A 57,671-nucleotide genomic window follows, 5' to 3' on the forward strand; every position below is an offset into this window, starting at 1 on the left:
AGTAACTTGGACCAGTGTTGATCATTTAGCATTGTTCGAGGCATAGCGAGTGTAAAATTGGGTTTGGCGATTTAATTTTACTATCTCGCTATTTTTTTAATCAACAAATGTCAACAGACCCTAATAAATATAAAATTAAAAATCAGAAACTGAGTATTAGCAAAGTTTGATAAAGATTATAAAAATTATAAGAAGCGCTACTGATACACAGACCATCATACAGTTAGCGACGAGTACTATGGGTTGTCTGATTTGGACGCCGTATTTGTTGATGTCAGTTCGAGTGAAAAATACCTTTACTCAACATTCCAAGCACTTGGCTTAAGCGCAAAAAATGCAATCGAGCAATCGCACCTATCCGTCCTAAAAGAGCACATCATTATGCGTTTAAGTCATCCAAGAGACGCCTAAAAAAATCTTTAAAATTCGATTGATTTTTGAACAATAAAGGCATAATTTTATTATGTGATTATAAATCACATAATTTTTATATGGATTTATTAATCTTTTGAATTTTATAAAAAATAATGAGGGGAATGGTAGATGATTAAATTTATAGTCGATGAAAATGCCTTAACGAATGGCTCGCATTTAATTCACAATGGCACGCAAGGATGCGTAGACATGCCGCAGTTTGAGCAGCAAATATTGATTGGTTATTTTGCCAATTTTGAACTCGCTTATAAGCGTGCACGTATGAGCTGGCCAACAGAAAAAGTTGTCGGTTGTGATAAGTGTTGTAGTCAAAGCTAGAAATGCAACATGTATGTACCTTGAAATAACGCTGTATATCCAGGAAAAATGGCGCAGAAATTGCTAACTAAAACAGGTAATCGCGTTATTAACAGGATATACAGCATGACCACAGAAACCATCCGTTCTACAAAATATCCAGCAGAGGCGCATGCCTATGCAGCATGGCCTTTGATCTTGATCATCATTGGTGGTGCGATTGGACTGGTTTATGCCGTGATTGCTTATCTGATCAATCTCAAAATATATACATCAGACCTCAGTCGAATGAATAAAATTTTGGCCAATTTACTCTGTGGCATGGCGGCATGTAGTGGTTGGTGGTTTAGCGCACACTGGGTACAAAGCTATTTAGCTCATTGACCAATACCTCGTTGAATAGATCAACCCTAATATCGGCAGAACATGGATAGGCTTAGATCTCTACTCAGAGGACGATACTTTGTGAGTCGTGTTCAACCTAGATGTATGAAGTTAAGGGGGATGAATGCTCAGTGGCTATACATTTTAAGTTTGACGCTGTATTTGCACGTTTGAGCTGTTGTAAAAGAAAATTTTCTTATAATTGGACAAATCTGCAGATAAAAAACGCTGAAATGAGCTGAAAAGATAAAATATCCTGCTAAATCTAAAATGGCTGAAAAAATTTGCTGAATTTGTGGAAAATTAGAAAAACTTAGGAAATTAATCCCGATGCCCTTTGGTTAAAGTATATCTCAAGGGTGTGATAGAGATTGAAAAGAGTAGCATGCTGTCAGTGGTGCAAAACACGCGTACAGTACTCACCCAAAAGGTCTCGATTCAGCTTAGGACGCTATAAACCAGAAGTTTATAGGCTATAAGATCATGACTTATAAAGTGATGATAGTTGAAGTAAACAACATTGTTTTCTCTTATACCACCCCAAAAATTTAAGCCAAAATAAAAAAGAATAATAAATCATTACTCCTTTAATCCGCACAAAACAAACCACACCAGTTAAATCAGCACAAGCTCAAAGATCGTCAGGCATCTCTCTTAAAAATAGTCCAAATCTAAGCGGAAATTTAAAAGCAATATTCAATTGCTCGAAAGGGGCATAAACTAAGGATAAAAATACGCTTAGGAGATTTGCCATGAACTTGAGTCATTTAAGCGATTTCTTGCTGTATAGCTTAGTGATTAACTATCTGATTTTAATCATTTGGTTTGTGGTATTTGTCTTTGCTAAAGATTGGATGAAACGCCTGCATGGGCAGTGGTTTAAGCTGAGCGATCAGCAGTTTGACGCTATTCATTATGGTGGAATGGCTGTCTATAAAATTGGTATTTTACTTTTGAATTTAACCCCCTATATTGCATTGCACTATCTAAAATAGGCTTAACCATAAAAAATACTGAGTGTAAAAGCACAAGCTGCTTGCATTAAATTTAGGCAAAACAGTATGCTCAAAAGAACATAAAATTCAATTGGGCAAGACAAGAATGAACGGGAAAGTAGAATGCCGTACTTGTTTGGTGTGCAAAAAAAGTTTCCCACTGAAAAATATGATTCCAATGGGAACCGTGCGTAAAGTCATTACAGAAGAAATTGCACAGGATTTTCCTGAATCTGGTGCTCAGGACTATATATGCCAAACTGATTTGACCAAATACCGTATGCAATATGTACAGTCAATTCTGAACTCCGAACAAGGCGAAGTCTCCAATTTAGAATATGAAGTGCTGAACAGCATGCAGCAGCATGATCTGATTAGCAAAAATGTTGAAGAAAAGCTGGATCAGCAGTGGAGTTTTGGCGAAAGGCTAGCGGATAAAATTGCAACATTCGGCGGTAGCTGGGCATTTCTTATTTGTTTTACATTGTTTTTAGCGGTGTGGATTTTAGTCAATACGGTGGTGATGGTGAAGCACCCTGCTGATCCTTATCCTTTTATTTTGCTGAATTTGATGTTGTCTTGCCTCGCTGCCATACAAGCGCCCATTATTATGATGAGCCAGAACCGTCAAGAAGCCAAAGACCGCATGCGTTCGGAGAATGATTATCAGGTGAATTTAAAAGCTGAATTAGAAATTCGCCATTTACATGAAAAGATAGATCATTTGTTGATGCATCAATGGGATCGTCTTGCCAAGATTCAGGAAATTCAGCTGGATTTGCTGTCTGAAATGAGTAAAAAGAAGTAATAGTTTGCTTTGAACAGCATAAATAATTGTTGTTTGAGTACTAAGTTGTGGCGGAAATTCTCGGAAAAAGTCATTTATAAGATGGAAAAAATGCTAAAAAATGATACAAGGAGAAAATATTTTCAATATATCTTTAAATGTGAAAAATATTTTTAAAATAAGCCAAAAACAGTAATTTTCAGGGAAACAATCCCTCTTCGATATCACTACTATATATCCCAAGGGTGTTACAGAGATTGAAAAGAGTAGCATGCTGTCAGTGGTGCAAAACACGTGTACAGTACTCACCCAAAAGGTCTCGATTCAGCTTAGGACGCTATAAACCAGAAGTTTATAGGCTATAAGATCATGACTTACAAAGTGATGATAGTTGAAGTAAACAACACTGTTTTCTCTTACACCCTAAAAAATTTTAAAGAATTCAAACGAATAATAAATCCTTCCATCTTTTTCAAAATTCCAAACTTCGCATGTATTCCCAACACACTTTGATCATTGCTGATGTAATAAATATCACGCAGAAGATCTTAAACTTAATCTAAGCTTCAGATTGTCCTTTTCAACAAAGTTGTTATGCTTAACTGTCTAAATTTTAAATAATTTTGTTATGGGTTATCTTGATCAATTGATACAGGATTGTCTGCAGGCACAGCAGACTAAAGCGGAATGTATATTTGAGTTTTCAAGTTTTGATGATCTTGCTCAACATGCACTTTATATTTACGTGATAGAGCTAGTCGGTGGCGATATACAGCAGACATATCAGGACTATGCCGCATTTAAGGCATTGAAAACCCATGCCTGTGCCAAGTTAAATCAACCCAATCACATTTTGTATGTCGGATCATCACGAACAGGTATAAAGAGCCGTTTAAAACAACATTTAGGTCTTGGGCCTAAACAAACCTATGCCTTGCATTTGTCGCAGTGGTTTCAGGGCGAATATCGCATCACACTACATCAGTATCCATCAACCACGAGTTCAAGCATCTTACAATTACTGGAGGATGATTTATCTCATTCATTAGCACCTGCCTTTGGTAAATTGGGGACCAATAATCGTTAGGGTAGAACCTGATCGGTCAAAGTCGATTGACAGCGAATTAGTCAGTTGTTATTTTGCCGACATTCTCCCAGTACACAGTCTGTCCATGCCTTTAGATCCCAGCTTTGTCTATGCGCCGCCTCAAGGTCCTCTACGTATTTTGTATGAAGATGCAGACTTGGTTGTCATCGAAAAACCAGCGGAATTGTTGTCGGTTCCGGGACGTTTGCCTGAGCATCATGACAGTGCCTACCTTCGTGTTTTGGAGCAGTATCCTGCTGCAAAAATTACCCATCGTTTAGACATGGCAACATCAGGCATTTTGATGTTTGCGAAACACCGCGATGCAGAAGTGGCAGTGAGTAAAATGTTCCAAGCGCGGACGGTTCAAAAGCAATATGTGGCTTTAGTTCAGGGCAAACTTGAAGGTGAGGGCAGTGTTGAAGTGCCCCTCATTACGGACTGGGAAAATCGCCCACGTCAGATGGTGCATTTTGAATTGGGCAAACCCTCAAAAACCTTGTATCAAGCCATTAGCTATGACGCAAGCAAGGACATTAGCCGAGTATTATTAACACCAGTGACAGGGCGTTCTCATCAGCTACGTGTACACATGATGCATATTGGGCACCCAATTACAGGGGATCAACTGTATCACCCGAATGCAAAACAGAGCTCACTCGGACGGATGGCGTTACATGCTTGCGATCTGGCATTTACCCAGCCTTTAACTCAACAAGCTGTTCATATTCATTGTGCGGCAGAATTTTAAAGCATATTCATGTGAATGCTCATTGTTCATAAAAACTGCTGCATTGAATTAAAACCTTTGGGACTCGTAAAAAGCGCAGAATATCTACAGCTTTAAATAGGTTTTTCTGCTTAAAAATGATTCATGATATACACTATATCCCCAATTTTGGGGATATATAAATAATTTAAATATCTCTATAAAGTATGTGAAAAATTTAGAAAGATTGATATTAAATTTCTTTGTAGCTTTTAGTAAATAAACGCCATTTTTAAGGTTTTATTATATTTTCTAATGAATATTGAATGATTACTTTTTTAATATAAAAATATTTTATTAAAATGATTTAAAACAGCATTTTAGTTAAATTGTGTGCAAGTGTGTATTTGGTCAGATAAATACAGTTTTTTGCATTTATTCTGCTAATATGAAATAAATTATTGATTTTAATTTTTATAAATTAGGTTTGTTTTGGGGAATAAACTTAAATTATTGAAGCTTATTTTGAGGATTGGCAAATGATCAATATTGCTTTAATCGTCCTTATCATCCTATTAATTGTGGCTCTCCTTTTTGTTTATAACCGCAAATTGAAAAATGATAAAACCCTACGTTCACTGCAGGAAAACTTCGATCGTGCGCGGTTAAAACTGGCTGAAACAGAGTCGCAACAAGATGAACTGAATTATGAAATCAGTCAATTACGCATTCAAAACAGTGGCTTAAAAATCCAAGTCGATAAAGTAGCGAAATATCAACATATTGTGGATATTGAACAATATGTTGAGTATCGAACTTTACAGGCAGATGGCTTGTTAGAAGTCACCAAAGCCAATGCAGATATCATGTTGAATGATATTCGCGCCAAGATCGAACAAGTGCGTCAGTATTTGAGCAAATATCAAGAAAAAGCCAAATTACAAACGCAGGAACAAGCCCGTGCCGAGTTAAAAGGTTTATATAGCCAAGCGCTGGATCAGCAGCATTTGGAAAACATCAACCGTGCTTTGGACAACAAAATACGGGGCTATCAGTCAGCGTTCTTTTTGCCTTTACAGAGTATTTTAGATCAGCTGATGGATGGTATGAATGAATCTGCGGCAAAGCAAAATTTGACTGCGGTACGTTGCAAAATGATTGATGCAATGGAGCAGCAATCGACTGCAAACTGTAATTATGTTGATGAAGAACGTCGTTTGGCTGCGATGCAATTATTTACATTGGTGTTTAATAGTCGTGCTGATTTGTATTTAGCCCAATTAAATACCAAAAACTTAGGTGAGCTATTGCAGGCTTTGGCGGATGATTTCACCTTGCTCAATGCGCATGGTGTACATTTTAGTCAGGCACGGGTACTCGACAGTTATCTACAATTACGCTTAGAAGAATTGAAAATGGCAGCTTTGGTTTTACATCTCAAAGAAACTCAGGCCCACATGGATGTTGTGGTTTAATTTGAATTGTTATCAGAAAGATCACTTCGGCGGTCTATTTCTGATTAAAGAGATTTCGCTAATGCAAATTGCAACAATTATCCGTTAATCTAAGTCAACAGAATAAAATTCATAAACGATAAGGAAAAGTACAATGACTCGTGATTTTAAACAATTTCCAGATGATGATAATGGCAATGTGCTGTGGCAGATGCAGCAAGATGGTGATGATTTATCTGTGCCGCACGAAATCGAATATTCAATTGCCTTTTCGAACGAAGCGCAGGCTGAACAGTGTGCATTGTATTTATTGAAAGAAGAGCAAAAAATTTCGTTGTTCCAAGATGAAGAATCAGATCGCGAGGAATGGATTATCACGGTCTATGTCTATATGGAACCTGATTATGAAGATATCGTTGATTTAGAGCAGTGGTTTATTAAAATTGCGGAACAACATTCGGGCGAATATGATGGCTGGGGTTGTATGGCTTATATCTATGAAGATGATGATCTGGAAGAAGATGAAGCACAATTGAGCTAAGTCTCACTATTGCATCTTTAGCAACAAGAACCCAGTCTTTCAACTGGGTTTTTTATTATTTAAATTTTAGAGAAATTGTGTAAAATTTTGATTTTTCAATATTTTTATAAAAAAATCAATATGAATGCAGCTCACAAAACATAACACGGCATTGCGTTAAAGTGATGGGATCAATCTGTAGGATTCGCTATAGTATTGAACAGTAATACACCTTTCTCATACGTCGTAACACTGTTTCGCTTAGATCGTTTCAGTGTGATAAAAATGGACGATAAAGCGAGGGTGAATGCATGTGGATGATTCAGTGAAAACAATGACAAAAGGACATCATCATGAGTAATACTGTTCGATTACATCGTGTTTTTAGTGCACCTGTAGAGCGAGTTTATCGTGCCTTTGTGGAGCCAGATGCTTTGGTGAAATGGATGGCACCGCATGGATTTACCGCCCATGTGGAACATTCGGATGTGCGTGTAGGTGGCTCGTACCGCATGTCGTTTCAAAATTTTTCAACCGGAACCACACACGCTTTTCATGGTGATTATCATGAAGTCGTGCCGAATCATTTACTGCGCTATACAGACCAATTTGATATGCCAGAGTTGGCCGGTCAAATCGAGGTCACTGTTGAGTTTAAAGCGGTATCAGTAGGAACCGAAGTGACGATTGTACAGGCAGGGTTGCCGAGCGTTATTCCACCTGATGCTTGTTATTTGGGTTGGCAGGAGTCTTTACAGTTACTGGCTTTTTTAGTAAATCCAGCGATCCCCGATGAATAATCTGAAGAATGATCGAAAAACTGCAAATAGATGAGGGAGGGCTTAATGACCGTACACATTAAACGTATTTATGATGAGATCAGCCCAGATGACGGTAAACGCATTTTGGTCGATCGCTTGTGGCCGCGTGGTATCAGTAAAGTGAGCGCAGCGCTAGATTTGTGGCCGAAGGCATTGACTCCATCGACAGATTTACGTCGTTGGTACCATCAAGACGAAGAAATGGTTTCTCGATGGGACGAGTTTAAGCAGCGCTATTTGCAAGAAATACAGACCCATCAAGCTGAGTTAGAACAACTGCGCACATGGGGAAAAGAGGAGCCCCTGACCTTACTTACAGCGGCCAAACATATGGATAAAAATCATGCGCATATCTTAAAAGCGTTGATATTAAACACCTCATTAGAGATCTAAAATTTAAACCGATTAGTGCTGTGGCGTTGTGTTATTTACATCGTCATAACTTCACTAAACCATACGATATTTATGGTTTTTAAGTTTATGAAATACATAAAAATGTTATATTAAGTTTTTATGGATTTTTGCGTCCATCTTTTTTTGAGGTCTTTTATGTCTTTACCCAATTGTCCCCAATGTAATTCTGAATATACCTATAATGATGGCGATTTATTGATTTGTCCTGAATGCTCACATGAGTGGCGTGAGGGCGAAAGCGCTGCAGATGAACAGGTGCTGATTAAAGATGCCAATGGCAATGTATTGACCGATGGTGACACGGTTACTGTGGTGAAAGATCTTAAAATTAAAGGTTCATCTTCAGTGGTGAAAGTTGGCACCAAAGTTAAAAATATCCGTCTTTTAGTCGATGCAACAGATGGTCATGACATTGATTGTAAAATTGATGGTATCGGGGCAATGAAGCTCAAATCTGAATACGTGAAAAAAGTTTAAGTTTCGTTTTTGTTCGCTCCAAAGCAACTTTCAATCATCCTAAGCGAAGTCAACACTTGGCTTAGGATGTCTACTTAAAGATGAAATAGATAACTAATCCGCTATAGATTTTATTTTTCAGCCTGCATAATAGACGCATTACAGGTTTGAAATGTCTTTACTATGCCGCATATTCATTTGGAATATTCCAATAACCTTGAGCTTGAGCCTCGTCCTTTACTTAAAGCGCTAAACGCTGCCTTATTTGAATCGGGTCATGTGAGTGCCATCAATGATATTAAGAGCCGTGCTGTCGCTCAACAAGATTTTGTTGTGGGCTTGGATGAACACGCTCAACATGCGTATATGCATGCCAAAGTTTCATTATTGACGGGTCGAACGGTCGAAGTGCAAAAGCAAATTTCATTGTTGTTATTGGACGTGCTGAAACAACATGTCACAGCTTCAGTAGTAGAAGTGCAACTTTGTGTGGAAATTTTAGAAATGAATAAAGCGACGTATTCAAAGCAGATCGTGAGTTCTTAAGACATTCATTACATGCAGAAACGCGCATATATTTTGAAATACATCATGCTGTAAAAATGATGAAATCTGACTTCGGTCGGATTATTTTTTATTGGAATTATTTATTAAAAAATCCCTTTTTGATTAAATTTTGAGCTTTATACTGATCAAAAAAGACATTGAAAAATGTGACCGAGTTCATTTATATTCTGTAGATCAGGTTGAATTTCCAACAACAAATCCTGATCGAATAATAGATAAAACAATGAAAATGAAGGGGTAACCTATGTCGGGATGGTACGAGATCAGTCACTCTAATGATCAGCAGTTCCGTTTTGTTTTAAAAGCGGGTAACGGTGAAATCATTTTAACGAGTGAATTATACAAAGCGAAAGCATCAGCACAAAACGGGATTGAGTCTGTACAAAAGAACAGTGCAGATGACAGCCGTTTTGAACGACTGACAGCCAAAAATGGCAAACCTTATTTCAATTTGAAAGCGGCAAACCATCAAATTATTGGAACTAGCCAATTTTATGCCAGTGAGCAATCGCGAGATAAAGGCATTGAATCAGTTAAAACCAATGGTGCAAGTACCCAAATTAAAGACCTAACGGCTTAAATTTGAAACAACCTGATCGAGACAGTCTTAGCAGGATGAACAAAACCTGAAGGCTCGTCAAAATCACAAGATCAAAAGCAATATGGTTCTCAGATAAGCGCTGTTAGGTAGGATGCTATTCAATCTAGATCAGGCTTATTTGACGGTACATGGAAGTACCACAACTTCACTGGCTAGAGTGGTGAAAGATGAATAAGCAGAATCATATTTTGTATTATGGGCTCATTGCGATCTTGATCATCGTCGTGGGTTGGATGATTGCGTCTCCGTATTGGGTGTTGTATCAAATACGTCAAGCCTATGAGCACAATCAACCTGAAAAAATTGCTCAATATATCGATTTTGCGGCAGTCAAATCGAGTCTAAAACCACAAGTTGAAGACCTCATTCAACAGAAAACTGGGCTACAGCATTTACCTGAATTCGCCCAGTCTTGGGGTGGGCAGCTCAGCACAGTCCTGAGTGCAACGCTAGTCGACAGTCTGGTCAATCCAACCAGTATCATGCTGCTTTTACAAGGCAAAGCATTAAAAGAGTCGATCCAACTACCAGAAATAACCAGACTGACCAATCCGAGCATGATTAGCCCAGGGATTGAACTATTCACGCATGCTGAAAATAAGGTCGCAGCACCACCTCATGCGTCAACATTATCCAAAAATGATGCAACTACAACCGCTGTTGCTTTAAAGCAAAGCCAGCCACTTGAACCCAAAGCAAGCTATAGCGCTTGGAATCGATTTGATCTGTATGTGCCGCTCCAAGGCCTAAGCGAAGTAAAATATACCGTATTTAGTATGCAACGCCGTGGTTGGAGCTGGAAGATCGTTGCAATTCAACTTCCAAACGCCGCCCAGAACAATGCTTGATAAAAAATAAAAGAAATAGGTGCCAGAGATGCAAGATAAAATCAAAATAGTTGGTGACCAACAGGCCGCTGACGAAATTCTGCAATTTTTAGCCAATTGGGATGAGGTCATCTGCCAATTGAAAATTGAAAATATTGCTGAATCCTGCGCAGCAGATGTGTACTTTTTTGATGCCAGTTGTGAAATGCGTGGCTTAATGGCATATCAAAAAATGTGGGAATTTTATCGGGAGTATTTTCGTGAAGGCTTAAAGGTATTTAGGCGGGAATTGGTCATCCATGCAGATCCTGATATTGCCTTTCTGCACTGTTATTCCAAAATTGATGATCAGAGCGGGATACCGACGCCGGGGATCTCGTGGTGTCGTAATACCATTGGGATGAAAAAAACGCAGTCTCAATGGAAGATCGTTCATCAACATATTTCTGTTCCCGTGGATATTGTGACTCATCAAAGTAAAGTGATTACCTTTTAATTCCTCTCGAAACGCAGTATGAAAACAGAGCTATAAAGCTCTGTTTTTTTCTTTGCAAATCATTACATGAAATGCGTATGCAGCCCTAAAACTTCAGCCTAAATTAAAAAATAATGACCATCGTTCAGAAGGGCTTTGTTGCACAAATATTTAAAATGAATACTTCCTCAATTTACTAAAATTTAAGTCACAACTCGGGTAACCGCATTCGCTTTTTATACAGGCGTTGCGCTTAGAGGTCGTAATAGTGTTGCGTTGTGAAGTTTCTATATTTTAAATCGGCAGCCGAATCAAATGGCTGCAAATGACCGATGATGATATGAGTCTGTTAAAAGGACTGGCGGCAGATTTGATGAATACGCTCAGTGATGAAAATGTGAAGCGAAAAAAATGTGAGGAGATACAGCAACTGAATGATTCATCTTCATAATTTCAAATGATGCAGCAGATCTTTTTAGGCTGGAGTTTCGGTGAAAAGCATTTTAAGATGGTTCTAATATAATTATTTTGAGCCAAAGACATGAACAAAAATAATGTCATCTGGCAACTTCTATTGGGCTACGTTGCTGCATTGGGTTGTAGTATGAGCTTTGCTCAAATTCAAGGAAACTATTTTTCACATAAGGATTGGGAAATCGCTTGTGATAATACGGGGACTTGTCGCGTTGCAGGTTATCAAGCGGAGGGCAATCAGCCCGCTATTTCTGTGTTATTACAACGTGCCGCGGGCGCTCAAGCGCAAGTCAGCGCACGAGTAAAACTCGATCCTGAAACCTTCAATGCGGCAAATCAACCACTTCAACTTTATATTTTAGGTAAAAATCAGGGAACTGTGCAGCTTGATGCCAAGACTGCGGAAGGTCAGTTAAGTGCAGCTCAAACTCAAAAACTGATTCAAGCCTTACAAGCCAATCAACCGATTGTGTGGAAAGGCAACAACAAAACATGGTTATTGTCCGTACAAGGTGCTAGTGCGGTTTTGCTCCGTATGGATGATTTTCAAAAGCGAATAGGGACAAATTCAGCATTATTACGTAAAGCCAATAGCAGTTCGGTTAATGTACTCAAACCGAAAAGTATTCCGAAAGTGAATATTCAAAATTACAGTAAAGGCTTACAAACACGGTATGCCGTCAATGCGCCCACCGCCAAACAATTATTTGGATTGATAAAGAAGAAAACGACAGTGGAAGATTGTCCTCAACTCTTTGATGCAAATTTTTTAGAGGATGATCGGGTCGTGGTGTTTCCAATCAATGGGAAAAATGCCTTGGTCGAAGTGCCATGTTGGCGTGGGGCATATAATAGTGGTAATGGTTATTGGTTGATGGATCGCAACTTAAAGCAAATCAAACAATCCGTGACCTTTTCTGGAAGTGGTTTTAGCGAAGGGCAAATTTTTTCCAATCAACGTGGGCGAGGCATTGGTGACTGTCATAGTACGGGGGAGTGGTCTTGGAATGGTCAGCGTTTTATCCAAACCTATATGGCAAAAACCACACAGTGCAAAGGATTTGCTGGTGGTGCATGGGAAATTCCAACCTTAGTATATCGCGTTCAACTCGACTCTTAATTTGAAAAAGCCCTAATATTCAGGGCTTTAAATGATGCAGCGTTTTATTCTATCGGGTTTAAATAAATAACCGAGTACTTTAAAAACGTTTTGGAATTTTCTGTCCTCCGACAACTGGTGATTCAGCGATTTTCAACACACCAAATAGCCATGTTTCGGCATGATGAACAGCCGTTTTGAGCTCATCACCTAAGGCTAAACGCCCTGCAATAAAACTCGCCAATGAACAGCCCGAACCATGATATTCCCCATCCAGTCGTGGACAACGGGTTTCAGAGACTAATTCACCCTGAACATATAACGAGTTTTGGATATAGTCAGGCGTATTTTCATGCCCACCTTTTACTAATACCGCTTGAGCACCCATCGCAAAAAGTTGCGCAGTTGCTTTAGAAATATCCTCTTCACCTGTGAGCGCACGTAATTCTACGGTATTGGGTGTAAGCACAGTGGCAAGTGGAATCAGTTCTGCAAAGGCTTTGACCAAAGTTGCTTGATCGCCCAAAGAACCACCACTATTGGCAACTAAAACGGGGTCGAGAACATAATGATATTCGGGATGTTCACGTAAAAACTCAGCGAGAGCCGCGATATTTTCAGTCGTTCCTAACATTCCTGATTTTACACAGCGAATAGGGAGGTCACCGACGACGGCATGTGCTTGAGCCAGCAATAACTCACGAGAGGTCGCTTCAAACGAATACACTTGTTGTGAGTTTTGAACGGTTAATGCTGTACACGCAATGGCAGCATGTGCGCCACTTTGACCAATGGCTTCAATGTCCGCTTGCAGTCCTGCACCACCTGAAGGGTCAAGACCTGAAAAGCACAGTACAGTAGGGCGCACAATGATGTCCTTATTACACAAAATTTGCGATAGTATAGGCAACTTTGAGCGAACACTCGATAGTATTTTTGCAGAAGTGAATGGATAAGGTACAAGCTGTGATTAAGAATATATTGATCGATCTCGATGGAACATTAACAGATCCAAAAGTTGGCATTACTACTTCAGCACGCTATGGACTGGCGAAAATTGGACATCCCATTTCGGATGAGACCAATATCGATTGGATCATTGGGCCACCTTTGAAAGCCTCTTTGGCCAAAATCCTCAATGTCGATGTGCATAATGTACTTGCAGATCAGGCTTTACTAGGTTATCGCGAGCGCTTTGCAGTGACCGGCTTATTTGAAAATAAAGTTTATCCTGCGGTTGCCGACACTCTAGCAACTTTACAACAGCAAGGCTTTCACTTGTACGTCGCTACAGCAAAGCCGACGGTCTATGCCCGCCAAATTTTAGAACATTTTGATTTGGCACAATATTTTACTGTGATCTATGGCAGTGAACTGAACGGTGAGCGCACCAACAAAGGCGATTTAATTGAATACATTTTGCAGCAAGAACAGTTGGATGCGAAGGAATGTGTGATGGTGGGAGACCGTGAGTACGATATTTTAGGCGCACGCCGTAATGCAGTGCAGAGTATTGCTGTGAGCTATGGTTATGGTAGTGCAGAAGAAATTCAAACGGCTGCACCGGCACTGGTGATTGATCGTTTTAACGATTTGATTTCGAGTATTGAGCAATTGCAGCAGCAGAAAGTGTCGTAGTTGCACCTAATCAAGAGAATGATGCTGATTATTTAAAGATAATCAGCAAAATCAGAAAAATCAGCCCACAGAAAAACCATTTGAGCAAAGGTGACTCATCATTTTTGATGGTTTCTGCTTCGAGTGCGATGCCATGTTTATCGTAGACAAATACAAAATGTGCATTTGCGCTTAGAGCCATTTCTTGAATGGCTTGTAGCTCGAGTGCGCTGACTTCTTCACTTAAGCGTTCTTTTAACTGAATAAAAATAACCGGCTGTCCAAACTCATACCACTTGAAGTGGATCTGTTGTATGAGTTGGTTGAAGCACTGTTCTGCAACATGATAGTTTCGGACAAAACTTCCGCGTTCTATAAACGCCAGAGGGCAGTTTTGTTCAGCTACAATTTGATGATCACGCGTTAAAACTTGCATTTGATCATAATGAATCTGTACCCAAACTGCGTCAGGAAAAGACGCTAATTTTTCTTCTAACATTACTTTTAGGTTTCATTATTATTTTAGTGGATAGCAGTATGTCATTAAAATTTAGAGAAAAATATAGCTGAGATAAAAAAACATCGATCTATCGAGTTTTTGTCTTAAAACGTCTTTCGCAGTTTTGTCACTTTGAATTTTTAACTTCTACAATTGAAATATCTAAATCTTAAGTGTGTTTTTAAAGCCATTATCCCTTTTCTAGAAAACTGTTTCTCATCTGATTTATGTAATCGACCTTGTAACTGTTTCAGGGTTTTGAAAAAATTCAGACAGAAAATAATAAAGCTGAATGCTATGTCCAAATCATTTTTATTCCCTAGTCAGTGGCTCAAACCATTGCACCCACGTGATCCATATGAGCATCATCGTGTCGCGACCTCTTTAGAATTGCTTTTTGACTTGATCTTTGTCGTTGCGATCGCAACAGCAGGGCAGCAACTGCATCATGCCATTGTTGAAAATCATTTGGCTCAGGGTTTAACGCTGTATGGCATGGTGTTTTTTGCTTTGTGGTGGGCGTGGATGAACTTTAGTTGGTTTGCCTCGGCATATGATAATGATGATGCGCTCTATCGAATCTTAACTTTTGTTCAGATTATTGGCTCTTTGGTCATTGCTGCTGGTATTCCAAGCGCTTTTCAAAAGCAGGATTTTGACGTAATTGTGATTGGTTATGCCATTATGCGTCTGGGCTTAGTTACGCAGTGGTTACGTGTTGCTAAGCACGATCTGTCCCGTCGGAAAACTGCATTACGCTATGCGTTTGGCATCATACTGGTACAAGTGGGGTGGCTGTTCTTTCATTTTTCACCGCTGCATTTCACAGTTTATCTTTTCATTTTGCTCGCAATTGCTGAACTGTCTGTTCCCATTTTTGCTGAGGCTGCAAGCCGTACACCGTGGCATGCGCATCATATAGCAGAGCGATATTCACTGCTCACCATTATCGTTTTAGGCGAATCTATTGTCGGATGCTCAATTGCCATAACCGATGCATTAACAAATCAGCGTTTTAGTACTGAACTGATTTTTCTGATGGTGGGCGGTCTGATGATGATGTTCACCATGTGATGGTCTTATTTTGATACCAGTATTGCAGAGCGTTTAAATAGCCGAAAAATGGCATTTACTTGGGGTTATGGACATTTCTTTGTCTTTATTAGTATCGCGGCGATTGGTGCAGGTTTAGCTGCCGCAGTCGATGTAGTTTCGCATGAGGCACTGATTAGTTCTGAAAAAGAAAGCTACTTTGTGGCGATCAGCCTCGTGATTTATACGACAAGTTTATATTTACTCCATGAATTGCATCATCAAAGTGGCTTTAGAAAACTTTTATATCCTTTAACCGTGGTGATTGTTTTATGTATTCCGTTGTTTATTACTCCTGCGGGTTATGCAATATTTGCGATGGCAGTGGTATATGCATTGAGATTGATGTTTACAAAATGCTATTTGGCAAGATAAGTTAATGATATGATATTCATCAATAATTCGTTATATTGCTGATGAAAATAACGTCCATGAATCATCAAATAAAGATAAAACATAGAGGATTATATGAAAGGGCAAATACTCGATTTTTCTGTTCAAAATAATACAGGCATCATCAGTGGAGATGATCAGAATCGTTATCAATTTTCTGGAAGCGATTGGAAAGGACAAACTGTTCCTGCTCGTGGACAATTTGTTGATTTTGAGACAAGTGGATTGGGTTACGCAACCGATATTTACTTAGTCGCTGTGCCGAATGCTTTAGGCACGCAATACGGTCAAAAGAGTCGTATTGTTGCTGCACTCTTAGCATTCTTCCTTGGTGGATTTGGTATACATAAATTCTATTTGGGTCGTATTGGATGGGGGATTGTGTATCTGCTATTCTGTTGGACCTTTATTCCATCCATTGTTGCTTTTATTGAATTTATTATTTATCTATGCACTTCAGATGAAGATTTTGCGCGTAAATATGGCTAAAGTTTTTTGTTAAAAGATAAGGCGCATTGTGCGCCTTATTTTATTGTTGCAGATCTCTAGCGGGTTGACCCCATTGGTTGTTCTCGGCTTTGGTGTCTGTAGCCCACCATATAATCAGTGGAATGATTCCGATGATTGTGAGCATTAAAAGTTGCCACCAACCTGAACGTCCTGTGTCATGTAGTCGACGTGCGCCAACAGCTAAGCTAGGAATGAGTAAAACGATATTGGTAATATTTTCTAGCCAAGGTTCACTACCAATAACGAAATCGCAAACAGAGGCAAGTATAATGACCAATATACAAAATAGCCAAAAGAACCAGAACTCTTTACGTCGAGCACGTCCTTCAAATTCAGCAAAATTTTTCAGTGGTTTGAATGACCACGCGAAAAAGTCATAGTTTTCCTCTTCTTCACTGTAGTTTGTTCGCGTATTCGTGGAAAAACTTTGTTGGTGTAATGCAATATAGACTTGAATCGCTTGCCCACTTTCATCCAAAGCAAAATCAACCTGTTCTCCACGTGTAGGTGGTCTTTGACCGCGCCATTCATGACCAGCAAATTGATAGTGTTTTCCATCTTCAGCACTAATCACCCCAGTATTAGTTTGAATCGAAAAATCTAGTATTTGTCCTTTCATATTTTTCCTGAGTTAATGTGCTGTAGATAGGGTGGCTACATAAATAGTAGCCACGATTTTTTATTTATTTGGCAGGTTGTCCCCATTGGTTTACTTCAGGTTTGGTTTCTGTTGCAAGCCAAATTAGAACCAGAATTGGTCCAACGAGCGGAATCATTTGTATTAACCAATACCAACCAGATTTATTAATATCATGTAAACGACGTACTGCAACAGAAAGGGACGGAATAACCATTGCTAAGATGAAAATACCTGTGAATATTCCTCTGGTTCTAAGCACTGAATCGACAATCAGAGTAATAATCATTGCGATAAGATAGACCAAAACAAAAAACCAATATTCTTTACGGCGTGCACGTCCAGTAAAGTTGGCATAATTTTTTAGACATTTGACAAACCAATCAATCATGTTGAATTTTGATTCAGCTTGGTCTTGGTTTGAAATTTTATCGAGCTGCTGTGAAATTTGTTGAATAGGATTACTGCTGCCAAGTGCATTGAATACTTGAACAGCTTGACCTTCTGGACTGATATCGAAATCTACATGATCGCCACGTTTAGGTGAGTTCTGGCCACGCCATTCTGCACCTGTAAACTCATAACGGTTTTGATCATCTCCACTGATGATGCCTGAATTGGTTTGTACTGAATAATCTAATATCTGACCTTTCATTCTGTCCTCTTTTTTTATGTGATTTTTATTAATTGATGTATTTTTATACCGTTTTATATTAGCAGAATATGAATTAAATTAAATGCATAGATTTGCTTGGGTGAATGAAATTCTTCATAAAAAAAGCGGAACACTTTGTTCCGCTTTTGATATTTCGCTGAAAAATTTATTACCAGCTTAACGCTCCACCAGTTTGGTAGTCAGTTACGCGAGTTTCAAAGAAGTTCTTCTCTTTACGTAAGTCCATCATTTCTGACATCCACTGGAATGGGTTATTCACGCCAGCAAATTGTTCAGGTAAACCTAATTGGCTCAAACGACGGTTACAGATGAATTTCAAGTATTCTTCCATCATGCCTGCATTCATACCCAATACACCGCGTGGCATAGTGTCACGAGCATATTCGATTTCAAGCATTGTACCTTCAAGAATCATTTGAATGATTTCTTCTTGGAACTCAGCAGTCCATAGGTGAGGGTTCTCGATCTTGATTTGGTTGATCATGTCGATACCAAAGTTCAAGTGCATAGATTCATCACGTAAGATGTATTGGAATTGCTCAGCAACACCATTCATCTTGTTACGACGACCCATAGACAAGATTTGGCTGAAACCACAGTAGAAGAAGATACCTTCAAGGACGCAGTAGAACGCGATCAAGTTGCGAAGCAAGATTTGGTCGTTTTCAGGTGTACCTGTTTTGAACGTAGGATCACTTAAAGATTGTGTATATTTCAGACCCCAAGCTGCTTTACGAGCCACTGAAGGAATTTCACGGTACATGTTGAAGACTTCGCCTTCGTCCATGCCTAAAGATTCGATACAGTATTGGTAAGCGTGCGTGTGAATCGCTTCTTCAAATGATTGACGTAAGATGTACTGACGGCATTCAGGGTTGGTGATGTGACGGTAGATTGCAAGAACCAAGTTATTTGCAACCAATGAATCCGCAGTCGAGAAGAAACCTAAAGAACGCATAACAATGGTACGCTCATCTTCGGTCAAGCCATTTTCAGACTTCCAAAGTGCGATGTCATGGTTCATGTTCACTTCTTGCGGCATCCAGTGGTTTGCACAACCGTCTAGATATTTTTGCCAAGCCCATTCGTATTTGAACGGTACAAGTTGGTTTAAGTCAGCGCGGCAGTTGATCATCGCTTTATCGTCAACTTGAACACGCTGAGCACCCATTTCTAGCTCTTCTAAGCCAGGTGCAACGTCTAGATTTTCTAGAGCGTTAGATGCTCTTGCCAACGGATCGGTTGGATCTGTTGGTCGATTTGTACTGGTTCGAGCGGGTTGTGCAGCTGCCAAATTCGGCGATGAGTGCTGTGCATTAGATACCACTTGCGAATCAGTCGTTTTTTGCGGTTCGACGGGCGCAGGCTGGTGAGCTTGTGCAGCTTGTTTCGGTTCATCATCTTCGAAATCGTCCCAACTTAGGATAGACATGGGATTCTCCTCACTTTATTTAAAAAGCAATGAACCCCATTTTGAAATAGAGAAGAGATTATAAACCTCTCCCTATTTCAAAACCATTTATTATGATTAATAAATGGGCGGGGTATTTACTCCTTTAATATGTTTAATAAATTTTGGTCAATTGGGAAAACCGCAAAACGGTCATCATGATCAACGCAATGCCTAAAATCATTCATGATTTCATCAGAAGATTTAGTGGTATTTAATAACCAAATCGACTTTTGTAATCTTTGGTGTTCATATAGTCCAAGAGTTTGATAAATCTTAGAATAATTTGAACGTGGTTTATTTTTTAAATCGTAACTTAAGCACCATTGGCTCATATAAAGCTCCTTTCACAATGATTGAGTTGGACTGTTTGTTTGCTTTCATTTTTAAAACTCCTAAAAACAAAGCTTTAGTTTTAAGGTGAAAATTAACAGTTGACTCAAAACTCAAAGTGAACGAAGATTTCGTTACTTTCTACTAAGAAAGTTTTCAGCCAACCGAGTTCTCGGTTATCTGAGATTGATGGAGGGGATATTGCAGTATCCCCAACATTTTTCCCAAATCCTTTCTAAATCTCCAATTACTTTCTATCTTTCATAATCTTTGATCTAGGTTTGATTGTGTATTTCTACATTATCAAAAGAAGTAATTCTGTCTATAAAACTACTTATTTTGATTACGCGATTTATATGCCTTGAACCAGAAATAGGCGATCGGGACATAAAAAGTCAAAATAAAGGAAACCACCAAGGCGATAAGCCCTAACTGATAGTTATGCGTCATATGTGGCATGGTGGTGTCCTTTATTTATTTTTAATTTTTTAAATCTCCCCAAACCCCTCTTTAAAAAAAGAGGGGCTTCCTTGAATCCAAAAGGGTTTTAGGAAGTCCCCCTTTACAAAGGGGGATTTAGGGGGATTAAAACCTGTCAGATTATTGACAAGCTTCACAATCAGGGTTGTCAATTGAACATGCCATTGGGACTGGAGCTGCTTGACCAAAACCTTCTTCTTCAGCAGCAACTTCAGCTTTAGGTTCTTCTTTCGCAACAGCAGTTACAGGTGCAGCAACAGTAGCAGGCTTAACCGCGTTCAATGCACCAGTGTTAATGGTTGATTTCTCAGCAGAAGTCGCACCCAATGCACGTAGGTAGTAAGTCGTTTTTAGACCACGTAACCATGCCATTTTGTACGTCATATCAAGTTTCTTACCGTTTGCACCAGAGATGTAAAGGTTAAGAGACTGAGCTTGGTCGATCCATTTTTGACGACGTGATGCAGCATCAACAATCCAACGTGGCTCAACTTCGAACGCAGTCGCGAAGATTGCTTTAAGCTCTTCAGGAATACGTGCAATTTTTTGAACCGAACCTTCGAAGTGTTTCAGGTCGTTCACCATTACAGAATCCCAAAGACCGCGATCTTTTAACGCACGTACTAGGTACGGGTTGATCACTGTGAATTCACCAGAAAGGTTAGATTTCACATACAAGTTTTGGAAAGTTGGTTCGATTGATTGAGACACGCCACAAATGTTCGAAATGGTTGCAGTCGGTGCAATCGCCATCACGTTTGAGTTACGCATACCGTCTTTTTGAACTTTAGTACGTAAAGTATCCCAGTCCAAACGTGTTGTACGGTCAACTTCGAACATACGGTCAGGACGTGCTTTTTGTACGATATCTAAAGAGTCAATTGGCAAGATACCTTGATCCCAAAGTGAACCTTTAAATGTCTCGTAAGTACCACGTTCAAGTGCCAAGTCGCTAGACGTTTGGATTGCGTAGTAAGAAATCACTTCCATAGATTCGTCAGCGAACTCAACCGCAGCATCAGAACCATAAGCCAATTTCATTTCGTATAAAGCATCTTGGAAGCCCATGATACCCATACCCACTGGACGGTGTTTCAAGTTCGAGTTACGCGCTTGAGGAACAGCGTAGTAGTTGATGTCAATTACGTTATCGAGCATACGAACAGCAGTTTTTACTGTACGAGCAAGTTTTTCACGATCTAACACACCGCCTTGAACGTGTTGTACAAGGTTGATTGAACCTAAGTTACATACTGCGATTTCATCTTCGTTCGTGTTCAGCGTAATTTCTGTACACAAGTTAGAAGAGTGAACTACACCAACGTGTTGTTGTGGTGAACGTAAGTTACATACGTCTTTGAATGTGATCCAAGGGTGACCAGTTTCAAACAACATAGACAACATTTTGCGCCATAAGTCTTTCGCACGGACTTTCTTATGTAGCATGTTGGTTTCTTTCGCAATGCCTTCGTAGTAAGCATAGCGTTCAGCAAATTCTGCACCTGTTAGGTCATGCAAATCAGGTGTTTCAGATGGTGTGAACAGAGTCCATTCAGCATCTTCGAATACACGTTGCATAAACAAGTCAGGAACCCAGTTCGCTGTGTTCATGTCATGGGTACGACGACGGTCATCACCTGTGTTCTTACGAAGTTCTAGGAATTCTTCGATGTCCAGGTGCCAAGTTTCAAGGTATGCACATACTGCACCTTTACGTTTACCACCTTGGTTAACTGCAACAGCAGTATCGTTGGCAACTTTAAGGAACGGTACAACACCTTGTGACTTACCATTCGTACCTTTGATGTACGAGTTAAGCGCACGAACTGGTGTCCAGTCATTACCTAAACCACCCGCCCATTTAGACAACATTGCGTTATCACGCATTGCGCCATAAATGTTGTAAAGGTCATCTGAAATCGTTGTTAAGTAACAGCTAGATAACTGTGGACGTAAAGTACCAGAGTTAAATAGAGTAGGCGTAGATGCCATGTAATCGAAGCTAGACAATAAATTATAGAATTCGATTGCACGTTCTTCACGGTTTTCTTCGTTCAATGAAAGACCCATTGAAACACGCATGAAGAATAATTGTGGTAATTCGAAACGTACGCCATCTGAGTGGATGAAGTAACGGTCAAATAAAGTTTGTAGACCTAAATAAGTAAATTGGTTTGAGCGTTCTGGTTGAATCGCAGCAGCCAATTTTGCAAGGTCAAAGTTAAGTAGTTCTGGAGAAAGAAGATCAAGCTCGATACCTTTCTTCAAGAAAGTTTCTAAAGCGTCGCCTTCATTCGTGTCACTATCTAAACCTAAGAACTCTAACCCTGTAGCAACAAGGTCGTTACGCAATAAACGCGCAGTCACATATGTATAGTTTGGTTCTTGTTCGATACGTGTACGAGTAGCCATCATCATGGTCGTTGAGATGTCTGACTCTTTTACGCCGTTATAAAGGTTTTTTACAGTCTCATCGATAATCGCTCGAACATCGATGCCTTCTAAACCTTCAGCTGCTTTGACAATATTTGCCTCAAGTGCGCCAAGATCAAGCGGTTTAAGCTGACCGTTTGAACCTGTCACTTGTAAAGTAGGGTGGTGGTGAGCACCAGTTTGTTTACGAGCTTCGGCACGTTGTTCGCGGTAAATCACGTAAGAGCGAGCAACTTTTTGCTCACCTGTACGCATAAGCGCAAGTTCAACCTGATCCTGAATTTCTTCAATATGAATGGTACCGCCAGAAGGTAAACGACGGTTAAAGGTATTCAATACCATCTCAGTTAATTGAGAGATACGGTCATGAATACGGCTGGAGTCAGCGCTTTGCTGGCCTTCAACGGCCAAGAACGCTTTACCAATCGCCACAGAGATTTTTTCTGCATCAAAAGGTGCAACGTCACCGGTGCGTTTAATCACCTGAATTTGACCAGGGGTTGAATTCGTTACGCTCATGCTAGCATAGCTCCATTTGTCATCTATTTTTATGTTAGGACCGTTTGAACTGGGCAATTTTTATGCCACAGTGTTTGAGGTTTAAACACAAGACCTAGTGGTTTAAAAATTTATTGAACACAAGATACGGGAAAATTCAGGGTATATCAATATTGACATTTTACTAAATGCTTTGAACTTTTCTGGCAGAAATCCATCTCAAAAAATCCCTATTTTTTATCTTTGTTATATATGCCTTATCCGACAAGGGCATAGCATAGCAAAGTCGAAAAAGAGTGCTTATAGATAACATTGTGGATAACTTCAGAAAGCCTAAAAAGTTGTGAATTAATCAGTCAGTTTTTATTCGATGAAAATGTATCCAAATTTATAATTGTTGGTATTGTGAGCAATAGGTCATGGAAATGATTGGTAAATACGGCTGCAAAAATGTAGCAGGTTAAAATTTATTACAAAATACGATATTGATGTATCAGTTTGGTGAATGCCGTCTTGTTTACAATGTAAACGTGTGTATATTGCAAACTATGTTTAAGCGTATCTATCGGATTTCAAATAGGATACGCCCAATCAAATAAGGGGCAATCAATGAGCCAAGAAGAAAAGTTACCTAAAATTTTAATTGTTGAAGACGATGAGCGTCTTGCTCGTTTAACTCAAGAATACTTAATCCGTAACGGACTTGAAGTTGGGGTAGAACCAGACGGTAATCGTGCGATTCGCCGTATTATCGCTGAACAACCAGATATGGTATTACTCGACGTGATGCTTCCGGGTGCCGATGGTTTAACCATTTGTCGTGAAGTTCGTCCACACTACCATCAACCAATTTTAATGTTGACTGCACGTACCGAAGACATGGACCAAGTGTTGGGTCTAGAAATGGGTGCAGATGATTATGTTGCAAAACCTGTTCAACCTCGCGTTTTACTTGCGCGTATTCGTGCATTATTACGTCGTACAGACAAAGCACCAGAAGATGAGGTTGCACAGCGCATCGAATTTGATGATCTTGTAATTGATAATGGTGGTCGTTCTGTCACACTCAATAATGAGTTGGTTGACTTTACCAGTGCAGAATATGACCTTTTATGGTTGTTGGCATCTAATGCGGGTCGCATTCTTTCTCGTGAAGATATTTTTGAGCGTCTGCGTGGTATTGAATACGATGGTCAAGACCGTTCAATTGACGTGCGTATCTCGCGTATTCGTCCAAAAATTGGTGATGATCCAGAAAACCCGAAACGCATTAAGACCGTACGTAGTAAAGGTTATTTATTCGTAAAAGAAACCAACGGCATTTAATGTAAAATACCGTCCCTTAGTTTGGCAAAGTAGGACACTTTTACGTGTTTAAACACAGTATATTTTTGCGCGTTTATGCGGGGCTACTGATTTTAGTCTTTTTAGTCGCTACATTTGGCTATTTGCTGGTGCAAATCATTAACTACCAGCGCGCGCAAGAATATCGTGAATCGCTTACTGACGGTTTGGCTTTCATTATAAGTGAAGGTATTGCACGTCAGCCAAATGAACAACAAAAGTCAGATTGGGTGTCAGATGCATCCGATCTACTTGAGTTGCCTATTTATTATGTAAAAGCTAATCAGGTTGATTTAACCCGAGCGGAAACAAAACGTATAGAAGAGCGTAAAGCTGTAGTGCGTTGGGACGCACAAACCACAGCAGCTTATATTATTATTGGCTTAAAAGATGACCCTTCACATCTACTGTATATAAAAGCTGATAATATTTCAGAACGCCAAATGAAAGCATTGCCTGTATTTATACTGGATTATTTGGTGTATTACCCTGGTCAAGAAAAACAATATCTTGAAAAAATCCAACATCATTTTTCTTACCCAATTTCAATTCAAAATGTTCAAAGTTTGCCTTTAGATTCTGAGCAAATCGGCCGACTACGTTTAGATCACAGCATTATTTTGTATCGTGATAGTGCGACTGAGCGCGGTACAACTATTTCGATCGTATCACCAATTCCAAGCTCAACTTCAGAAGTCTTGGTCATGGGGCCGGTACCATTATTTAATTGGATGCCATTCCAGTTGGCAGCGGGTATTACATTACTAAGTTTGTTTGTCTTGAGCTTGGGTGTTTATGGTCTATTGGTGCCGATGCAACGTAAGCTGCGTGCTGTAAATTATGCGTTAAATAAAATGAAGGGCGGGGACTTATCTGTACGTCTGCCTGTCGAAAGTACCGATGAATTTGGTACTTTAGCATCGAGCTATAACTCCATGTCAGATCATATTGAGCGTTTAATTGAAGCACAGCGTGAGTTAATGCGCGCGGTATCGCATGAGTTGCGAACACCTGTGGCGCGAATTCGCTTTGGTGTAGAAATGATGGCGGATGAAGACGACTACGATTACCGGCAGCAACAAGTCGAACAGATTGATAAAGATATTGAGGCTCTAAATACTTTAATTGATGAAATCATGACTTATGCCAAACTCGAACAGGGTATGCCATCTTTGGAGTTTGAAGATGTTAGCTTGTTTGAAGTTTTAGATCAGGTCCTGATTGAAACCGAAGCCTTAAAGACGGGGAAAACCTTGGAGTTACAAGCACCACCAATTGGAGTGGTTGTGGAAACCGAGCGTCGCTATCTACACCGTGTTGTGCAAAACTTGGTGGGGAATGCCGTGCGATATTGTGATGATAAAGTGCTGATTAGTGGTGGTGTGAATGATGAAGGTATGGCTTATATCTGTGTTGAAGATGATGGCCCCGGCATTCCAGAAGAAGATCGTAAGCGTATTTTTGATGCCTTTGCGCGTTTAGATGATAGTCGTACCCGTGCTTCAGGGGGCTATGGTTTAGGCTTATCGATTGTTAGCCGTATTGCTTACTGGTTTGGCGGGACTATTGATATTGATGAAAGTCCAATATTAGGCGGGGCGCGTTTCACCATGACATGGCCTGCAACTCGTTTTAAGAAAAATAAACCGAAGTTAGATGTTAAAGAACCGAGTACCAATGAAAATTAAGTAAGCTTAGATATGTAGCTAAGCTGATTTTAGTGAATGATAAGTATAAAAAGCCATTCAATTTGAATGGCTTTTTGATATCAGTTTTCTACTTATTCCGTAATTGTTGCATCGGGTTCAATAATAGGTTTGCCATTTTTTAATGCGGCAAGAGCATCTGCATTGAAATCGATGAGTAGGGAGTTGTTTTTGGCATCGATTGAATACTGGCTAATGAGTTTTTGGTCGCCGTTTAGGGTTTCAAGTTTATATTCGTCTGCAATATTCATAATCCCGTTGAGATTGGTGGTTGCAGAAGCTAAATCTTGACGTAACAACTCATAGATATCGCGTAAATCAAAAATGGCATTTTGAGCATCAGGATGCTTATCTAAGTAGTTTTTAATATGGTGAATCACCAATTGCGCAGATAGAAAATAATCAGGTTTATGCGTAAATTCTAAAGTCATTATTGTCTCTCCGTTGTGATTGCTTTTTGTGTTTTAACTACAAATATCACACTCTTTATAGGTCGTGTCAAAGAATTGCAAAAAAGCCACAAGAAGCTAAAAAAATGCCTTTTTTACATAGAATCAATACAGCTCGGTTTTTATTTTAAGAACAGATCAAAATCAGAGGAGGTGAATAAAGAAGTAACAAAGTTGAGGTGGGGGAGTATTTATTTAATAAATGACACAGTTGATAAAAATGCGGCAAATTTGCTGTGTATGTTGAGAAATGAGGGGTTTGTTGATGAAACTGAACAGTCATAATTTTCTGATAAAATCACATAAATGTAATAATTAATAAAAAAATACGATCTAATCTAATTAAGCGATTAATCCTAATTTTAAGGGAGTAAACCCAATTTAAATGCTGAAATGATTAAAAAATCATCCTAAAGACGAATACCGATAAGCTAGCAAGAAGCCTCCTCAATCAGGTACAATTGGCGGGATTAATTTTGTGTTTGGTGTATTTGAAGGCCAATACATACATTCTTTGTTAATAAATAGGCCTGCCAGGAGTTATCCCCGCATGAGTGCCATTACTCCATACGATTGGGCAATTATTGCCTTCGTGATCGGCGTTACATTCCTTTGCGTCTTTATGCTGACCGTCCCTTTACTCCTTGGGGGTAAATCATGGGGTCGTGCTAAGCAAGAGCAGTTTGAGTCAGGTGTAGTAGGTGCTGGTGGTGCACGTATTCGCTTGTCTGCGAAATTCTATTTAGTTGCAATCTTCTTCGTGGTGTTCGATATCGAAGCACTTTACCTTTATGCATGGGCATCTTCTGTTCGTGAAACAGGTTGGGTTGGTTTTGCAGCTGCAGCAGTCTTTATTTTAGTTTTACTTGCTGGTTTGGTTTATGAATTGTCTTCTGGTGGTTTGAATTGGTCACCTTCTGACAAACGTAAAGCGGCGGGAATTAAACCTAAAATTGGTTCGCCAAATATGGATATCGCAGAAATCACACGCTTTAACTCTATTGAAGAGTTGGTTATGGACCCTACAGGTCAAATTCCAGCGCAATCATCTGGTCGTGTGAAATCTAAGTCACCGACTGCATTATCTGACAAGGAGTAAGACGGGATGAAATATACATTAACCCGTGCGAATCCGGATGCTGATCAATATCCACTTCAAGAGCGTCAAATCGTTACCGATCCGCTTGAAGAAGAAGTGAATAAAAATGTGTTCATGACTCGTTTAGAGGATGTTGCACATACAGCAGTAAACTGGGGGCGTAAAAACTCAGTTTGGCCGTTTAACTTTGGTACATCTTGCTGCTACGTAGAGTATGCAACGACTTTAACAGGCGTGCATGACTTGTCACGTTTCGGTGCCGAGGTTATTCGTGCTTCACCACGTCAGGCTGACTTGATGATTGTTGCAGGTACATGCTTCATGAAAATGGCGCCTGTAATTCAACGTTTGTACGAGCAAATGCTTGAGCCTAAATGGGTAATCTCAATGGGCGCATGTGCAAACTCTGGTGGTATGTACGACATTTATTCAGTTGTACAAGGTGTGGATAAAATCATCCCTGTCGATGTGTATATCCCGGGTTGCCCACCACGTCCTGAAGCTTTAATTCAGGCATTGATGTTATTGCAAGACCAGATTCAACTTGAGCGCCGTCCTTTATCGGCAGTGATTGGTGATGATCTTAAGCCAGTGTATAAGCCAAAGATGATGCCAGAACGTGACCGTAAGAACGCACAGCGTATTGCAGTGAAAAACTTACGCTCAATGGATGAAATTAAATAATCACTGCGACGAAATATTGATACACCCGGACTGGGTGTAATTGTCGTTTTGATTGACTGAATTTGTATTAAATAGGAAGCCAAGCCAATGGCTGAAACTGACATTGCTATGCCAGAATCAACTCCAGTTGATTCCCGCCCTGCATTTGCAATTGTAGAAGAGCTCAAAACCAAATTTGGTGAGAACTTCTACGTGCAAACGACTTTTGAAGACTTTCCAACAGTCTGGGTTGAGCGCGCACGTGTACAAGAAGTTTTAATGTTCTTGCGTACGGTGTCACGTCCATACGTGATGCTGTTTGACTTGTCTGCGGTTGATGAGCGTTTACGTACACACCGCGATGGTCTGCCTGCATCTGACTTCACTGTGTTCTATCATCTGTTATCGCTTGAGCGTAACAGTGATATTCGTATTAAGGTTGCATTAGCTGAGAATGATGTAAACATTCCAACCGCAACTAATATTTGGCCGAATGCCAACTGGTACGAACGTGAAGCTTACGACATGTTTGGTATCAACTTCGAAGGGCATCCAATGCTCCGTCGTATCTTGTTGCCAACATATTGGGAAGGTCATCCATTACGTAAAGAATATTCTGCACGTGCGACCGAATACACGCCTTATCGCCAAAACCAAGCGAAACAGGATTACGAACAAGAACATCTTCGTTTCGTACCTGAAGATTGGGGTATGAAGCGTGGGAACGATGATGAAGACTTCATGTTCCTAAACTTGGGTCCTAACCATCCATCTGCGCACGGTGCCTTCCGTGTGATCTTGCAGTTGGACGGTGAAGAAGTGAAAGACTGTGTACCTGACATTGGCTATCACCACCGTGGTGTGGAAAAAATGGCTGAGCGTCAAACATGGCACTCATTCATTCCGTATACAGACCGTGTTGACTACTTAGGTGGTTGTGCGCAAAACATGCCTTACGTTCTTGGCGTAGAGCAAATGGCAGGGATTACGGTTCCTGATCGTGCACAATGTATCCGTGTCATGATGTCTGAATTGTTCCGTATCAATAACCACTTATTGTTCATTGGTACTGCGATTCAGGATGCCGGCGGTATGACCCCAGTATTCTATATGTTTGCTGACCGTCAAAAAATCTATGACGCGATCGAAGCGATCACGGGTTACCGTATGCACCCAGCATGGTTCCGTATCGGTGGTACAGCGCACGACTTGCCAAACAACTGGCAGCACCTCATTCGCGAAATCCTAGATTGGATGCCGAAGCGTATGAACGAGTATTACACTGCAGCACTTAAAAACTCAGTGTTTATCGGTCGTACCCGTAATGTTGCTCAATATGATGCTAAATCTGCATTGGCTTGGGGTGTAACGGGTACTGGTCTACGTGCTACAGGTATTGATTTCGATGTTCGTAAATACCGTCCGTATAGCGGCTACGAAAACTACGATTTCGATGTGCCTTTAGAGTACGAAGGCGATGCTTATGCACGTGTTCTTGTTCACTTCCGTGAAATTGAAGAATCGCTGAAAATCATCAAGCAATGTTTAGACAACATGCCTTCTGGTGCATACAAAGCAGACCATCCACTGGCTGTTCCACCACCAAAAGATAAAACTTTACAAGACATCGAAACATTGATTACGCACTTCTTGAGCGTGTCATGGGGTCCTGTAATGCCAGCAGGCGAAAGCTCTGTAATGGCGGAAGTGGTAAAAGGTGCGTCGAACTACTACTTGACTTCAGACAAGTCAACGATGAGTTACCGTACACGTATCCGTACACCAACCTTCACGCACTTACAGCAAATGCCTTCTGTGATTAACGGCAGCTTAATGTCTGACTTAATCATTTATTTAGCGACAATTGACGTCGTAATGGCTGACGTGGATCGCTAAGGGGTAATCGCATTATGATGATTTTGACTGACAAAAAACCACGTGTGAACGTTGAAGGGATTTTAACTGCGGAAGAAATCCACGATATCGAACATCACATTGGTCACTATCCGTACCCACGCGCAGCATGTCTTGATGCTTTGAAGTGTGTACAACGCCGTAATGGCTGGGTAGATGATGCACAGATGAATGCTATTGCGCAATTGCTTAGCATGAGCCTTGCAGACCTAGAAGGTGTTGCAACTTTCTATAACCGTATTTACCGTCAACCAGTTGGTCGCCACGTAATTTTATTATGTGACTCAATTGCTTGTTTCTTGATGGGTGCGGAAACACTTGCTGAAGCATTCCAGCGTGAATTAGGCATTTCATTTGGTCAAACGACTGCAGATGGTCGCTTTACTTTATTGCCAATTTGCTGCCTAGGTAACTGTGACAAAGGTCCGACGTTAATGATTGACGAAGACACTCACGGTCTAGTTGAAGTGACTTCAATTAAACAGTTATTGGAGAAGTATGTATGAATACTGAACCAAAACCAATTTATGGCGACGGTAACCCAGAAACTCACCCATTAACTTGGCGTTTGAGCAAACAGGAACACGTTCGCAGTGCAGATGATTACGAAGCACTTGAAGGTTATGCAGGCTTTAAGAAAGCTGTTGGCATGCAACCGAAAGAAGTGCTTGAAGTGATCAAAGCTGCGACTGTAAAAGGTCGTGGTGGTGCGGGCTTCCCTGCAGGGATCAAATGGTCGCTTATGGCGCCAAATGATAACTCAGGCCCTCGTTACCTCATCTGTAATGCCGATGAAATGGAACCAGGTACCTTTAAAGACCGTCTGTTGATGGAAAAACTTCCTCATCAGTTGATCGAAGGTATGTTGATTGCTGCTTATACATTAGAAGCAACACAGGGTTATATCTTCATCCGTGGTGAATACATCGAAGCGGCTCAATACTTAAATGAAGCATTGGACCAAATTCGTGCCAAAGGTTACTTGGGTGAAAACATCTTAGGTACAGGTTGGAACTTCGAGTTACACGTGCATACTGGTGCGGGTCGTTATATCTGTGGTGAAGAAACTGCATTGATTAACTCGCTTGAAGGTCGCCGTGCGAACCCTCGTACTAAACCGCCATTCCCACAAGTTGCAGGTGCTTGGGGTCGTCCTACGATTGTTAACAACGTAGAGACTTACAACAACTTACCCGCAATTATGCTTCGTGGTCCTGAATGGTATATCGGTTTATCTGAAGGTAAGTCGAAAGATCCAGGTACTAAAATTTATGGCGCTTCAGGCAAAGTAAAATTCCCAGGTCTTTGGGAACTTCCATTTGGTACAACTGCGCGTGAAGTGATTGAAGATCATGCCGGTGGTATGCGTGATGGTTTAAAACTCAAAGCATGGTTACCGGGTGGTGCTTCTACAGACTTCCTTGCTGCTGAACACATTGACCTTCCTATGGATGCTGAAAGCATCATGAAAGCAGGTTCACGTTTAGGTACCTGTTTGCTCATGGTGGTTGATGAAACTCAGTGTATGGTTTCTGCGACACGTAACTTAGAAGAATTCTTTGCGCGTGAATCTTGCGGTTGGTGTACACCATGCCGTGATGGCTTACCTTGGGCGGTTAAAGCGCTTAAAGCCTTGGAAGATGGCACAGGTAAGAAAGAAGATATCGATCACTTACAAGAACTTACTCGTAAGCTTTGGATTGGTAAAACTTTCTGTGCGCATGCTCCAGGTGCGATGGAACCGTTAATGGGCGCACTCAAACATTTCCGTGGCGAGTTTGAAGCTAAAGTCGTAAATGCGGCAGCTCAAACTAGCAACGTAGAACAAGCTTAAGGAATTCGACTATGGCTACAATTCATGTCGATGGAAAATCGTATGAAGTCAACGGCTCAGAGAACTTGCTACAAGCATGTCTTAGCCTTGGCATCGACATCCCATACTTTTGTTGGCATCCATCCTTAGGTTCTGTCGGTTCTTGCCGTCAATGTGCTGTGACTCAATACGCGAATCCTGAAGATACTCGCGGTCGTTTAGTTATGTCATGTATGACGCCTGCATCTGACAATACCTACATCTCGATTGAAGATGACGAAGCAAAAAATTTCCGTGCTTCTGTTGTTGAATTCTTGATGACCAACCACCCACACGACTGTCCAGTTTGTGAAGAGGGTGGTCACTGTCATTTACAAGATATGACTGTAATGACTCAGCATGACCGTCGTCGTTACCGCTTCACAAAACGTACGCATTACAACCAAGAGCTAGGCTCTTTCATTTCTCATGAAATGAACCGTTGTATCGCGTGCTACCGTTGTGTGCGTTACTACAAAGATTATGCAGGTGGTACGGACTTTGGTGTGTATGCAAACGCTTCGCGTGTTTACTTTGGTCGTCCAGAATCAGGTACTTTAGAATCTGAATTCTCTGGTAACTTGACTGAAGTTTGCCCAACAGGTGTATTCACAGATAAAACTCACTCTGAACGCTATAACCGTAAATGGGACATGCAGTATGCGCCAAGCGTATGCCAAGGCTGTTCTTCAGGTTGTAACATCTCTCCAGGTGAACGTTATGGCGAACTACGTCGTGTAGAAAACCGCTTTAACGGTGACGTGAACCAATACTTCCTTTGCGATAAAGGTCGTTTCGGTACAGGTTATGTGAACCGTGAAGATCGTCCACGTCAACCACAATTCCGTTCTGGTGCAAATGTAACTACAGTTTCTGTAGACCAAGCATTGGATACCGTAATTGAAAATATCCAAGGCAAAAAAGTATTGGGTATCGGTTCACCACGTGCATCACTTGAATCAAACTTCGCGCTTCGCGAACTTGTAGGTCAAGACAACTTCTCAACGGGTATGTCTCAAAAAGAGCAAAAACTTGTTGAACTTGCAGCTTCTATTATGCAAACCGAAGGTGTTTATAACCCTGGTATGCGTGAAATCGAAAGCTACGATGCTGTGTTGATTTTGGGTGAAGATCTGACTCAAACTGCGCCTCGTATGGCTCTATCTGTTCGCCAAGCTGCGAAAAATAAAGCGAAAGAAATGGCTGCAGAGCGCCGTACGCAAGAGTGGTTGGCTGAACCTGTACAACGTATTGCTCAAGATGCGAAATCTCCGATTTACATCCTTGCTGCAACTCAAACACGTTTAGCTGATGTTGCAACGGGTGAAGTTGTTGCATCACCTAACGACATTGCACGTTTAGGTTTTGCGGTCGCTGCTGCTGTGAAAGGTGAAGTGATCTTAGGTTTGGATGACGATGCAAAAGCATTTGCACAAACCATTGCTGACACTTTAAAAGCTGCGAAAAAACCATTAATCATCTCTGGTACAAGCTTACAAGACGCATCAATCTTGGAAGCTGCTGCACAAGTTGCACAGAACCTTGGTAATGCGGGCTTAACATTGACTGTTCCTGAAGTGAACTCAATGGGCTTAGCGATCTTTGGTGGTCAAAGCTTAGAACAAGCATTCGCACAAGATTACGATACCGTGATCGTGGTGGAAAATGACCTTTATCGTCGTTTACCAGCCGCTCAAGTGAATGCTGCACTTTCAGCGAAAGAAGTGATCGTACTTGATCATTCTGAAACTGAAACTGTGAAAAAAGCCAACATCGTACTTTCTGCTGCTTCATTTGCTGAAGGTGACGGTACTGTTGTCTCTCAAGAAGGCCGTGCACAACGTTTCTACCAAGTGTATGACCCAAGCTACTACAAACCTGAACTTGCGATCAAAGAATCTTGGCGCTGGTTACATGCCATTGAAACTGGCGTGAAAGGCAAAGCGATTTCTTGGACAGTTCTTGATGACGTGATTGAGTCAGTAGCGAAAAACGTTCCTGCACTTGAAGCAATTCAAGACGTAGCACCAGATGCTGGCTTCCGTGTACATGGTCTGAAAGTGGCACGTGAACCACGTCGTTACTCAGGTCGTACTGCGATGCGCGCACCACTTTCTATTCATGAACCAAAACAACCAGTCGATAAAGACTCTGCGTTGACGTTCTCTATGGAAGGTTATGTAGGTAACCAAACTCCAGCTTCACTTGTACCATTTGCTTGGTCTGCAGGTTGGAACTCTCCACAAGCTTGGAACAAATTCCAAGACAACGTGGGTGGTCACTTAAAAGGTGGTGATGCAGGCGTTCGTTTATTCGATCGTTTAGCGAAACGTCCAGCACGTACTTTCGTTGCACCTGCACCTGTTGCGGTTAATGGTGAAAGCTTCCGTCTTGTACCGATGCATCACATCTTCGCTTCTGGTGAATTTACAGTGAAAACACCTGCGATGGAATCACGTATTCCTGAAGCAATGTTTGCTGTGGGTGAGCAAGATGCAGCACGCTTAAATGTTCAAGATGGTCAACGTATCGCTGTGAAAGCAGGGGATGCTGAAATCGTCCTTCCAGTTCAAGTGATTGAATACTTACCTACAGGTTATATCGGTTACCCAGTGGGTCTAGCACCTACAGTATCGCTTGCAGAACCTGTTTCAGTCGCGGTAGGAGTGTAATTCATGGAACAAGAATTAATCCGTCAAACGCCGCTGTGGGCTGAAAACTGGCCAATCGCCTATTCAGTTCTTCAAGCAATTGTGATCTTACTGGTTGTGGTATTGATCGCTGCGTTGATGTCTTTTATTGAACGTCGTTTACTCGGCTTGTGGCAAGACCGTTACGGTCCGAACCGTGTAGGTCCGGGCGGTATGTTCCAGATTGTTGCCGACATGCTGAAAATCATGTTCAAAGAAGACTGGACACCAAAATTTGCTGACAAATTGACTTTCCGTATGGCTCCAGCAGTTGCGATGGCAACTGCGGTGCTATCGTTCATGGTTATTCCTGTTTCACCTTATCTAGGTGTTTCAGACATGAGCATCGGTCTATTGTTCTTTATGGCAATGGCTGGTATTGCGGTATACGCAGTATTGTTCGGTGGTTGGTCTTCAAATAACAAATACGCATTACTTGGTGGTTTACGTTCTGCTGCTCAAACCATTTCTTATGAAGTGTTCTTGGGTATTTCACTGATGGGTGTGGTTGCGATTGCAGGCTCATTTAACATGCGTGAAATTGTTGAAGCTCAACGTGATGTTTGGTTTGTTATTCCTCAGTTCTTAGGTTTCTTGATCTTCGTGGTTGCGGGTGTTGCGGTAACTCACCGTCATCCATTTGACCAACCAGAAGCAGAACAAGAATTGGCGGAAGGTTACCATGTCGAATACGGCGGTATGAAATGGGGTATGTTCTTCGTTGCGGAATACGTCAACGTCGTACTGATCTCTGCATTAATCGTGACTTTATTCTTCGGTGGTTGGTTAGCGCCTTTCAACCTAGATATTCCATTCATTCCAGCTGCGTTCTGGTTCATTATTAAAACAGCATTCTTTGTAATGATGTTTGTCTTGGCTCGTGGTTCTTTAATGCGTCCACGTTATGACCAAGTCATGAACTTTGGTTGGAAAATTTGCTTGCCATTGGCGTTGGTTAACCTTCTGGTAACTGGTGCTGTGATTCTGATGAATCAGGCCTAAGACAGCAGGGAGAATAAAATGTTTAAATTTCTAGCTGGATTTGGGTCAATTGTACGTTCGTTGTGGATGGTATTCTCACACGCGACACGTAAACGTGACACCATTTTATATCCAGAGGTTAAAGCGGAAGACATCGTACCACCACGTTTCCGTGGTCGTATCGTGTTAACGCGTGACCCTGATGGCGAAGAGCGCTGTGTAGCATGTAACCTTTGTGCGGTTGCATGTCCAGTCGGCTGTATTTCACTACAAAAAGCTGAAAAAGAAGATGGTCGTTGGTATCCGGAATTTTTCCGTATCAACTTCTCACGTTGTATTTTCTGCGGTATGTGTGAAGAAGCATGTCCTACGACTGCGATTCAAATGACACCTGACTTTGAGTTAGGTGAGTATGTTCGTCAGGACTTAGTATATGAGAAAGAAAACCTTCTTATCTCAGGTCCTGGTAAATACCCAGACTATAACTTCTACCGTGTAACAGGTATGGCTGTTGCTGGTAAAGATAAAGGTCAGGCTCAACGCGAAAGCACACCAGTTGATGTACGGAGTCTATTACCATGATGTGGCCATTTTATTTGATGGCGCTTGTGGCCATCGTCTCTACCGTTCGTGTTGTAACTAACACGAACCCAGTACATGCTTTATTAAGCTTGATTATCTCTTTACTTGCAGTTGCAGGTATATTCATGATCGTAGGTGCGCCGTTTGCCGGTGCCCTCGAAATTATCGTTTACGCTGGCGCAATCATGGTGCTATTCGTATTCGTCGTGATGATGCTGAATCTTGGTCAAAATACTGTTGAACAAGAAAGCAAATGGCTGACTTCTTCAGCGTGGGCATATCCTGCGTTGATGAGCTTCCTGATGGGTCTAATCCTGGTTTGGATGTTGAAGTCAGACTACACAACTGCTGGCACTGTTATGGGTGCTCAAGTTGTCGGTCCGAAAGAAGTGGGTACTTCACTCTTTACTCAGTACTTATTGCTGGTTGAAGTTGCTGCGATGTTATTGCTTGGCGCACTTGTCGCTGCATTCCATCTTGGCAAACGTGAGCCAGGTGCAGAAGAGGACAAAGAATAATGGGCAACATCCCTTTAGAACATGGTTTGATCGTTGCAACCATTCTTTTTGCACTGGGTTTTTACGGTGTGATGGTTCGACGCAACCTACTATTTATTTTAATGAGCCTTGAAATCATGATGAACGCTGCTGCTTTAGCGTTCGTTTTGGCAGGAAGCGCATGGGCACAGCCAGATGGTCAAGTGATGTTTATCTTGATCTTAACGCTTGCTGCAGCAGAGGCTTGTATCGGTCTTGCGATCGTCCTTCAGTTCTATCATCGCTTCCATCATCTGGATGTGGATGCTGCTAGTGAGATGCGCGGATGAGTTATTTATATTTAACAGTACTTTTCCCGCTAATTGGTTTTATCCTGTTGGCGGCAGGTCGTAAAAATCTTCCTGAATCAGTTGCTGCAATTATTGGTGCAGGTTCAGTTGGTCTTTCAGCTTTATTTGCATTAATTGCTGGTATCGACTTTGTTAATAATGGTTCAGTTGCAACAACTCAGCATCTTTGGACTTGGTTCAGTGCCGGTAACTTGGCACCGGGCTTCACGCTTCATTTAGATGGCTTGTCATTATTGATGATGGGCATGATCACAGGTGTGGGTTTCTTAATTCACATCTTTGCAACATGGTACATGCGTGGCGAAGAAGACTTTGCACGTTTCTTCTCATACTTCAACCTATTCGTAGCAAGCATGCTGCTTTTAGTGTTGGGTGACAACTTAGCGTTGTTATTCCTCGGTTGGGAAGGTGTAGGTCTATGTTCATACCTATTGATTGGTTACTACTACCAAACACCTGCAAACGGTTTTGCTGCAATTAAAGCATTCACTGTGACACGTGTGGGTGACGTATTCCTACTAATCGCATTGTTCTTGATCTACCAACAATTCGGCACTTTAAACATTGCAGAAGTTGTAGCTGCTGCGCCAACAGTTTTGGCTCAGAGTTCTTCAATTGCGATTTGGACTGCATTGATGTTGTTCTTGGGTGCTGCAGGTAAATCTGCTCAGATCCCATTACAAACATGGTTGGCAGATGCGATGGCTGGTCCTACACCAGTATCTGCATTGATCCACGCAGCAACAATGGTAACGGCGGGTGTTTACCTATGTAGCCGTATGTTCAGCGTGTTTGAACAAGCGCCAGAAGTGATGATGTTCATCTCAATCACAGGTGCGGTGACATTGTTAGTTGCAGGCTTTGCTGCATTGGTACAAACAGACATCAAACGTATTCTTGCTTACTCAACTATGAGTCAGTTGGGTTATATGTTTATGGCTGTAGGTGCTGAAGCTTACCAAGCAGGTCTATTCCACATGCTGACTCACGCATTCTTCAAGGCATTATTATTCTTGTCTTCTGGTGCAGTGATTTTGGCTTACCATCACGAACAAAACATCTTCAAGATGGGTGGTCTATTCCACAAAAACAAATTCTTGTTTGCATGTTTCGCGATTGGTGGCGGTGCATTGGCAGCGATTCCATTCATCACTATTGGCTTCTTCTCGAAAGATGCGATTCTTGGTGCGGTATGGGTGAAAGGTCAAGCGATTGCAGTTTATGATTGCTTGTACTGGACTGGTGTAGCAGGTGCGTTCTTAACTTCAATTTATACATTCCGTCTTATTTGGGTTGTATTCTTTGGTAAAGAAAACACGCCTTACCACGAAATCAAAGGTGTTACTTACTGGGGTCCATTGGCGATTCTTGCAGTGCTTTCAACTGGTTTAGCTTATGTATTAAAAGCACCAGTAACGAATATTTTAAATGCTGCACAAATCCCAGCGTTTAATATTCCAGAAGCACTAGAACACGGTATGCATAGCGCTGAATACACAGCTGTTGGTATTGCACTTGCGGGTCTTGCGGTAGGTGTGGTGTTATTTGCCTTTGCTTATGGTGCAGTGAAATCGTTCGCGAAAACTTCACTGGGCGCGGGTCTTGCAAATATCTGTCGTAATGCACTTGGTTTCGATGCTTTGTACAACATTGTTTTCGTTAAGCCTTATTTGCTACTGGCTAAAATCTTTGGTCGTGATCCAATTGACGGCTTATGGCTTGTATTGCCTGCACTTGTTAAAGGCGGTAATAGCTTTACAAGTTCACGTCAAACAGGTTCATTGCGTGAATACGCATCTAGTATGGCATTCGGTACGTTTGCATTACTATTGATCCTGGTCGTGATTCAGGTCGTGGGGAAATAAAATGGAAACTCCAAACAATTTAATTCTACCCGCTCTGATCCTTATTCCGTTCATTGCAGGTTTTGTATGCTGGCTTGTCGATAAACTCGACAAGCACTTACCACGCTATATTGCCTTAATTGGTATGCTATTAACGTTGGTGTTAACCGTCGTTTTATGGCAAAGCGGTACTTATAACTACGAGTTGGGTACGCAAGCTCCACAGTGGGCTGCTCAATTTAACCTACCGTGGATTACCACTTTAGGGATTAACATTCACCTTGCGGTGGATGGTCTTTCTCTGTTAATGGTTGGCTTAACTGCACTTCTAGGTGTGTTGGCTGTAGGCTGTTCATGGGGTGAGATTCAAAAGAACGTTGGTTTCTTCCACTTAAACCTACTGTGGTCTTTAGGTGGTGTGATCGGTGTATTCTTAGCGATTGACATGTTCCTATTCTTCTTCTTCTGGGAGATGATGCTGGTACCTATCTACTTCTTGATCGCACTTTGGGGTCATAAAGGGGCAGAAGGTAAGTCACGCGTTTACGCTGCAACTAAATTCTTTATCTATACTCAGGTTGCGGGTCTGATCATGTTGATCGGTATCTTGGGTCTAGTGGTTGTTGGCTTCCAACTTCACGGTCAAATCAGCTTTAACTATGACTTCTTGATGAGTGTTGCACACACTGTTGAGGCGAAAGCTCCAGCACTTGCGTATGCATTCATGATCTGTATGTTCATTGGTTTTGCGGTAAAACTTCCAGTTTTCCCTTTACACGGCTGGTTACCAGATGCACATGCGCAGGCACCTACAGCGGGTTCTGTCGACCTTGCAGGTATCTTGATTAAAACTGCGGCTTATGGTCTTTTACGTTTCGTTATTCCATTCTTCCCAGTAGCATCTGCTCAGTTTGCTGACATCGCGATCATTCTTGGTCTAATCGGTATTTTCTACGGTGCATGGTGTGCATTCCAACAAACAGACATGAAACGTCTGCTTGCGTACACATCTATTTCGCACATGGGCTTCGTACTTCTTGCTTTGTATGCAGGTAACATCCTGACATTCCAAGGCTTGATGATTATGATGCTGGCTCACGGTCTATCTTCTGCTGCATTGTTCATTATGTGTGGTCAGGTTTACGAACGTCTGCATACACGTGACATGCGTTTGATGGGGGGTATACGTGGTCAGTTCCAATACCTTTCATTCTTCTTAATGTTCTTTGTTGCGGCACTTGTAGGTATTCCGGGTCTAGGTAACTTCATCGGTGAATTCCTGATCTTGATGGGTTCTTATGACAAGTTCCCTGTGTATACAATCCTTGCTGCAGTAAGCTTAGTATTTGCCGGTCTTTACGGTTTAATCCTGATCCACAAAGCGTTGTTTGGTACACCAAACGAAGAACAAAAACAGCATTACGCAAATCCGTTGAAAGACTTAAATGCGCGTGAAGTTGTGATTCTTTTAATCTGTGCTCTTGGTCTAGTATGGCTTGGTCTATTCCCACAAAGCTTCCTTGATATTTCAAATTCAAGCATGGCGTGGATTGCAAATAGCTATATCCCAGTTCAAGAAGTCGTTGATGTTGTGCAGCAGATTGCTGTACAACCTGAAAATGTGGAGATGCAATAAGCCATGGACTTCACAATGTCATTTTCTGAGCTTATGCCATTAGCTCCTGTGATGATCGTGGCTTTAACTGCGATCGTCGTGATGTTGCTAATTGCAATCAAGCGTAACCACAATTTAGTTGCAACGACTTCCGTTATCGGTCTGAACCTTGCAGCCTTTTATATTATTTTTGTTTTCGTTGCAGGGCAGTATGCACCTGCAAACGTAATGAATTTGTTCATCGTAGATCCATTTACGATGTTGTACCAATTCGTGATTTTGATTGCAGCACTTGCTTGCTGCACATTGTCACATGCGTATATCGAAACCTATAAAGATAACCGTGAAGAACTTTATATCTTGATGCTGTGCTCTGTAACAGGTGCATTGTTAATGGTTGCAAGTTCGCACTATGCGTCTTTCTTTATCAGTCTTGAGTTAATGTCGATTCCTGTATACGGCCTATTGGCTTATACACACCAACGTTCACAGTCGCTTGAAGCGGGTGTGAAATATTTGGTGCTTTCAGCAACCGCTTCTGCGATGTTGTTGATGGGTATGGCTTATGTATATGCGTACACAGGTACAATGGCATTCGTTGCTGAACCAGGCAAAATGTTCACAACTTTCAGCCAACCGGGCGTAGTCCTTGGTCTTGCACTAATTGTCTTTGCTGTTGCATTTAAATTGTCTCTTGCGCCATTCCACAAATGGACACCAGACGTGTATGCCGGTGCGCCAGCGCCAATCGCGACATTCTTAGCGACTGTGGCTAAAGTGGCAATGATCGGTCTATTCGTTCGTTACTTCTTAGCTTCTGGCTTAATCCTTTCTGACAGCTTCATTACAATCGTGACCATTATTGCAGTATTGTCTATCCTTGCGGGTAACTTACTAGCAGTACGTCAAGTGAACTTGAAACGTATCCTTGCATATTCTTCAATCGCTCACTTTGGTTACTTACTTGTTGCGATTGTGAGTGCACGTAATACTGACTTTGTTCAAGTACAAGGCTTTGCAACATTCAGTAGCGTCAACGTTTATGTGATTACTTATGTATTAACAACGATTGGTGCGTTCGGTGTTGTGACACTGATGTCTAGCCCTTACAACAACAAAGACGAAGCAGGTAGCCTTGCGGAGTACCGTGGTTTGTTCTGGCGTCGTCCAGTTTTGACTGCAACACTGACTGTCATGATGTTATCTCTTGCAGGTATCCCATTAACAGCAGGCTTTATTGGTAAGTTCCTTGTGATCAAAACAGCGGTTGCTGGTGGTTCATGGTTCTTAGCTGCGATGGTGATCCTTGGTTCAGGTATCGGTTTGTACTACTACCTACGTGTGATGGTTGTGATGTACATGACTCCACCAGAAAACCCACGTATCGATGCTGTCGATCATTGGGGTCAAAAAGTGGGTGGTATTATGGTGCTTGGCGCAGCTGCTCTTGTGTTGTTGATCGGTGTATATCCAGATCCAATCATTGCAGTATCTCAAGTGGCATACTTTGCGATCTCACCTGAATTACAACAGTTCATTTTTAGCTTAATTCAAAGTGGTTTTAACTAATGAATTAAGCAATTAATTTGCTTATTACAAAAAAGCCTCCTGTAAAGGGGGCTTTTTTATTTTTATCATTTGTTAAATAGCTTTATAATGGTTGAAATTTTATCTTAACCTTTTAGGTGTTCTCCCGTGGCTATCCATGAAATCCGTCATCCTCTTATTCGACATAAACTCGGCTTACTTCGTCGTGCAGATATTAGTACTAAAAACTTCCGTGAGCTTGCTCAAGAAGTGACTATGCTTCTGACTTATGAAGCAACGAAAGATTTACCAATGGTCGATCATGAAATTGATGGTTGGAATGGTAAAGTCACTGTAGATCGTATTGCCGGTAAAAAAATAACAGTCGTACCGATTTTACGTGCAGGTATTGGTATGTTGGATGGTTTCTTAAACCTGATTCCAAGTGCGAAAGTATCTGTATTGGGTTTAGAGCGTGATGAAGAAACTTTAGAAGCGCGTACTTACTACAAAAAATTAGTACCAGACGTACAAAACCGTTTAGCGATGATTATTGACCCAATGCTTGCAACGGGTTCATCGCTCGTTGCTGCTATTGACGTTCTAAAAGCCAGTGGTTGTAAAGATATTCGTGTCATGGTGCTTGTAGCAGCTCCAGAAGGCATTAAACGTGTGAATGAAGCTCACCCAGATGTGACCATTTATACAGCATCTGTAGACCAAGGTTTAAATGAAAACGGTTATATCGTTCCTGGTCTTGGCGATGCAGGCGATAAAATTTTCGGTTCAGTTCAAAAAGAATAATTTTTGCATCATGAACAGAAAAGGGGCTTTTATAGCCTCTTTTTTATATACTAAAGACATTGGCATAAATGGAATAGGGTACTTTATGAAGTCCGAACAATATAAAGGTAAAGTGAAGCAGTACAATCCTGAAAAGGGCTTTGGCTTTCTTTCATGTGAAGAAGGTGATGTATTTTTCCATATCTCTGACTTTCCCGCAGATGGTGTCGAGCCAAAACGTAATGATCGTGTGAAATTTAATGTGGTGAAAAATGGTGATCGTTATAAAGCCATAAACATTGAGCGTGAAGAAGACAAATCTGCAAAAGCTAAAAAATCTAAAGTAGTGGCAAATAACCAGTCAATTACTTCAGCTTTGCTTTCGAATTTGCGTAAATAATGTGATTGTAAGATTTCATGGAAATCTTTGAAATAAAAAGAGGTCTATCTGGCCTCTTTTTTATTATGATAAGAGTATTAAAAGAAAAGATGAGAGACAATTTTTATGTTTAAAGAGGGGAAAATCAAAAGCTATAACGTTGAGCGCGGCTTTGGATTTATACAACAAGATCAAGCACAGGATTTATTTTTTCATATTCGTGATTTTCCTAGCCGACACATCGAACCACGTGTTGGAGAAAATCTCAAATACAGGATTGAAGCAGATCGAGGTAAATTTAAAGCGGTAAATATCATCCGTTTAGATTTGAAAAAAGAGCAGTCCACTCATGAACAGATAAATCCGTCATTTGAATCAAGGTCGGATCGAGTGAATGACCAAGCTACTCCTCACGATACAGCCAAAGGCACAGTTTGGGGCAGTAAAATCTTCAGCATGATTGGACTCATTGTAATTCTAGTATTAGCTGTGGCTGTTTATGGGAAATATCAGCAGTACCAAGAACAGAAGCAGCTACATTTACAACAGCTCATGCAAGAAAATGAAAACATTGTAAAAGAACAACGTAAAGCTCAGGGTGATTTGCCCGATCGGGTGCTGACTGAGCAAGGTGAAAAAAATCTATACGGCACAGCTTCAACGCAAGCTCAGTCTGTTGTTCAAGACACTGCGCAGGCACCTGCTTCAAGTGATTCGCCAAGGGCAGTAGAAAAAGCTCAGTTTAGTTGTGATGGGCGTACGCATTGTAGTCAGATGAAATCTTATGAAGAAGCGGTGTATTTTCTACAACATTGTCCAGGCACGAAAATGGACGGAAACAACGACGGAATACCTTGCGAACGACAATTTAATAAATAAAAAAAGCGCCATTAGGCGCTTTTTAGTTTAAACAGATTTTTCACAAAATTGCATAAAGGCTTTGAGACCCGGTCCTTGGTATTTCTGACGATGTACCAACATAAATAATGGACGGGCAAGTTGCCAGAACGGCGTATCTAAAACCACCAATTGACCTTTTTCACGTAAAGGCTCAATCGCAAGTTTAGAAATACATGACATACCAAGACCACCTGCCACGATTTTTAAAATGGCTTCGTTATGACCCAAGGTTAAACGTATATTGGCATCTGGCAGGTCTTTTAAAATTGCGTTGTCAAATACTTCACGTGTGCCTGAACCTTCTTCACGTAAGATCCATTCCACGTTATCAAAGTCAGCTGCAGTGATTGCACGATCCAAATTCGCTAAGGGATGCTCTGGTGAACAGCATACTGCAAGTTCATCGTCACGCCAGTGAATACATTGCAACTGTGGCAGATGGCATGAACCTTCAATTAAGGCCAAATCCAACTGAAATTGGTTTACCGCTTCAATCATTTGGCGGGTATTGCCGACTTGAAGTTGTAAATGTGCTTGAGGCTGAATCTGTAGGAAATCTGCCATGAGGTCTGGCATCAGGTAGTCGCTGATGGTAAGGGTAGCGCCCAAACGCAGATCAATACTTTGTAGTTCGCCTTTTGCTGCTTGTTCAAAAGCTTCACAGCGCCCTAAAATTTCCAAAGCTTGTGGCAATAAAAAACGACCCAAGTCATTCAATTGCAAGCGTTTACCAAGTCGGTCAAACAGTGGAGCACCGAGACCATCTTCGAGGTCTGCCAATGCCATACTTGCTGCACTTTGAGTAAGTTTGACAGCATCACTGGCTTTGGTAACGGTACCTTCTTGAGCGACTGCTACAAAAACAGCCAACTGGCGTAAAGTCATGCGCATGAATCAGGCCTTAACATTTAAAAAATATTAATAAATTATGCTGTCATGCTAACATGAGCACAGTCTGTCACGCCACGTTCAAATCATGTCAATTGAAAAATTTAGCTTAGAAAAGGTTTTATCTGTACACCGTTGGACCAATACTTTGTTCAGTTTTACCATGACACGCCCTGCGCATTTTAAATTTACCGCTGGTCAGTTCGCACGAATTGGTTTGAAAGTGGGCGATGAATTGGTGGTTCGTGCCTATTCTGTGGTGTCGTCCCCCTTTGATGAAACTTTAGAGTTTTTCTCTATCGTCGTTCCTGATGGTGCGTTTACTTCAAATTTGCAGCATCTACAAGTGGGCGATGAGCTGTATTTAGAAAAAGTTCCATATGGTTTCCTTACCTTGGCGCGTTATCAGTTGCCATTGCCAAAGGACTTATGGCTGTTGGGAACAGGAACGGGTCTAGCACCATTTTTATCGATGCTACAAGACTTTGAAACGTGGTCTAAATACGAAAAAATTAATTTAGTCTACAGTGTGCGCACCGTATCAGAACTGGCTTATGTAGAGCGGATTCAAGAAATCGCTGAGACCTTTGGCGAAGGGCATACGGGTTTTAAATTTATACCTATTGTGACACGTGATCCAAATGCACTGCTGCATGATCGTTTACCAGTTTTAATTGAAAATGGCGAGTTAGAACAGGCGGCAGGCTTAGCGTTTAATGTGGAAACGACGCATGTCATGCTGTGTGGTAATCCACAAATGGTTGATGACACCAAGGCAGCATTAAAGGCGCGTGGTTTGACTATGAACCGCCGTGGTGAAGGCAATATTGCTGTAGAAAACTATTGGTAAGGTGCCATGAAAAAAGCTCATCGATGGATGAGCTTTTTTTATTTTCGGAAATTAAATAACTGATGTTATGCATGCAAAAGTAATTTTGCATTTTTAAAATGATTGTTAAGCCAATTCGACGGAGTCTTACATCAAGAGAATGAATAAAGGGATTAGCCTTCGGCTGGAGGTACTCTTACGAAGCACGCTCCTCATTAGGCAAAATGAGAAGCGAAGCTTCGCAAGGAAACCATCTTGCTGAGCAGTGCTCCTCACCGCAAAACTCGTTCACTAGCGTCTAATTATCAAAAGTATCGCAAAAATATTTTTGATTAGAAGAAGTCCTATCTCAAACACTTGCGGATGATGTTACCTCGTATCGTACTTTTATTTGAATCAAATTACGCTTCTGATGTTACTTCGTAACATCAGTTAAATAAACGTTTTTTTGTTAATGCAGAATTTTATTTAAGAACTGCTGCGCTCGTTCACCACGAGGGGCATTAAAGAAATCATCTTTACTGCAGTCTTCCACAATTTTTCCTTGATCCATAAAGATCACACGGTCCGCAACCTGACGCGCGAAGCCCATCTCATGGGTTACACACATCATGGTCATACCTTCTTTGGCAAGACCCACCATCACATCAAGTACTTCGTTAATCATCTCTGGATCAAGTGCCGAAGTCGGTTCATCAAACAGCATGGCAATCGGGTCCATACTGAGCGCACGTGCAATGGCAACACGTTGTTGCTGTCCACCTGATAACTGTGCCGGGAATTTAGCGGCATGCGCACTCAAACCCACACGATCTAAATAAGCCAAGCCTTTTTTCTTGGCTTCGGCTTCTGATCGACCCAAGACTTTAACCTGCGCAATAGTCAGGTTTTCGGTAATGGATAAATGTGGAAACAATTCAAAGTGCTGGAATACCATGCCGACACGACTACGCAATTTATTTAAATCGGTTTTTGGGTCATTAATGGAAATACCGTCGACTAAAATCGTACCGGCCTGAAAAGGCTCAAGTCCATTAACGGTTTTAATGAGCGTTGATTTACCTGAGCCAGAGGGCCCACACACCACAACCACTTCACCTTGTTTAATTTGAGTCGTGCAATCGGTGAGCACTTGAAAATCTTTATACCATTTACTGACATTTTGGAGGTCAATCATCGTTTTTTGATCGGTCATACACTTAACCTCCGTTGTAATTTTTTAACTGCATAGGTGGCGATCATACTAATAGTGAAATACACCAAACCGGCAAACAGAATGTATTGAGTTAACAATGACATGAGATCGCCTCGAACATAGTTGGTGCGGAAAAAGTCTAAGAGCCCGATGGCATAAACCATGGTTGAATCTTGGAACAGAATGATGGTTTGCTGTAAAAGCAGTGGCGTCATTTTGCGAAAGGACTGCGGCAAAATAATTAAGCGCATCGCTTGGCTATAGCTCATACCGAGGGCATAAGCTGCAGAAGTTTGACCTTTAGGAATCGATTGAATCCCGGCACGGACAATCTCTGAAAAGTAAGCGGCTTCAAATAGCATGAAGGCCACGATACTCGACACGAGGGCAGTATCAATCGTCAGATAGTTACCTGTGATCCCTGTGTAGATAAAGGGTACGGCAAAGTAGAACCACATCAGCACCAAGAGCAAAGGAATAGAACGAAAAAGGTTCACATAGCCTTTAGCAAAAATATTAAATACTTTAATCGAGGACAGGCGCATCAACGCCAATAAAGTCCCAATAAAGACACCACCAATGGTTGCCGTGATCACCACTTTTAGCGTGATGCTGAAACCATGCCATAGCGCAGGGCCAGACGCTTGAAGGTCTTGAATAAAAGAACTGAGCCATTCCATTATTTATCTCCTGCAATTAAGCCAGGAACGCGTAGGCGTTTTTCCAGAAAATTCATGAAACCAATTAAACAGATATTGATCACGATGAAAATAATGGTGACATAGGTATAAATTTCGATGGTGTTTTGCGTGTATTCACTGATGGTTTTCATCTGTGAAATGATTTCTGCAACACCGACCAAAGACGCGACTGAGGTGTTTTTGACACAGTTGGTCAACTCAGAGCTGAGAGGCGGCAAAATCGTGCGGAATGACTGCGGTAAGATCACATAGCGATAAAGTTGAGTCGTGCTAAATCCCATGGCATAACCAGCATTGGTTTGCCCCAAAGGAAGCGCTTCAATACCTGTCCTGACTTGTTCACAGACCCGTGCAGCTGTAAATAGACCCAAACCGACACTTGCAGAAATTAAGGCGGTCGTATTTGCTCCAAGGTCATTCATCCACCAGCTTTTAATCGCAGCAGGGAGGAAGTTAGGTACAACATAGAACCAAATAAACAGTTGAATCAATAAGGGTACATTTCGGAAAATAGTCACGTAGGCAGTACCAATACCTCGTGCTACAGGACTCGGTAGGGTACGCATAATACCCAAGATGCTGCCGAGCACCATCGCAATGCTCCATGCCACCAAAGCGATGACAAACAGCCAGCCGATTCCAATTAAAATCCAATTCAGGTAGGTCGAATCACCTACACCAGTAGATTGGAACAGCACACCCCAATTCCAGCTATAATTCATAGGAACTCCCTATAATGAGCTTAAGCCAAAATCCGTTTGGCTTAAGCATCTTTAGAATGTTTAGGGAAAGTTATTCGTCACGGTCATGTGGATTGCTAATCAATGCTTTTAATTGATCAGACATCGGGAAATTCAAATTGATATTTTTTGGTGGAATTGGCGTTTGGAACCATTTTTTATACATGTCATTGATTTCACCAGAGCTATAGGTCGCTTTGATTGCATCATCAACCACTTGTTTAAAGCCAATATCGCCTTTACGTAGCATACAACCATAAATTTCTTGAATCGGTGCTGTACCCACGATTTCCCATTTATTTGGATCTTTGGCTTTCGATTTTTCACCCGCCAGCAAAATATCATCCATCATAAATGCCGCTGCACGACCATTTTGTAGCATGAGGAAAGACTCAGCGTGGTCTTTGGCAGAAATGACTTCACCAATACCTAACTCTTTTTCATGTTGACGAATATAACGCTCAGATGTAGTTCCTGCCGTGGTGACTAATTTTTTACCTTTAAGGTCAGCGAAGTCTTTAATCCCAGAGTTTTTTGCAGTAAGTAAGCGTGAACCCACTTCAAAGAAACCTGTTGAGAAATCAACTTGTTGTTGGCGTTCTTTATTGTTGGTGGTTGAACCACACTCTAAGTCGACGGTGCCATTAGAAACCAATGGAATTCGGTTTTGGCTGGTCACTAAGTTATAACGGATTTTTAAATCGGGAAGATTTAATTGTTTTTTTACTGCTTCAACTACTTTTAATTGAAGATCATGCGCATAACCCACAGGTTGGTTTGGATTATCTGCGATATATGAAAATGGAATCGATGAATCGCGATAGCCTAAAACAATCGTGCCCGATTTTTTGATCTTATCTAAAGTCCCTGAGTCAGAAACAGCAGCTTCACTTCCTGCAGCTTTATCCGTTGTAGGTGCTTTATTGTCACTACATGCGCTAAGCCCTAAAGTGAGCGCACTTGCACAGAACAAAGTTGCTAAATGTTTTTTTGACGTCATCGTTAAAACTCCTTTTACCCTGATTTAATATCCACTTTTTATGATCTTGTTACGTATTTAGTTTTATTGCTCTGTTTTTAAGAATGTTTCAACAATAAAAAAGAGATCATTTTCTACATCTTAGGTGATAAATCGAACAAGGCTCAAGCAAAATTTATTGCCGAATTGTTACTAAGAAATGGGATAAGTTATGAAGATTTTTTATAAGTAAATTTGTTATAAGTGATTGAATATTAAATGAATTATATTTATTGTGAAATAGATAATGAAAATAAAAGGGCATAAAAAAACCTCCAAATGGAGGTTTTCGGGATTAAACTTTAGTTTAATCTCCGTATTAATGCACAAACATATCCATAAATTCACGAATTTCTTGAATCGCTGTGTCTACGTCAGCAGTCAACCAAGTCGGTTCAAAAAAGCCAGCATAATGCTCCAGTCGATCTTGGGGAACAACTAAGCGAATCGGGCATTCTTCTTCGAGCAAGCGCCAAGGAATAATAGGCACTTCATTATCTAAAAAAGCCGCAATATTTCGAATATCAATCACCATCGCATTGATGCATTCAGGGAATGGCATCACTGAAAACTCTTCAGTACGTCGGCGAAAATATTCCAAATCACCCCATTTCAACACATAACTTGGCTTACTAAATTCAATAATGCCAATAAGATGTTGATCGCGAGTGTAATGAAGGGAACATTGATGAGTGACGTCAGTGTCAAGATCAAGCGTTACACCTTGTTGATGGTACGCCATAGATTTGATAACAGGTGAAAAATAAGGTGCATGATTATAGCTCATTTCATTCATCAAAAGCAGAGAATTCCATCTAGCTCAAAAAAGCATTTATTTTTGCAACACTTGATACTCTGAAAATGAATACGATTGAAATGGTACATTCATTTCATGCTCCGATATTTTTACCTTAGCGATTGATTTTAAATCTAAAAATCAGTCATCTATTTAAACAGCAAGACGGATGTAAATTGAACTGATCTTTCAAGTTACATGTTTTCACGGATTGTAATTGTTCTTCACACAACAAAGGATATTGTATTGTTAGTATAAAAAGTGAACGACGAACAACAAAATAGCGAGGGGAATATGACACACGATTTTAATAAACCGCCCCATACCACCAGCGCAGAAGAAACAACACAAAAAAAACGTATCCCAGTGTATATGCTAATTTTAGTGGGTATCTTCTTAATCGCGTTATTGTTTTATATGTTTGCAGATATGAAACCGTCTGCTTCGGATGCACCACCTGATCATCCTGCACCGAATGCACAAACTGCAACTGCCAATGATACGACTAGCGGTACAGCGGGGGATGAAGCTGTTGCCAATGATTCAAATACTGCAACTGCGACAGATCATTGATGATAAATACATGAGTCAGATTTACATGATTGCAAGATCTGAACCTTAAGCATCTCATCAGAATGACATAAATAAAGCCTTGGTTATGCCAAGGCTTTTTTACATTCAATTGTGAGCTTTTGTTGGAGTTATGCATACTTTGGTTGATTAAAAAATACGCAAAAACTAAGGTGGAAAAGAAAGCTCAAGTTTAAAGCACCAATGCTGTGTGATATCGCGGCATACGTAAAAATGCACATAACAACAGATCATGTATAACAATGAGGGCGAACGTATGAATGATTATCTGGGTGGTCCGCGTGGCCGTTTTGATGCCATGTATTATTGGGAACAGTTTCACCCCATTTTAAGTGCAGTAGCAATTCTCCTGATTGGTTGGGTCATTGCTTTATTGATTGCTGCTGGCGTCAAAAAAGTTCTGCAACAATTAGGTACAAATCAAAAACTTTCAAATGCAACTGGGCACCGTTCCAATGTTGAAAATATAGTCTCCAGAGTAGTGTTCTGGATTATTTTGATCATTGCCGTCATTGGTGCACTCAATGTACTGAATTTGACTAGTGTCAGTGGCCCATTCAGTAATATGATTCAGCAGTTCTTGTTATTTATTCCACAGCTCTTGGCTGCGGTAGCTGTAGGTTTTATTGGTTGGATCGTGGCGAGTTTGGTCAAAGTCGGTTCAAAGAAACTGCTTGATAAAACCCAACTCGATGAAAAACTTAGTTCTGAGGTTGGTGTCAGCCCTATCAGTCAAAATATCAGTGAAATTGTATATTGGCTGATTTTGTTACTTTTCCTACCGATTGTTTTATCGATCTTGGGTTTGAACGGTCTATTGTTCCCAATCCAAAATATGGTCACTGAAGTTGTTTCTTATCTTCCCAATATCTTTATTGCCGGTGTCATCGTCTTTGTGGGTTATATTTTGGCGAAGATTGTGCGAGGTATCGTGGAAGGCTTGGTGAACAGTTTAAGCCTGCAGCAGCAAGTTGAAAAAGTGGGTATGTTTAAAAACGCAAAACTTGCTCAAGTTTTGGGTAATTTTGTCTTTGCTATAGTTATTATCACGGCTTTAATCGTGGCTTTCGAAGCACTTGGTATCGAGGCGATTTCTCAGCCTGCAACAGCCATGTTACATGAGATCATGTATGCGATACCGAACATCATTGCCGCAGGTTTAATCTTAATCTTGGCCTATGTGGTGTCACGCTTTGTAGCGCGTCTAGTTGTGGATGTGATCTCGGGTACAGGTGTTGATACTGTGCCAGAAAAATTAGACATTCAACGCTTTTTGGGCAAAACCAAAGTGTCGGATGTTGTCGGTTGCCTCATTGTATTTTTCACAATGTTGTTTGCGGTATCTGAAGCTGCTAACCGTTTAGGCTTTGAGCAAATCAGTGCCCTAATTGCGATGTTTATCCAGTTCGGTGCAAGTATTTTACTTGGTGCTGTAATCTTGGTGGTGGGTTTCTGGCTTGCCAATATTGTGGCAAATGTGGTGCAACGAGGGGAATATAACAGTTCACGTTGGTTAGGTAATTTGGTCCGTGTGCTGATTATGGGCTTGGTTGTAGCCATGGGCTTGCGTGCCATGGGTATTGCCGACTCGATCGTGAATTTGGCCTTTGGTTTAACGCTTGGTGCGGTTGCTGTTGCATTTGCTTTGGCCTTTGGTTTAGGCGGTCGCAATCCAGCGGAACGATTGTTATCAGATCTTATTGATAAAGCAAAACGTGAAGCCAACGAACCGAATCCAGTACAGGAACAGGCGAAGGCAAAAACCACCTTTAATACGCCAACATCGTCTACAGCGAGTCCAACGCCATCAACATCTGTGATGACTTCTGAAGTGAAAACCGATGATGGCTATCCAAACATTCAACAGGCTGTTCCCGGCGTCAGTGAAAAAGAAACCGCGACGCCAGATCAGTTGGATGTAAACCCAAGTGATCAACCACAAAATAATCCATTTGGTTCAACTGGTGAGGCTGAAAAAGAGGTCGATGTACCTTCGGCACCTGTAACTCCGCCAAAACCGGATGACCCTAATTAACCTGTTCCGTCTTTAGAAAATCGGCCACGCTTAAGTGGTCGATTTTAATGCTCTATTAAGGAATATTGTATGGCAAAAGCACCGAATAAATTTTTAGCCCCAGTGATTATTGCAGGGATCACGGTGGGTTTTTTGGCAAGCGCACGACGCTTTATTTTTGCAAAATCAAAACGCACTGATTTGGAGCAGACAGAACAATCACCGCCAAACAGTGAAAAAAATTATACCAATCAGTCCAAAAATAATGATTGAAATTTACCCGAAAATTGGTATTTTAAGTAATAGTGATATATGGAATATTACTTAAAATATAAAAACTTAGGATTCATATTGCTGTCATGAATGACACTTATGATCTGTGCAAAGGAATGGCAAAATGGGGGTAATTTCAATGCTCAATACTTTAGTATCGACACTCAAACAAACCGCAAGCGTGCAACCACAACATATTTCAGTTGCCGTTGAAAAAATGGATCTGACAATTCAACGAACTTCGACGTCGTCAGTATCATTATTTAAAACCGACTATCTTGAATAAGTTAGATCGGGCATAAAAAAGGGCTGAATGAATCAGCCCTTTTTTATGCAGAGTTCATCTGTACGTTATGTTTATTTAATTCTAAGTCGAGATCAGACGTATTCAGAAGCCGCATGTGCAGAAGCCCATGCCCATTGGAAGTTGTATCCACCTAAATGCCCCGTTACATCGAGCACTTCACCAATAAAGTACAAGCCTTTCTGTTTTTTACTTTCCATGGTTTTTGATGAGACTTCAGTGGTATCCACACCACCGAGTGTAACCTCAGCAGTACGATAACCTTCAGTGCCTGATGGTTTCACTTCAAAGCTTTCTAAACGGCTTGCAATGAGTTCTAGTTTTTCATCACTGATATTGCCAATGGCTAATTCAGCTTGTTCAGGCCAAATCAGATTTTGTAATTCCACAACCACGCTTTTCGGTAAGTGTTCATTAAACAATGTACGCAGTAACACTTTCGGTTGACTAGATTTCTTAGATTTGAGGAAATCTAAAACATCTAAAGTTGGCAGGAAATTGATATTAAAACGTTGACCGACATCCCAGTAGTTTGAAAGCTGCAATGAGCTTGGGCCACTTAAACCACGGTGAGTAAAGAGTAAAGCCTCAGTAAAACTGTTTAACTCATTCGATAACGTGGCTTCAACAGCATTGCCACTCAAGCGTGTGGTGACTTCTTTAAAACTATCTGAAAAGGTGAAGGGTACTAAGCCAGCGCGAGTGGGGTAGACGGAATGTCCGAATTGTTTAGCAATCTCATAGCCAATTCCTGAACCACCTAAAGTAGGAATAGAAAGACCGCCACTGGCAATAACCACCGATTCTGCTTCAAAATAGCCTAGATTGGTTGCCACTTGAAAGCCTTGTTCAGGTAAGGCATTGACTGCTTTTACTTCACAGTTGGTTTTAATATCTACCAAGCCTGTTTTGTCACATTCTGCCAATAGCATGGCGAGAATTTCTTTTGCACCATTTTGGGTAAATAACTGCCCATGTTTGCGCTCTTCGTACTCAATGCCATATTCGCAGACCATACCAATAAAGTCCCAGTTGGTATAGCGAGTTAATGCTGAAATAACAAAGTGCGGATTATGTGAAATATAATTTTCTGGTTCGACATACAAATTGGTGAAATTGCATTTACCACCGCCAGACATTAGGATTTTTTTGCCAACTTTATTGGCTTTTTCAACCACCAAAACTTTGCGTCCACGCTGCGCCGCTTTATATGCCGTCATTAAGCCTGATGCACCAGCACCTAAAACAAGGACATCATATTGATTTTGCGACATGGTAGGTTTCCGCGTGGAAGAAAGGACGCAGGATTATACGCTTTTTAGCGCTTCGGTTGAACCTTTCAAGCGACCTTGTAGGCCACCAGTATGAATCACTAAAACACGCTGATGGTTTGTAATCTGACCCCGCTCAATCATGCTGAAAATACCTCGCAACATTTTAGTCGTATAAACCTGTTCTAATGGGATCGCATAGCGATGTTCAAAGTCTTGCATAAACTGTAAAAGTTCCGGCGTTGTTTTGGCATAGCCGCCACAGCAAAATTCATCACTGATGTTCCAATTGGTTTTCTGCGTCAACTGAGCAACATCGTCGCAAAGAAAATTACCTTTGAGCGCAGAAAAGCCAAGAACATGTTGGTGTTCAGCACTTGCTTCGATCAAGCCTGTTATGGTTCCACCTGTACCGACTGCACAGCAGATGAGATCAAAATTTTGTTGATTTTCATGGCTTAAGATTTCCGTACAGCCACGGATTGCCAATGCATTGGTTCCACCTTCAGGAATGACATAATGTTCGGGAAATTCCTGTCGTAATTGCGCTAAAGCGTCAACTTGTTTCATTTCCCGATACTGTTGGCGTGTGACAAAACTGAGCTGCATACCAAACTGTTCGGCGGTGGCTAAAGTAGGATTTCGGGATTGATGTTGTAATTCTTCTCCACGAATGATGCCTAGACTACCGAATCCAAATAAATGTGCAGCATATGCAGTGGCTGCAATGTGATTTGAATAAGCACCGCCAAAGCTAAGCACCTGTTTAAACCCTAATTTCTGCGCCTCAATAAAATTATATTTGAGTTTATAAAATTTATTGCCTGATATTTGTGGGTGTACCAAGTCCAAACGCTTAATACACAAATTAACCCCTTGATATTGAATAGTCTGCTCAGGAATGGCGTGGGCGATAGATTCAAACATGTTGGTGATCGTTATCTTGGTGGTTGGAGGTCAAATAGGTAGGCATTGTAAAACGGGAGGTGCTGAAGATGAAATCCTGTTGAGTATATTTAGTTTACCAAGAGAACGATTCCGTTTATATCAGCACATATCATATGATCCTATGATTAGTATAGGAAACGACATAGAGACATAATTCCTGACAATTGACCCTAAATCGGCAGATAAATAAGGTGAATATCTGCACAAAAATGCTATGCTGAATTTATAAACAAGATAATTATAAAAATGGAGGGCATTCAATGAGCAAATTAAGTCGGGCTGTGCTGCCTATGCTGTGCCTGTGCAGTTTTTGGATGGTTGGCTGTGATACGACAGACGAATTGCATCGTCCTCAAAATGAACATCGCACCATGATCATTGGCGGTGTCCCTGTGAATGACCATGACTATAAATTACCGCGTGAAGATGTTGCATTCAATGAAGCCGCTGCAGATGACGATTAGCAGATGGATCCGTAAAAAAATTAGGGTGGACATACTGTCAGTACACGGTAGTGAGACGTGACATGTAAAGAGTCACAGATGCAGTGTGCTACGTCAGATGTGTGAACATTTTGAAGTAGACGTCTTACTTCTGCAGTTTAGTTTGTTGGATTAAAGCCTTACAAACATTTAAAAAGGCTCTGTACTCGCCCAGTATGCCCGAACTGGAATGAACCGTGGTTCAAATGCTTAAATCAGGTCAATCTATCAGGTCTATTTGCCAATTGGATGCCTGAATTTCTAAGTTATTTTGTCTAAGTTGCTGACTAATGCTATCGGCCTGTTTCTGTAAATCTGCCACTGCAATGGTTTTAATCCAACGGATTTCACTTGAGCTATAACGACCATTTTCACGGCGTGAGCTGTCAATCGCTTGTTGCAAGATACGATGCTGTTGGGTCAATAAATCACGTTCATTGAGCACTGAAAGCACGGAGCGTCCAGAACTGGTTTTAGCCTGTGCATTGGTGGCGTGAATCTTTTCAATTAAGCCATAAAGTTCTGTATTTACGGCAAATGCTTCTTGAATTAAAGCATTCGGTTCTTCGCTAGGTGCATCACCTTCTTGAATGAGCACGTTGTTATTGATTCGTTGTTGCAGCGAGGCCAATTTAGTTTGTAAGTCACTGCGTAAAAGTAGGGCTTCGGCTAATTTCATTGTCTTGATATTAATTTGTACTTTTAGCGATCATGCGATGGATTAATGCGGTATTCAAGTTATTTATAGTGAAAAATTTGGTCAATTGAAATATACACTGCAAATTATAGGGAGAAATTCAGAGATTCTATCTGTAAAATTGCCACGAATTTAAGTGAAAACGGTGTGACAGTGGAATCATTTTGGATATTAGGCTCGATTGCGGCAGCACTATTACTTGGTGCAATGAGCCCGGGGCCAACGTCAATTTATGTGGCGAAGAATTCCATTGCGATTTCACGTAAACACGGTTTATTTACCGCTCTTGGTACAGGTTTGGGCGCTGCAATATTTGGCCTATTAGCGGTATTGGGTTTGCAGGCATTTTTATTGGCTGTACCTTCTGCTTATTTAGCTTTAAAAATTTGTGGTGGTTTATATCTGCTTTGGATGGCATTTAAAATTATAAAACATGCCAAAGAACCGATTGAAGCTGGTGATGCCAGCAGCTCGCAGATGTCACTCCGTCGTGCATTTACCACTGGTTTAATTACCCAATTGTCGAATCCTAAAATTGCAATTGTGTTAGCCAGTATTTTTACGGCACTTTTACCGAAAGACATTCCGACGTATTTTTACTTTGTACTGCCAGTTTTGTGTTTCTTTATCGATGCAGGGTGGTGCTCATTGGTCGCTGTGGCTTTATCCGCAGAGAAACCACGTAAAGTCTATTTGAAGTTTAAAGCGGGTTTTGATCGGGCAGCAGGG

General features: G+C 41.0%; 62 protein-coding genes and 1 pseudogene (1 of these 63 running past the window's edge). 46 read left to right on the plus strand and 17 right to left on the minus strand.

The window, feature by feature from the left end; all coding sequences use genetic code 11:
- The first annotated feature begins 166 nt into the window (after positions 1–166).
- The 18 genes from FTV37_RS18175 to FTV37_RS12640 all read left to right on the plus strand — a co-directional run bounded on the left by FTV37_RS18175 (position 167) and on the right by FTV37_RS12640 (position 12,423).
- Entirely contained in the window at positions 167–325 is a 159-nt protein-coding gene (locus FTV37_RS18175) for a DUF2569 family protein (RefSeq protein ID WP_180064013.1), read from the plus strand.
- 218 nt (positions 326–543) lie between these two features.
- Positions 544–753 (plus strand): hypothetical protein, encoded by a 210-nt coding sequence (locus tag FTV37_RS12565; protein WP_180021366.1) that lies wholly within the window; start codon positions 544–546, stop codon positions 751–753.
- Between the two features lie 105 nt (positions 754–858).
- The gene (locus FTV37_RS12570; protein WP_180064014.1) at positions 859–1,116 is read left to right on the plus strand and encodes a hypothetical protein; all 258 of its coding nucleotides are present in this window, start codon (positions 859–861) and stop codon (positions 1,114–1,116) included.
- A 752-nt stretch (positions 1,117–1,868) separates the two neighbouring features.
- Positions 1,869–2,111: a DUF6868 family protein gene (locus FTV37_RS12575; RefSeq protein WP_078191128.1), complete on the plus strand. Its 243-nt coding sequence runs from the start codon at positions 1,869–1,871 to the stop codon at positions 2,109–2,111.
- 106 nt (positions 2,112–2,217) lie between these two features.
- On the plus strand, positions 2,218–2,919 hold the full coding sequence (locus tag FTV37_RS12580) for a DUF1003 domain-containing protein (protein ID WP_168378549.1): 702 nt from the start codon (positions 2,218–2,220) through the stop codon (positions 2,917–2,919).
- Positions 2,920–3,526: 607 nt separating this feature from the next.
- Entirely contained in the window at positions 3,527–3,985 is a 459-nt protein-coding gene (locus tag FTV37_RS12585; RefSeq protein WP_180064015.1) for a GIY-YIG nuclease family protein, read from the plus strand.
- Positions 3,986–4,070: 85 nt separating this feature from the next.
- Positions 4,071–4,736, plus strand: a complete 666-nt coding sequence (locus tag FTV37_RS12590) for a pseudouridine synthase (RefSeq protein WP_180064016.1) — start codon at positions 4,071–4,073, stop codon at positions 4,734–4,736.
- A gap of 497 nt (positions 4,737–5,233) precedes the next feature.
- Entirely contained in the window at positions 5,234–6,169 is a 936-nt protein-coding gene (locus FTV37_RS12595; RefSeq protein WP_180027254.1) for a hypothetical protein, read from the plus strand.
- Between the two features lie 133 nt (positions 6,170–6,302).
- The gene (locus FTV37_RS12600; RefSeq protein WP_180004730.1) at positions 6,303–6,689 is read left to right on the plus strand and encodes a ribonuclease E inhibitor RraB; all 387 of its coding nucleotides are present in this window, start codon (positions 6,303–6,305) and stop codon (positions 6,687–6,689) included.
- Between the two features lie 332 nt (positions 6,690–7,021).
- Positions 7,022–7,468 carry an SRPBCC family protein gene (locus tag FTV37_RS12605; RefSeq protein ID WP_180009873.1) on the plus strand — a complete coding sequence of 149 codons (447 nt, stop codon included), beginning with the start codon at positions 7,022–7,024 and terminating at the stop codon, positions 7,466–7,468.
- A gap of 45 nt (positions 7,469–7,513) precedes the next feature.
- Positions 7,514–7,882, plus strand: a complete 369-nt coding sequence (locus tag FTV37_RS12610) for a DUF488 domain-containing protein (protein WP_180048972.1) — start codon at positions 7,514–7,516, stop codon at positions 7,880–7,882.
- 156 nt (positions 7,883–8,038) lie between these two features.
- Positions 8,039–8,380: a zinc ribbon domain-containing protein YjdM gene (locus FTV37_RS12615; protein ID WP_180041515.1), complete on the plus strand. Its 342-nt coding sequence runs from the start codon at positions 8,039–8,041 to the stop codon at positions 8,378–8,380.
- Between the two features lie 162 nt (positions 8,381–8,542).
- Entirely contained in the window at positions 8,543–8,905 is a 363-nt protein-coding gene (locus tag FTV37_RS12620; RefSeq protein ID WP_180064017.1) for a 5-carboxymethyl-2-hydroxymuconate Delta-isomerase, read from the plus strand.
- 265 nt (positions 8,906–9,170) lie between these two features.
- Positions 9,171–9,506, plus strand: coding sequence for a YegP family protein (locus FTV37_RS12625; protein WP_078191118.1), 336 nt, complete (start codon positions 9,171–9,173; stop codon positions 9,504–9,506).
- A gap of 188 nt (positions 9,507–9,694) precedes the next feature.
- Complete coding sequence (locus FTV37_RS12630) at positions 9,695–10,375, plus strand: DUF2939 domain-containing protein (RefSeq protein WP_180064018.1); 681 nt, start codon at positions 9,695–9,697, stop codon at positions 10,373–10,375.
- Between the two features lie 28 nt (positions 10,376–10,403).
- The gene (locus FTV37_RS12635; protein WP_218946117.1) at positions 10,404–10,850 is read left to right on the plus strand and encodes a nuclear transport factor 2 family protein; all 447 of its coding nucleotides are present in this window, start codon (positions 10,404–10,406) and stop codon (positions 10,848–10,850) included.
- Between the two features lie 304 nt (positions 10,851–11,154).
- Positions 11,155–11,280, plus strand: coding sequence for a hypothetical protein (locus FTV37_RS17920; protein WP_257224336.1), 126 nt, complete (start codon positions 11,155–11,157; stop codon positions 11,278–11,280).
- A gap of 90 nt (positions 11,281–11,370) precedes the next feature.
- Positions 11,371–12,423 (plus strand): DUF1176 domain-containing protein, encoded by a 1,053-nt coding sequence (locus tag FTV37_RS12640; protein ID WP_180064019.1) that lies wholly within the window; start codon positions 11,371–11,373, stop codon positions 12,421–12,423.
- Between the two features lie 79 nt (positions 12,424–12,502).
- Here FTV37_RS12640 and FTV37_RS12645 read toward each other — a convergent pair whose 3' ends face one another.
- Positions 12,503–13,270, minus strand: coding sequence for a hydroxymethylpyrimidine/phosphomethylpyrimidine kinase (locus FTV37_RS12645; RefSeq protein WP_078191115.1), 768 nt, complete (start codon positions 13,268–13,270; stop codon positions 12,503–12,505).
- Positions 13,271–13,368: 98 nt separating this feature from the next.
- Here FTV37_RS12645 and FTV37_RS12650 point away from each other — a divergent pair, with 98 nt between their 5' ends.
- Positions 13,369–14,040 carry an HAD-IA family hydrolase gene (locus FTV37_RS12650; RefSeq protein ID WP_180041527.1) on the plus strand — a complete coding sequence of 224 codons (672 nt, stop codon included), beginning with the start codon at positions 13,369–13,371 and terminating at the stop codon, positions 14,038–14,040.
- Between the two features lie 28 nt (positions 14,041–14,068).
- Here FTV37_RS12650 and FTV37_RS12655 read toward each other — a convergent pair whose 3' ends face one another.
- The gene (locus tag FTV37_RS12655; RefSeq protein ID WP_168378559.1) at positions 14,069–14,518 is read right to left on the minus strand and encodes a hypothetical protein; all 450 of its coding nucleotides are present in this window, start codon (positions 14,516–14,518) and stop codon (positions 14,069–14,071) included.
- A gap of 297 nt (positions 14,519–14,815) precedes the next feature.
- On the opposite strand from FTV37_RS12655, the pseudogene FTV37_RS12660 reads away from it, so the two are divergent.
- Together FTV37_RS12660 and FTV37_RS17925 are read left to right on the plus strand one after the other, a co-directional pair.
- Positions 14,816–15,985, plus strand: a pseudogene (locus FTV37_RS12660) (low temperature requirement protein A).
- A 93-nt stretch (positions 15,986–16,078) separates the two neighbouring features.
- Positions 16,079–16,492: a TM2 domain-containing protein gene (locus FTV37_RS17925; RefSeq protein WP_257220987.1), complete on the plus strand. Its 414-nt coding sequence runs from the start codon at positions 16,079–16,081 to the stop codon at positions 16,490–16,492.
- Positions 16,493–16,532: 40 nt separating this feature from the next.
- Here FTV37_RS17925 and FTV37_RS12670 read toward each other — a convergent pair whose 3' ends face one another.
- The 5 genes from FTV37_RS12670 to FTV37_RS12690 all read right to left on the minus strand — a co-directional run bounded on the left by FTV37_RS12670 (position 16,533) and on the right by FTV37_RS12690 (position 23,041).
- Entirely contained in the window at positions 16,533–17,132 is a 600-nt protein-coding gene (locus FTV37_RS12670) for a DUF805 domain-containing protein (protein ID WP_180064020.1), read from the minus strand.
- Positions 17,133–17,196: 64 nt separating this feature from the next.
- Positions 17,197–17,805 (minus strand): DUF805 domain-containing protein, encoded by a 609-nt coding sequence (locus FTV37_RS12675; RefSeq protein WP_078192309.1) that lies wholly within the window; start codon positions 17,803–17,805, stop codon positions 17,197–17,199.
- 169 nt (positions 17,806–17,974) lie between these two features.
- On the minus strand, positions 17,975–19,258 hold the full coding sequence (locus FTV37_RS12680) for a ribonucleotide-diphosphate reductase subunit beta (protein ID WP_078191110.1): 1,284 nt from the start codon (positions 19,256–19,258) through the stop codon (positions 17,975–17,977).
- 116 nt (positions 19,259–19,374) lie between these two features.
- Positions 19,375–19,611: a CRISPR-associated protein Cas2 gene (locus tag FTV37_RS12685; protein WP_180025856.1), complete on the minus strand. Its 237-nt coding sequence runs from the start codon at positions 19,609–19,611 to the stop codon at positions 19,375–19,377.
- Between the two features lie 598 nt (positions 19,612–20,209).
- A complete protein-coding gene (locus FTV37_RS12690; RefSeq protein WP_180009864.1) occupies positions 20,210–23,041 on the minus strand; it encodes a ribonucleoside-diphosphate reductase subunit alpha in 2,832 nt (943 codons plus the stop codon).
- Positions 23,042–23,629: 588 nt separating this feature from the next.
- Between FTV37_RS12690 and bfmR the strand changes: the two genes are divergently transcribed.
- Positions 23,630–24,346: a response regulator transcription factor BfmR gene (gene bfmR / locus FTV37_RS12695; protein WP_067764711.1), complete on the plus strand. Its 717-nt coding sequence runs from the start codon at positions 23,630–23,632 to the stop codon at positions 24,344–24,346.
- A gap of 44 nt (positions 24,347–24,390) precedes the next feature.
- Positions 24,391–26,052: a sensor histidine kinase BfmS gene (gene bfmS, locus FTV37_RS12700; protein WP_180064021.1), complete on the plus strand. Its 1,662-nt coding sequence runs from the start codon at positions 24,391–24,393 to the stop codon at positions 26,050–26,052.
- Between the two features lie 92 nt (positions 26,053–26,144).
- On the opposite strand, the gene FTV37_RS12705 is transcribed toward bfmS, so the two are convergent.
- Positions 26,145–26,501 (minus strand): hypothetical protein, encoded by a 357-nt coding sequence (locus tag FTV37_RS12705; protein WP_180064022.1) that lies wholly within the window; start codon positions 26,499–26,501, stop codon positions 26,145–26,147.
- Positions 26,502–27,069: 568 nt separating this feature from the next.
- Here FTV37_RS12705 and ndhC point away from each other — a divergent pair.
- The 16 genes from ndhC (at position 27,070) to FTV37_RS12785 (ending at position 44,174) form a co-directional block, all read left to right on the plus strand.
- Entirely contained in the window at positions 27,070–27,618 is a 549-nt protein-coding gene (ndhC, locus tag FTV37_RS12710; protein ID WP_180064023.1) for an NADH-quinone oxidoreductase subunit A, read from the plus strand.
- A 6-nt stretch (positions 27,619–27,624) separates the two neighbouring features.
- Positions 27,625–28,302: an NADH-quinone oxidoreductase subunit B family protein gene (locus FTV37_RS12715; RefSeq protein ID WP_078191105.1), complete on the plus strand. Its 678-nt coding sequence runs from the start codon at positions 27,625–27,627 to the stop codon at positions 28,300–28,302.
- A gap of 87 nt (positions 28,303–28,389) precedes the next feature.
- The gene (gene nuoC / locus FTV37_RS12720) at positions 28,390–30,177 is read left to right on the plus strand and encodes an NADH-quinone oxidoreductase subunit C/D (RefSeq protein WP_078191104.1); all 1,788 of its coding nucleotides are present in this window, start codon (positions 28,390–28,392) and stop codon (positions 30,175–30,177) included.
- Between the two features lie 14 nt (positions 30,178–30,191).
- Entirely contained in the window at positions 30,192–30,701 is a 510-nt protein-coding gene (gene nuoE, locus FTV37_RS12725) for an NADH-quinone oxidoreductase subunit NuoE (RefSeq protein ID WP_078191103.1), read from the plus strand.
- Positions 30,698–32,029 carry an NADH-quinone oxidoreductase subunit NuoF gene (gene nuoF / locus FTV37_RS12730; protein ID WP_111884890.1) on the plus strand — a complete coding sequence of 444 codons (1,332 nt, stop codon included), beginning with the start codon at positions 30,698–30,700 and terminating at the stop codon, positions 32,027–32,029. Before nuoE ends, nuoF begins: the two co-directional genes overlap by 4 nt.
- Before the next feature lie 11 nt (positions 32,030–32,040).
- A complete protein-coding gene (nuoG, locus tag FTV37_RS12735; RefSeq protein WP_180064024.1) occupies positions 32,041–34,719 on the plus strand; it encodes an NADH-quinone oxidoreductase subunit NuoG in 2,679 nt (892 codons plus the stop codon).
- A 3-nt stretch (positions 34,720–34,722) separates the two neighbouring features.
- On the plus strand, positions 34,723–35,739 hold the full coding sequence (nuoH, locus tag FTV37_RS12740) for an NADH-quinone oxidoreductase subunit NuoH (RefSeq protein WP_078191100.1): 1,017 nt from the start codon (positions 34,723–34,725) through the stop codon (positions 35,737–35,739).
- An 18-nt stretch (positions 35,740–35,757) separates the two neighbouring features.
- On the plus strand, positions 35,758–36,300 hold the full coding sequence (nuoI, locus tag FTV37_RS12745; protein ID WP_078191099.1) for an NADH-quinone oxidoreductase subunit NuoI: 543 nt from the start codon (positions 35,758–35,760) through the stop codon (positions 36,298–36,300).
- Positions 36,300–36,818 carry an NADH-quinone oxidoreductase subunit J gene (gene nuoJ / locus FTV37_RS12750; RefSeq protein ID WP_171262661.1) on the plus strand — a complete coding sequence of 173 codons (519 nt, stop codon included), beginning with the start codon at positions 36,300–36,302 and terminating at the stop codon, positions 36,816–36,818. The genes nuoI and nuoJ overlap by 1 nt, the downstream gene beginning before the upstream one ends.
- A complete protein-coding gene (nuoK, locus tag FTV37_RS12755) occupies positions 36,818–37,126 on the plus strand; it encodes an NADH-quinone oxidoreductase subunit NuoK (protein WP_067665227.1) in 309 nt (102 codons plus the stop codon). The genes nuoJ and nuoK overlap by 1 nt, the downstream gene beginning before the upstream one ends.
- Entirely contained in the window at positions 37,123–39,012 is a 1,890-nt protein-coding gene (gene nuoL / locus FTV37_RS12760) for an NADH-quinone oxidoreductase subunit L (protein ID WP_078191097.1), read from the plus strand. Before nuoK ends, nuoL begins: the two co-directional genes overlap by 4 nt.
- 1 nt (position 39,013) lies before the next feature.
- Positions 39,014–40,627: an NADH-quinone oxidoreductase subunit M gene (gene nuoM, locus FTV37_RS12765; RefSeq protein WP_078192291.1), complete on the plus strand. Its 1,614-nt coding sequence runs from the start codon at positions 39,014–39,016 to the stop codon at positions 40,625–40,627.
- A gap of 3 nt (positions 40,628–40,630) precedes the next feature.
- Positions 40,631–42,175, plus strand: a complete 1,545-nt coding sequence (gene nuoN / locus FTV37_RS12770; RefSeq protein WP_078192290.1) for an NADH-quinone oxidoreductase subunit NuoN — start codon at positions 40,631–40,633, stop codon at positions 42,173–42,175.
- 126 nt (positions 42,176–42,301) lie between these two features.
- A complete protein-coding gene (gene upp, locus FTV37_RS12775) occupies positions 42,302–42,937 on the plus strand; it encodes a uracil phosphoribosyltransferase (protein ID WP_180009325.1) in 636 nt (211 codons plus the stop codon).
- Positions 42,938–43,022: 85 nt separating this feature from the next.
- Positions 43,023–43,316, plus strand: coding sequence for a cold shock domain-containing protein (locus FTV37_RS12780; RefSeq protein WP_078192288.1), 294 nt, complete (start codon positions 43,023–43,025; stop codon positions 43,314–43,316).
- 105 nt (positions 43,317–43,421) lie between these two features.
- Positions 43,422–44,174, plus strand: a complete 753-nt coding sequence (locus FTV37_RS12785) for a cold shock domain-containing protein (RefSeq protein ID WP_180064025.1) — start codon at positions 43,422–43,424, stop codon at positions 44,172–44,174.
- Positions 44,175–44,201: 27 nt separating this feature from the next.
- Here FTV37_RS12785 and gigC read toward each other — a convergent pair whose 3' ends face one another.
- Positions 44,202–45,086, minus strand: coding sequence for a LysR family transcriptional regulator GigC (gigC, locus tag FTV37_RS12790; RefSeq protein WP_180064026.1), 885 nt, complete (start codon positions 45,084–45,086; stop codon positions 44,202–44,204).
- An 85-nt stretch (positions 45,087–45,171) separates the two neighbouring features.
- Between gigC and FTV37_RS12795 the strand changes: the two genes are divergently transcribed.
- Positions 45,172–45,933, plus strand: coding sequence for a ferredoxin--NADP reductase (locus tag FTV37_RS12795; RefSeq protein WP_180064027.1), 762 nt, complete (start codon positions 45,172–45,174; stop codon positions 45,931–45,933).
- A 430-nt stretch (positions 45,934–46,363) separates the two neighbouring features.
- Here FTV37_RS12795 and FTV37_RS12800 read toward each other — a convergent pair whose 3' ends face one another.
- The 5 genes from FTV37_RS12800 to FTV37_RS12820 all read right to left on the minus strand — a co-directional run bounded on the left by FTV37_RS12800 (position 46,364) and on the right by FTV37_RS12820 (position 50,308).
- Complete coding sequence (locus tag FTV37_RS12800) at positions 46,364–47,107, minus strand: amino acid ABC transporter ATP-binding protein (protein WP_078191089.1); 744 nt, start codon at positions 47,105–47,107, stop codon at positions 46,364–46,366.
- Positions 47,104–47,787 (minus strand): ABC transporter permease subunit, encoded by a 684-nt coding sequence (locus tag FTV37_RS12805; RefSeq protein WP_168378570.1) that lies wholly within the window; start codon positions 47,785–47,787, stop codon positions 47,104–47,106. The genes FTV37_RS12800 and FTV37_RS12805 overlap by 4 nt, the downstream gene beginning before the upstream one ends.
- Positions 47,787–48,530: an amino acid ABC transporter permease gene (locus FTV37_RS12810; protein WP_168378571.1), complete on the minus strand. Its 744-nt coding sequence runs from the start codon at positions 48,528–48,530 to the stop codon at positions 47,787–47,789. The genes FTV37_RS12805 and FTV37_RS12810 overlap by 1 nt, the downstream gene beginning before the upstream one ends.
- Before the next feature lie 70 nt (positions 48,531–48,600).
- Positions 48,601–49,548 carry a transporter substrate-binding domain-containing protein gene (locus FTV37_RS12815; RefSeq protein WP_180064028.1) on the minus strand — a complete coding sequence of 316 codons (948 nt, stop codon included), beginning with the start codon at positions 49,546–49,548 and terminating at the stop codon, positions 48,601–48,603.
- A 337-nt stretch (positions 49,549–49,885) separates the two neighbouring features.
- Positions 49,886–50,308: a hypothetical protein gene (locus FTV37_RS12820; RefSeq protein ID WP_078192409.1), complete on the minus strand. Its 423-nt coding sequence runs from the start codon at positions 50,306–50,308 to the stop codon at positions 49,886–49,888.
- 348 nt (positions 50,309–50,656) lie between these two features.
- On the opposite strand from FTV37_RS12820, the gene FTV37_RS12825 reads away from it, so the two are divergent.
- From FTV37_RS12825 to FTV37_RS12840, 4 genes are all read left to right on the plus strand, one after another.
- The gene (locus FTV37_RS12825) at positions 50,657–50,935 is read left to right on the plus strand and encodes a hypothetical protein (protein WP_078191085.1); all 279 of its coding nucleotides are present in this window, start codon (positions 50,657–50,659) and stop codon (positions 50,933–50,935) included.
- Between the two features lie 274 nt (positions 50,936–51,209).
- Positions 51,210–52,988, plus strand: coding sequence for a mechanosensitive ion channel (locus tag FTV37_RS12830; RefSeq protein ID WP_180064029.1), 1,779 nt, complete (start codon positions 51,210–51,212; stop codon positions 52,986–52,988).
- Positions 52,989–53,057: 69 nt separating this feature from the next.
- Positions 53,058–53,240: a hypothetical protein gene (locus FTV37_RS12835; protein ID WP_180064030.1), complete on the plus strand. Its 183-nt coding sequence runs from the start codon at positions 53,058–53,060 to the stop codon at positions 53,238–53,240.
- A gap of 124 nt (positions 53,241–53,364) precedes the next feature.
- A complete protein-coding gene (locus FTV37_RS12840) occupies positions 53,365–53,526 on the plus strand; it encodes a hypothetical protein (RefSeq protein ID WP_162689753.1) in 162 nt (53 codons plus the stop codon).
- 92 nt (positions 53,527–53,618) lie between these two features.
- Here FTV37_RS12840 and FTV37_RS12845 read toward each other — a convergent pair whose 3' ends face one another.
- Both FTV37_RS12845 and FTV37_RS12850 read right to left on the minus strand, forming a co-directional pair.
- Entirely contained in the window at positions 53,619–54,818 is a 1,200-nt protein-coding gene (locus FTV37_RS12845; RefSeq protein WP_180064031.1) for an NAD(P)/FAD-dependent oxidoreductase, read from the minus strand.
- A gap of 33 nt (positions 54,819–54,851) precedes the next feature.
- Complete coding sequence (locus tag FTV37_RS12850; RefSeq protein ID WP_180064032.1) at positions 54,852–55,742, minus strand: 1-aminocyclopropane-1-carboxylate deaminase/D-cysteine desulfhydrase; 891 nt, start codon at positions 55,740–55,742, stop codon at positions 54,852–54,854.
- Positions 55,743–56,023: 281 nt separating this feature from the next.
- Between FTV37_RS12850 and FTV37_RS12855 the strand changes: the two genes are divergently transcribed.
- Positions 56,024–56,227 (plus strand): NF038215 family lipoprotein, encoded by a 204-nt coding sequence (locus FTV37_RS12855; protein ID WP_180064033.1) that lies wholly within the window; start codon positions 56,024–56,026, stop codon positions 56,225–56,227.
- A 238-nt stretch (positions 56,228–56,465) separates the two neighbouring features.
- Here FTV37_RS12855 and FTV37_RS12860 read toward each other — a convergent pair whose 3' ends face one another.
- Positions 56,466–56,924 (minus strand): DIP1984 family protein, encoded by a 459-nt coding sequence (locus FTV37_RS12860; protein ID WP_180004754.1) that lies wholly within the window; start codon positions 56,922–56,924, stop codon positions 56,466–56,468.
- A 171-nt stretch (positions 56,925–57,095) separates the two neighbouring features.
- On the opposite strand from FTV37_RS12860, the gene FTV37_RS12865 reads away from it, so the two are divergent.
- Positions 57,096–57,671, plus strand: partial view of a LysE family translocator gene (locus FTV37_RS12865; protein WP_078192408.1) — the 5' portion only. It continues 48 nt past the right edge of the window; the window shows 576 of its 624 coding nt (coding positions 1–576); it begins with the start codon at positions 57,096–57,098; its stop codon lies beyond the right edge, outside the window.

It is taken from the genome of Acinetobacter sp. YH16042 (assembly GCF_013417245.1).
Lineage (GTDB): Bacteria > Pseudomonadota > Gammaproteobacteria > Pseudomonadales > Moraxellaceae > Acinetobacter > Acinetobacter amyesii.

Bases quoted from the DNA above. Each gene is read 5' to 3' on its own strand.
- FTV37_RS12820 (WP_078192409.1), bottom strand. From the start codon at position 50,308: ATGGCGTACCATCAACAAGGTGTAACGCTTGATCTTGACACTGACGTC.
- FTV37_RS12805 (WP_168378570.1), bottom strand. From the start codon at position 47,787: ATGGAATGGCTCAGTTCTTTTATTCAAGACCTTCAAGCGTCTGGCCCT.
- FTV37_RS17925 (WP_257220987.1), top strand. From the start codon at position 16,079: ATGAAAGGGCAAATACTCGATTTTTCTGTTCAAAATAATACAGGCATC.
- FTV37_RS12800 (WP_078191089.1), bottom strand. From the start codon at position 47,107: ATGACCGATCAAAAAACGATGATTGACCTCCAAAATGTCAGTAAATGG.
- FTV37_RS12810 (WP_168378571.1), bottom strand. From the start codon at position 48,530: ATGAATTATAGCTGGAATTGGGGTGTGCTGTTCCAATCTACTGGTGTA.
- FTV37_RS12715 (WP_078191105.1), top strand. From the start codon at position 27,625: ATGAAATATACATTAACCCGTGCGAATCCGGATGCTGATCAATATCCA.
- FTV37_RS12780 (WP_078192288.1), top strand. From the start codon at position 43,023: ATGAAGTCCGAACAATATAAAGGTAAAGTGAAGCAGTACAATCCTGAA.
- FTV37_RS12855 (WP_180064033.1), top strand. From the start codon at position 56,024: ATGAGCAAATTAAGTCGGGCTGTGCTGCCTATGCTGTGCCTGTGCAGT.
- FTV37_RS12565 (WP_180021366.1), top strand. From the start codon at position 544: ATGATTAAATTTATAGTCGATGAAAATGCCTTAACGAATGGCTCGCAT.
- FTV37_RS12595 (WP_180027254.1), top strand. From the start codon at position 5,234: ATGATCAATATTGCTTTAATCGTCCTTATCATCCTATTAATTGTGGCT.
- FTV37_RS12670 (WP_180064020.1), bottom strand. From the start codon at position 17,132: ATGAAAGGACAAATACTAGATTTTTCGATTCAAACTAATACTGGGGTG.
- FTV37_RS12590 (WP_180064016.1), top strand. From the start codon at position 4,071: ATGCCTTTAGATCCCAGCTTTGTCTATGCGCCGCCTCAAGGTCCTCTA.
- nuoF (WP_111884890.1), top strand. From the start codon at position 30,698: ATGAATACTGAACCAAAACCAATTTATGGCGACGGTAACCCAGAAACT.
- FTV37_RS12605 (WP_180009873.1), top strand. From the start codon at position 7,022: ATGAGTAATACTGTTCGATTACATCGTGTTTTTAGTGCACCTGTAGAG.
- FTV37_RS12705 (WP_180064022.1), bottom strand. From the start codon at position 26,501: ATGACTTTAGAATTTACGCATAAACCTGATTATTTTCTATCTGCGCAA.
- FTV37_RS12585 (WP_180064015.1), top strand. From the start codon at position 3,527: ATGGGTTATCTTGATCAATTGATACAGGATTGTCTGCAGGCACAGCAG.
- FTV37_RS12860 (WP_180004754.1), bottom strand. From the start codon at position 56,924: ATGAAATTAGCCGAAGCCCTACTTTTACGCAGTGACTTACAAACTAAA.
- ndhC (WP_180064023.1), top strand. From the start codon at position 27,070: ATGAGTGCCATTACTCCATACGATTGGGCAATTATTGCCTTCGTGATC.
- FTV37_RS12815 (WP_180064028.1), bottom strand. From the start codon at position 49,548: ATGACGTCAAAAAAACATTTAGCAACTTTGTTCTGTGCAAGTGCGCTC.
- FTV37_RS12685 (WP_180025856.1), bottom strand. From the start codon at position 19,611: ATGAGCCAATGGTGCTTAAGTTACGATTTAAAAAATAAACCACGTTCA.
- FTV37_RS17920 (WP_257224336.1), top strand. From the start codon at position 11,155: ATGACCGATGATGATATGAGTCTGTTAAAAGGACTGGCGGCAGATTTG.
- FTV37_RS12610 (WP_180048972.1), top strand. From the start codon at position 7,514: ATGACCGTACACATTAAACGTATTTATGATGAGATCAGCCCAGATGAC.
- nuoN (WP_078192290.1), top strand. From the start codon at position 40,631: ATGGACTTCACAATGTCATTTTCTGAGCTTATGCCATTAGCTCCTGTG.
- FTV37_RS12675 (WP_078192309.1), bottom strand. From the start codon at position 17,805: ATGAAAGGTCAGATATTAGATTATTCAGTACAAACCAATTCAGGCATC.
- FTV37_RS12830 (WP_180064029.1), top strand. From the start codon at position 51,210: ATGAATGATTATCTGGGTGGTCCGCGTGGCCGTTTTGATGCCATGTAT.
- nuoL (WP_078191097.1), top strand. From the start codon at position 37,123: ATGAGTTATTTATATTTAACAGTACTTTTCCCGCTAATTGGTTTTATC.
- FTV37_RS12575 (WP_078191128.1), top strand. From the start codon at position 1,869: ATGAACTTGAGTCATTTAAGCGATTTCTTGCTGTATAGCTTAGTGATT.
- nuoK (WP_067665227.1), top strand. From the start codon at position 36,818: ATGGGCAACATCCCTTTAGAACATGGTTTGATCGTTGCAACCATTCTT.
- FTV37_RS12640 (WP_180064019.1), top strand. From the start codon at position 11,371: ATGAACAAAAATAATGTCATCTGGCAACTTCTATTGGGCTACGTTGCT.
- FTV37_RS12840 (WP_162689753.1), top strand. From the start codon at position 53,365: ATGGGGGTAATTTCAATGCTCAATACTTTAGTATCGACACTCAAACAA.
- nuoH (WP_078191100.1), top strand. From the start codon at position 34,723: ATGGAACAAGAATTAATCCGTCAAACGCCGCTGTGGGCTGAAAACTGG.
- nuoC (WP_078191104.1), top strand. From the start codon at position 28,390: ATGGCTGAAACTGACATTGCTATGCCAGAATCAACTCCAGTTGATTCC.
- FTV37_RS12680 (WP_078191110.1), bottom strand. From the start codon at position 19,258: ATGTCTATCCTAAGTTGGGACGATTTCGAAGATGATGAACCGAAACAA.
- bfmR (WP_067764711.1), top strand. From the start codon at position 23,630: ATGAGCCAAGAAGAAAAGTTACCTAAAATTTTAATTGTTGAAGACGAT.
- FTV37_RS12620 (WP_180064017.1), top strand. From the start codon at position 8,543: ATGCCGCATATTCATTTGGAATATTCCAATAACCTTGAGCTTGAGCCT.
- FTV37_RS12845 (WP_180064031.1), bottom strand. From the start codon at position 54,818: ATGTCGCAAAATCAATATGATGTCCTTGTTTTAGGTGCTGGTGCATCA.
- nuoM (WP_078192291.1), top strand. From the start codon at position 39,014: ATGGAAACTCCAAACAATTTAATTCTACCCGCTCTGATCCTTATTCCG.
- FTV37_RS12655 (WP_168378559.1), bottom strand. From the start codon at position 14,518: ATGTTAGAAGAAAAATTAGCGTCTTTTCCTGACGCAGTTTGGGTACAG.
- FTV37_RS12625 (WP_078191118.1), top strand. From the start codon at position 9,171: ATGTCGGGATGGTACGAGATCAGTCACTCTAATGATCAGCAGTTCCGT.
- FTV37_RS12635 (WP_218946117.1), top strand. From the start codon at position 10,404: ATGCAAGATAAAATCAAAATAGTTGGTGACCAACAGGCCGCTGACGAA.
- FTV37_RS12570 (WP_180064014.1), top strand. From the start codon at position 859: ATGACCACAGAAACCATCCGTTCTACAAAATATCCAGCAGAGGCGCAT.
- FTV37_RS12600 (WP_180004730.1), top strand. From the start codon at position 6,303: ATGACTCGTGATTTTAAACAATTTCCAGATGATGATAATGGCAATGTG.
- nuoE (WP_078191103.1), top strand. From the start codon at position 30,192: ATGATGATTTTGACTGACAAAAAACCACGTGTGAACGTTGAAGGGATT.
- nuoG (WP_180064024.1), top strand. From the start codon at position 32,041: ATGGCTACAATTCATGTCGATGGAAAATCGTATGAAGTCAACGGCTCA.
- nuoJ (WP_171262661.1), top strand. From the start codon at position 36,300: ATGTGGCCATTTTATTTGATGGCGCTTGTGGCCATCGTCTCTACCGTT.
- FTV37_RS12825 (WP_078191085.1), top strand. From the start codon at position 50,657: ATGACACACGATTTTAATAAACCGCCCCATACCACCAGCGCAGAAGAA.
- FTV37_RS12580 (WP_168378549.1), top strand. From the start codon at position 2,218: ATGAACGGGAAAGTAGAATGCCGTACTTGTTTGGTGTGCAAAAAAAGT.
- FTV37_RS12795 (WP_180064027.1), top strand. From the start codon at position 45,172: ATGTCAATTGAAAAATTTAGCTTAGAAAAGGTTTTATCTGTACACCGT.
- FTV37_RS12615 (WP_180041515.1), top strand. From the start codon at position 8,039: ATGTCTTTACCCAATTGTCCCCAATGTAATTCTGAATATACCTATAAT.
- FTV37_RS12850 (WP_180064032.1), bottom strand. From the start codon at position 55,742: ATGTTTGAATCTATCGCCCACGCCATTCCTGAGCAGACTATTCAATAT.
- FTV37_RS12785 (WP_180064025.1), top strand. From the start codon at position 43,422: ATGTTTAAAGAGGGGAAAATCAAAAGCTATAACGTTGAGCGCGGCTTT.
- nuoI (WP_078191099.1), top strand. From the start codon at position 35,758: ATGTTTAAATTTCTAGCTGGATTTGGGTCAATTGTACGTTCGTTGTGG.
- gigC (WP_180064026.1), bottom strand. From the start codon at position 45,086: ATGCGCATGACTTTACGCCAGTTGGCTGTTTTTGTAGCAGTCGCTCAA.
- FTV37_RS12690 (WP_180009864.1), bottom strand. From the start codon at position 23,041: ATGAGCGTAACGAATTCAACCCCTGGTCAAATTCAGGTGATTAAACGC.
- FTV37_RS12835 (WP_180064030.1), top strand. From the start codon at position 53,058: ATGGCAAAAGCACCGAATAAATTTTTAGCCCCAGTGATTATTGCAGGG.
- FTV37_RS12630 (WP_180064018.1), top strand. From the start codon at position 9,695: ATGAATAAGCAGAATCATATTTTGTATTATGGGCTCATTGCGATCTTG.